The organism is Bacillus timonensis, assembly GCF_004799755.1.
Lineage (GTDB): Bacteria > Bacillota > Bacilli > Bacillales > Bacillaceae_L > Ferdinandcohnia > Ferdinandcohnia timonensis_A.
Genome location: NZ_SLUB01000002.1, coordinates 57,672 through 115,050, shown reverse-complemented (window position 1 = coordinate 115,050; position 57,379 = coordinate 57,672). Strand labels below are relative to the sequence as shown.

Below are 57,379 nucleotides of genomic sequence, written 5' to 3'. Positions count from 1 at the left end.
TTGAACGAGTTGTTCCCATTTATTTATTTGAAAAGTTTTCACTATTTTTCCAAAGACGGCCGTTTCAACCGCTGTCACACATGAAAAAAGCTTGTCTATTTGTTCATGATCCATTTGATAATAATAAATTTTTGCTTCATTTACCTCTTTAATACCTTCTGCGAGTATTCGAATGAAGGTTATATCGGTAGCTTGGGCAAGAAGATAATAATACAATCCGCTAAAATAATCTCCTGCCAGAACAGCCAATTGTTGACCGCGCATACGTTCATCTGAATAGTTTAGTCGATTGGGGACTGTTTCATGGGTATCTAACGCCTGCTGAACAAGCATAGTGGTTACTATATAGTTTATTAATTGCTCCTTTGGCAAAAGCAAATCCTCACATATGGAGTATAACAATAATAGCTTATCCTCATCTATTCTCGGTTTTTCCATATATCTTTGGAGGTATGAGTGTCTTGTTTTATCTTCAATACGCTCCTTAAGATCGGCAACTATTTCGTTGATGTCATGCAAATCAATCACCCTTGTTTCCCCAATTTAAATATCCTATATCTATGTTCTAGTTCATTATCATTAGTCTTTATAAAACAACGTTAATTATAACATACATCACTTAGATTTTCTCTTAGTTTTGTTTATTCCAAAAGAAAAAGCAGGATTTACCTGCTTATTTTTTCGAATCTGATTCAGTTTCGCCATGGCTAGTTTGAATAATTGCATGCCCTCGTACTTTGATTGCTGAGGTATGTTCAGTGAATTGTGCAATCATAACTTCACCTTTATCCAATTTCTCTGAATGATGAAAGCGTGTGTCGGATCCTCTCGTTAACCCGATAACATTCACTCCATCTTCTACAGCTTTGATTACAATAAATTCTGAATTTGTATTGTTACTCATCCTTCTTCACTCCTATGAATGCTATGTAAGGGGATGTTCAAAAATTCAACTAGTAAAACACATCGAATTTTAGAACACGTACAATAAAGGAAACATTTCATCTCATCGGAACACTTGCTTAAGATGAGTGAAATCCATATCTTTTTTTACTATCTCGTACTTTATTGCCGATGTCAATTCTTAATTAGAGATAATACCTCACTGCGAGCGGCTGAATCCTTTTGTAAAATCCCTCGAACGGCAGAAGTTACTGTTTTTGCACCAGGCTTTTTAACACCACGCATCGTCATACACATATGCTCCGCTTCTATGATAACCATTACTCCGTGAGGCTGAAGTGTTTCAACAATAGAATCAGCTATAGTTGAAGTGATTCTTTCTTGTAATTGAGGTCTTTTTGCTACAGCTTCCACAGCTCGTGCAAGTTTGCTTAATCCTGTAACTTTACCGCCTTTAGGTATATAGGCAACATGGGCATGACCATAAAATGGAACAAGATGGTGCTCGCACATAGAAAAAAATGGGATGTCTTTTACAAGTACCAATTCTTCGTGTTCTTCTCCAAAAACTGTTTGGAAGTATTCTTTTGGATCATCTTCTAAACCTGAGAAAACTTCAGCGTACATTTTAGCAACACGTTTTGGTGTATCAACTAGCCCTTCTCTCTCTGGGTCTTCCCCAATTGCTTCTAAAATCATCGTCACAGCTTGCTCTATCTTTTTATAATCTACAGAAGTCATTTGCCAACCACTCCTCATATCGCATACTATCGGTTCATTGATTCTAGCATATTTATCGATATAAAACAAAAAAAGAGTCGCAATACGACTCTTTTTGTTTCTTTCACATAATTTCTATGTAAAAATTATTTTACCGCATCTTTAAGCGCCTTTCCTGGTTTAAATGCAGGAACTTTGCTCGCAGCGATTTCGATTTCTTCACCAGTTTGAGGATTACGACCTTTACGAGCCGCACGCTCACGTACCTCAAAGTTACCAAATCCGATTAACTGAACTTTGTCTCCACCTTTAAGAGCTTCAAGGATAGAATCAAAAACTGCATCAACAGCTTTTGTAGCATCCTTTTTAGAAAGTTCAGCACTTTCAGCCACCGCGTTAACTAATTCTGTTTTGTTCATGACATTCACCTCCTCCCAAAAGAAACTTTCAAATCATATAAATGACCATTCATTGCTATTTAAGCCTTATGTCATCAAGTATCTTCTTACGTAAGCATTATGCTAACATGCCTTATAATAAACGATAATTAGACATAATTCAATATATTTCAACAGAAATTTTACCTAAATATGTATATTTCACCAAAAAACCTATATTTTTCTGTAAAAAGCGTATCATATTCGTATTTAGTAAGCAAATCACCTCAATGCTTTCAAGTTAAATACAAAAAAAAGACTCCCTAGTAAGGAGCCTATATCCTATAATATGATAGCAATCAATCCGCCGGAACCTTCGTTAATAATTCTTTCGAGCGTTTCTTTTAACTTGTAACGGGCATTTTCAGGCATTAACGATAATTTCGCCTGGATTCCCTCACGAACAATAGAGCTCAAAGATCTACCGAAGATATCTGAATTCCAGATAGAAAGTGGATCATCTTCAAAGTCTTGCATCAAGTAACGGACCAATTCTTCGCTTTGTTTTTCTGTACCAATAATCGGTGCAAATTCAGATTCAACATCTACCTTAATCATATGGATAGACGGTGCAACTGCTTTTAAGCGAACACCAAATCTTGAACCTTGTCGAATGATTTCAGGCTCATCTAAGCTCATATCAGACAGTGCAGGTGCAGCAATTCCGTATCCTGTTTGCTTCACCATCTTTAATGCATCTGCCACTTGATCATACTCGGCTTTTGCATGAGCAAAATCTTGCATGAGCTGTAATAGATGATCTTTTCCGCGAATCTCAACGCCCACTACTTCCTTTAGGATTTGATCATATAAATCATCTGGAGCATATAAATCAATTTCAGCTACGCCCTGCCCCATTTCGATACCAGCTAAACTTGCTTGGTCAATAAAGTCATACTCGCTAAATTGACCAACTACACGATCCACATCGCGTAAACGCTTGATATCTTGGACAGTGTCCTTTACAGCATCCTGATAGCTTTCTCTTAACCAATGATCTTCACGTAAGACCATTACCCAGCTTGGAAGATTAACATTTACCTCTAATACCGGGAACTCATAAAGTGCTTCACGTAGAACATTGAATACATCTGCTTCGCGCATGCTTTCAACGCTCATCGCTAAAACAGGAATATCATATTTTTCATTTAACTCCTGACGAAGAGCATCTGTTTCAGGGTGATGAGGATGGACGGTATTAATAACCATTATAAATGGTTTTCCTACCTCTTTTAATTCAGCAATTACGCGTTCTTCTGCTTCAATATAATCTCTTCTAGGAATTTCTCCAATCGAGCCATCTGTTGTTACAACAACACCAATTGTGGAATGCTCCTGAATAACTTTTCTTGTGCCAATCTCTGCTGCTTCATGGAATGGGATTGGCTCTTCATACCAAGGGGTATTAATCATACGAGGTCCATTTTCATCCTCATACCCTTTCGCCCCAGGAACTGTGTACCCCACACAATCCACAAGGCGAATGTTTACATCAAGCCCATCTTCAACATGAACAGAAACAGCTTGGTTTGGAACAAATTTTGGTTCAGTTGTCATGATGGTTCTTCCTGCAGCACTTTGTGGCAATTCATCCTGTGCGCGAGCCTTATCAGCTTCACTACCGATATTCGGTAAGACTACTAATTCCATGAACTTCTTTATAAAAGTAGATTTACCTGTTCTTACTGCACCAACGACTCCTAAATATATATCGCCACCGGTGCGCTCAGCGATATCTTTAAAAATATCTACCTTTTCCAAGTGTGATCCCTCCCGATTTTACAGTTCTTGGGATAATTTTATCCGTTTACTACATATTCTAGGACATTATATTTGTATGACGTTGTCCTAATTAAATATGACTATTTCTAGAAAAAAATTCCCCCCATAATATGTAGTAGCAATATTAAGTTCAAAAAGACAGTCATTTAAACACCCTAGCAAGCTATTTTTTCACTTTTTGAACAAAAGAAAACCCTTCTTTTAGAGTTTATGTCTAAAAGAAGGGTTCATGACTTAATTATCTAAAAAAATTGGTTCATTTTTGTCATTAATCGTATATGGCACAGAATTGGTCGGGACAAACATCGAGTTATCGACTAAAAGATCCCGTATCTCATCGCCTGTTTGATACGTATGCTCATACTTTGTTAAATACTCGTATAAATCCATACGATAATCTACAACAATCTCATTGGTGCTCGTTATCAATAGTGGCAAGTTTTTTCCTGTGAATGGACTCACAACATACGGCTCTTCTTTTAAGCCTAGCTTGCTATAATCTAGTGTAAATACATGTGGATGAAGCTGTTCCTTAAATGGCGCATACCCGTTTGATGAACGATACATTTGCACGCGCAAGTTCAGTTCACTAATTTCTTCCGAAATTCGAACATCAAGAAGTTTAACCGTTGGGTTTGTTTCTACATTCACTAAAACATATAAATAAACTCCGCCAGTTTCATATGCATTACCAGGAGGTTCTGCTATGTATTTTGGGGAAATCCGGGTAAAGTCGATTGGATACTTTTGATAAATAGGGGTCTCCATATCTCTATTTTTTATCGGCAAAAGCCCCCCTGTATCCTCTTTAAATTGGTCAACCGCCCGTTGGACAGATGCAATTTGGTCCTCATATGGAATTTGATTTTGAGCCAGCTTTTCTTTTGGATAAAGGCACCCAGTAAGTAATGATAATGAAAAAACAATAGCCAACAGTTGTAACGTAACTTTCATATTTATACCATCCTTATGTTTGTATCTCTATTCACTAACTGGTCCGCTAAACACAACAAAGAAAATAATAATTCCTGCTAGAATCATAAAAAGATATGCAATCGTGGCTACTATTCCTTTTAGAAAGCCCTTAAGTTTATATCGACTAAAATAAATGGATATGACCGCAAGCGCCATAAACGCCATTCCTGCAAATGATATCCACATTTTTAATAATCCTGGTGTCACCTTATTCACTCCCTTGTCCAACTCTAACATGTCGTCAAATATTATATCATAATACGAACCTTTAAACTAAGTCTATATTGTTAAATGTAAAAGCAAAAAAAACTGAAGTAAAGAGGGGCACCTTTACTTCAGCCAGCCTAAAACTAAATATTCCCTTTTACCCAGTCGCTCAGACCCACAGTATACTACGTTGCATTTTATGCGAAAACGGCAACAAATGTATCGTCTTATGCCTAATTTTCACAAGAAAAGTGCAAACTTTTACTTACTAGAATTGTTTTTGCTGCGCGAAATGTTTAGGAACTCCCGCTATTTATGTTTCTCCTTTCCATCATATGCACGAAAAGAGAGTTTGTGTAAGCATTTTATTCACATTGTTCCTTTGTCTAAATAGTTAAAGAGGTCGGCCATTTCGTTCGTTTTTCCTCTAGCCATAAGTTGATCAACCGCATCTTTTGGTGATTGATTATTGAATAGAACATCATATAGTGCAAATGTGATAGGCATGGACACATCCATCTTTTTAGCTAACTGGTACGCAGCTTTTGTCGTCCTGACACCCTCAACAACCATACCCATGTTTTCCAGGACTTCATCAAGGCTTTGTCCTTTACCAAGTAAATTTCCCGCACGCCAGTTACGTGAATGTACACTTGTGCACGTTACAATTAAATCTCCAATACCGGTTAAACCGGCAAACGTTAATGGGTTTGCACCCATTGTACTGCCTAGACGTGAAATCTCAGCCAAACCACGCGTAATGAGTGCTGCTTTTGCATTATCACCATAACCAAGACCATCTGTAATTCCAGCAGCCAGGGCTATAATATTTTTTAACGCCCCACCAATTTCAACACCTACAATATCAGGGTTTGTGTAAACACGGAAATGCTGATTAATGAATAAATCTTGAACATATTCAGCAGATTCCATATTTTTAGATGAAACCGTTACAGTTGTTGGGTGACGTAGCACCACTTCCTCAGCATGGCTTGGTCCAGAAAGAACAACAACATCTTTTAAAAGTGTTGAAGGCATTTCTTCCTCAATCATTTCAGAGATCCGCTTTAACGTGTCCGGTTCAATCCCCTTACTCACATGAATGATGGTTAATGGTGTCAAAGTAACCTGACTGATCTTTTGAAGTACTTCCCGAATTGCTTTAGTTGGAACTGCAAGAACAATCGTACCTACATCCTCCAACGCCTTACCTATATCTGAATAACCAATGATTGTCTCTGGTAATTCAATTGATGGGACATATTTAGAATTCGTATGCTTCGTATTAATTTCATCGACTTGTTCTTGTCGATGAGACCAGATACGCACCTCATGATCATTGTCAGCAAGAACGAGTGCAAGTGCCGTTCCCCAGCTACCTGCGCCAACAACCGTTACTTTTTCCATTACGTCCTCCCCTTCCTATTTTCTAGCTCTTGCAATGAGCTTTATAGGTGTACCTTCAAAACCAAAAGCATCCCTAATCCGATTCTCTAAGAAACGTTCATATGAAAAATGCATTAACTCAGGATCATTCACAAATACAACAAATGTTGGTGGCTTTACCGCAACCTGTGTAACATAATAAATTCTCAAACGATTTCCTTTATCTGAAGGTGCAGGATTCCTTGCTACAGCATCCATGATGACGTCATTTAAGACGTTCGTTTGAACACGCCTTGAATGATTTTCACTTGCCATATCAATCATTGGTATTAAGGTATGAATGCGTCGTTTTGTTTTAGCTGATAAGAAGACAATTGGAGCATAATCAAGGAATAAGAAATGATCTCGAATTTTCTCTTCGAATTCCTTCATTGTTTTCTCGTCTTTTTCAACTGCATCCCACTTATTTACAACCATCACAACCGCTCTACCTGCTTCATGAGCATATCCAGCAATTTTTTTATCCTGTTCAATAATTCCTTCTTCCCCGTTTATCACAACAAGGACAACGTCTGAGCGTTCAATTGCCTTTAAAGCCCTAAGAACACTGTACTTCTCGGTACTTTCATAGACTTTTCCTTTTTTTCTCATACCAGCTGTATCAATAATGACGTATTCTTTTCCATCGACTATGTATTTTGTATCAATTGCGTCCCTTGTTGTACCAGCAATATCACTTACAATTACTCTTTCCTCACCTAATAATGCATTAACAAGTGATGATTTCCCTACATTCGGACGACCAATTAAAGAAAATTTAATGATATCCTCATCATAGTCCTCGATACCACCTTTTGGAAAATGTTTGATGACCTCGTCCAATAAGTCCCCAAGTCCAATCCCGTGTGAGCCTGAAATAGGCATTGGTTCACCAAATCCTAGTGCATAGAAGTCGTAAATATCTGCACGCATCTCGGGGTTGTCTACCTTATTAACAGCTAAAACAACAGGTGTTTTGGAGCGATATAAAATTTTCGCGACTTCTTCGTCCGCACTTGTCACTCCCTCACGACCACTAGTCATAAAAATAATAACATCGGCTTCATCGATCGCAATTTCAGCTTGGTGTCTAATTTGAGCAAGAAACGGCTCGTCGCCAATATCAATTCCACCAGTATCAATAATATTGAATTCTTGATTGAGCCACTCACCTGAACTATAAATCCGATCCCTGGTGACTCCAGGAATATCTTCTACAATTGAAACTCTTTCTCCTACTATTCGATTAAAAATTGTTGATTTTCCAACGTTTGGTCGACCAACAATTGCCACAACTGGTTTTACCATATGCGTTCTTCCCTTCTAAACGATTATCCTTCTACATCTATCACATCAACAATGTCGAAATTCAACCATATTTATAAAACAAACCCTTCTACATCAGAAGGGTCACACTTTTTTATTCTATCAAAAATACATACTTCCAACAATAAAATGTTTAGTGTTTTACGATTATGTACAAATTCCCGCTGATTTCATGAGCAATTCCATCTAGGATTGCTTCTAAGCTTGCAGCAACTGAATCCATTTCTTCCTTTGAAGAACATGAAAAAACTGGTGTACCTCCTGATACCTTCACCTTTGATGGTTCCATTGTAATCGCTGCTAAAATAAACTTTTCAATATTCATTTAGTTGGCAGCCCCTTCTCTTTTTCCCTCTCCGTTGGCATTCGGATTGCATTTTCTAAAATTGGCACATTACTAATGACTTCGACAGCTCTATCTATGTTTTTATCTTGAGGCAATACAAAGATACCAACACGTCCGTCGTTTAAATCTCTTTTTGCTAACGGAGTAAGAGCAGGGGTTCCTGAATCTCTAAATATCCCCAAAGCAGTAGAAACATCATGTAATATAGCTTGCCTTTGACCTAAATTTGCAATTGTAGCTCTTGCATCAAAACTTTTAGGTTTTAAAATAAACCCCATCCCATAATTTAAAATCTCTTGTTGTCTTGCTGGAAGACCGATATTCATAATATAAATATTATCAACATACAAACCCGCGTCTTCGAAATGCGGCTCCACATATTCAATATCAACAATATCCTTTAATTTGCTCCCAGCCATTAGCTTTTTGCAGATCAGGAGGCAAATAATACCCACAACAATTCCCGCCCACCATTTAATAGCAAGATAAGCGAAAGTGGACAAAAAAGAAGTGAAAATAACTAAATAATTTCGACTTTCAAAAGCAACTGCTATTCCCTCAATATATGTCTTCCCTCTTGGAACAAGTTCATATGAATCTAATTCTGTAAGTGTATTGCGCTCCATGTTACGGACATCACGAAATTGTGAAGCGGCTATGGTTAAAAACGTAACTGCAGTAAATTCTTCCTCCATAATCGACGGAACAGCTACTGTTCCTAATCCTGCTGCAATAAAACCTAGCGCGATATGTATGATTTTCCCGTGTAAATAAGTTGGATATTGACGATAATCTGTCCGTAGCATATACAATCTAACAGCTACACCAAAGATGACACCGAACAATATCGGGTATGTATATTCATTCATGCTAGCCGTGTTTCTCCTTCGTGTTTTTTTGCACTATTACATCAACATGACGTAACAGTATTTCTATAGATGACCAAACAAAAATAAAACAAAAACAAATTGAAATGACATCTAAAAAGACAAATGAACCAATTTCATATGAAAAATTGACATTATTCACAATGATTCCATAAAGAATATCACCCTGTATAGAACCAATTAAAACCCCTGCCAATCGTAGACGAAAATCCTTCAATAGCATTAAGGTTACATAAATCAATGCTGCTCCAAGCATCAAATTACGATCAAAAAGTAGCCAGACTGGATCATACAATTCAAACATTAAAAAGCTACAATAGGCTAGAGAGATGGTCAGAATACAAATGAGCATATAAAGCACTTGTTTTTTTGGTCTTTTCGAGATTTCTTTCATACAAAAAAAGAATATAAGAAAAATACTGCAATTGATATTGATACCACCCATTCCAATGGAATAAGGTGATAAAATGATTGTTACTAAAAACAGAATAGATAAAAGTAGCCTCTCTCTGGTCTTTTTCATAAAAAAAGTACTGCAAACCCAGGCCATCCAACAAATCCAATAAAATAGTGCACCTTCCATTTCTCCACCTCCTACTATTCCCAGTATTGCTCGAAATTATGAAATTTAACCCATTTGCATACCAAAAATCCTTTTAAGACAAAATAAAGTGAAACTTCATTAGAATTCACAATAAATGATGACACCTACATAAATTTCCCTATTCACGAAAACGTATGTAGGGATGAAAAAGGAGGAAATGAAAATGGGTAGAGATAGACAGGAAAGCAAGCTAAAAAAAGCACGTGTAGTCGAATCTGACAGAGACCAATCTCTTGACAACAAAGGCGCAACAAGATTAGATACACCCGAAGAAGCAAGAGAAATGAACCGTATGAATCCAAAATAAAAAGCTCTCACCCGGCGGGGTGAGAGCTTTTTATCTGCTTGTTTATTTTAATTTATTTAATTGGTCACCAATTACTTCACCAAGTTGAAAACCAGTAGTTTCCTCTTGTTGTTGGTATTTGCTGTAGTCTTCCTCAACGTTTTCTTCCAGTTCCTTCATGCTTAGAGAAATACGTTTTTCTGACTCATTTAATTCAAGAACCTTCACTTGTACTGCTTGGCCCTCTTTTAACACTTCATGAGGAGTGCCGATATGCTTTGAAGAAATTTGTGAAATATGTACAAGTCCTTCTACACCTGGCAATACCTCAACAAATGCGCCGAAAGAAACAAGTCTTTTCACTGTTCCTTCAACTACATCTCCAACAGATAACTTCTCAGAGATGTTTTCCCATGGTCCAGGTAAGGTTTCTTTAACAGATAATGAAATTCTTTCATTATCACGGTCAACAGAAAGAACCTTGACTTTAATCACTTGTCCTTCCGATACAATATCAGATGGTTTTGACACATGTTCGTGAGAAAGCTGCGAAATATGGACTAATCCATCAATACCACCGATATCAACAAAAGCTCCGAAATCCGTTAAACGTTGAACAGTACCTTCCAGTAAAGCTCCAACCTGTAATGAATCCAGAACCTGCTGTTTCTTGTTTTTTTGTTCTTCTTCTACAACAGCTCGGTGAGATAAGATGACTCTGTTTTTCTCGCGGTCAAGTTCAACAACCTTAACTGTTAACAATTTGTCTTTATAGTCGGAGAAATCTTCTACGTAGTAATTTTCAACTAAAGAAGCGGGAATAAATCCTCTTACACCAAGGTCAACAACCAGTCCACCTTTAACAACATCTTTAACAGTAGCTTCAAATACTTTACCAGAGTTAAATTTTTCCTCTAATTCATCCCAAGCTTTAGAAGCGAGAACAGCTTTTTTAGATAAAATTAAAGCTTCTTCTTCTACTTTGGTCACTGCAAGCTCTAGTTCTTCTCCTTCTGATACAACATCACTTGCTTTTTCAACATGCAGGCTGGACAGCTCACTAATTGGGATAATGCCATCTAGCTTACTGTTCTCAACTGAAACAAATACCTGTTTCTCCTCTACCTTCGTTACCTTGCCAGTGATTACATCACCAACCTGTAACTCTTTGTACTCTACTTGATTCATATCCTCTGCCATTCCAATTACCTCCTTAATGTCCAACAGAAAAACTCTTTATGTATAAGATAAAGTTAAAAATATTCTTTTAATTAACTTCTAATAAATAGAGTTATTTGTCAAGTATAAACTCTTAATCTATTTATATTTTTCCAGTATTTCTCTTATGGAATCCATGATTTTGTCGGTTACGATATCTGCAGAAGCCTTCTCTTCACGGAATGTGTCCATTTGAACAGGTTTACCGTACACTACCTTTAATTTACCAAACATTTTATAAGGTCCTATAATCGCACATGGAACAACAGTACATTCTGTTCGCAATGCAAAAAAGCCAACACCTGATAACCCTTTTCCTAGCTTTCCATCCTTACTTCTCGTACCCTCTGGAAATATCCCCAACACATTTCCATCCTTTAATACCTTTAATGCTGTCCGAAGTGCCTCACGATCATTCACACCGCGTTTAACTGGGAATGCATTTATTTTCGGTAAAATCGGACCTAAGATTGGAGCCTTAAACAATTCTGCTTTTGCCATAAAATAAATAGGTCTTGGAGAGGTAACTCCAACAACAGGCGGGTCTAGATTATCAATATGATTCGAACAAATTAAGACTCCGCCTTCTTTCGGAATGTTCTCCTTACCCAAAACCTCGATACGGTATAGTGGTTTGATAATAACTCCTACTAGACCTCGTGCAAAGGAATAAAGGTTCATGCCAGTCAAATCCTTTCCTTTACAACATCCATAATTTTTTCGACAACCTCTTCGATGCTTAATGATGTTGTGTCAATTTCAATTGCATCTTCCGCTTTTCGTAATGGGGCAACCTCACGTTCAGAATCTAACTTGTCACGTGCCGCAATTTCAGCTTTTAATTGCTCCAAGTCGGACTGATAACCTTTTGACAGGTTTTCTTCGTGACGACGTACAGCTCTTTCTTCTACGGAAGCAAGCAGAAATATTTTCACTTCTGCATTTGGTAGAACATGTGTGCCAATGTCCCTACCATCCATTACAACTCCCCCCTGCTCGGCAAATCCTTGCTGACGCTTGACCATATATTCTCGAACTTTACGATGTCTAGAAACAATCGATACCGAATTAGTCACATCGTGCTCACGTATTTTTTCAGTTACATCTTTGCCATCTATAAAAACAAGCTGGCCGTTTTCACCTGGTCTTAACTCTAAATTTGAAGTTTGTAATGCCTTAAGAAGCTGGTCTTCATTTTCTAAATCTAAATTTGATTGTAGCGCTTTGTATGTTAATGCACGATACATTGCACCTGTATCAACATAAATATAAGATAGATCCTTCGCGATAATTTTTGCAACTGTGCTCTTTCCTGCCGCCGCAGGTCCGTCAATTGCTATTGAAATCTTTTTGTCCATAAACTATGTATGCCTCCTGTATGTAACACTCGGTAGGAATGAAAACTAGTTGTTATAAACATGTGAGCTTGTTTATCTAAACTTTATTATATTGATTCATTTGATCAGTATTCCTACCTACGAAAAATTGCAGGGAAACCCTGCAATTCATTTTAATGGTTATTTAGTAATGTTTCAATGGTTTTGGTCGTGTCCGATTTGTCAACACCCTCATATTCAATCATTCTCGTGATATACGGGGTTAATGGGGTATATAATATAATAGCCTGTGCCAGAAGTAAAAATATAAATTGAATAATAGCTAGCTTTATTAATATCCGTTCAAAGTTTTTCATTTTGCATACCTATCCCTATCCTAAATAAAGTTTTAGTACTAGTATGCAAAATTTTAGAGAATTTTATTCTATTAGATTATTCTTTTTCATCATTTCACTTGATTGGATGCCTTTTTTCTTCATTAATAATTGTCTTTCAAAGCAAAACTTAATTAATAGCTGCCGATCAGATTCACTTATATCCACAAATTTAATAGAAGCCCTATTTCGTTCGCCATTTTTGCCGTTCACAATGCGGATTACATGACTTCTGAGAGTCACATAATGATAATCCTCAGAAAGGGATGGGAGAACAAAATGTGTAAGGAAATCTAGCCCGGGTAAAAGTGTTCTTGAAGACGGTAAAATGATAGCGGCACCACCTGCACTTATGTCACGGGTAATGGAGACAAAGGGCCGGAATTCCCCATTTATACTATGTACTGCAACATCTACTGGCGTTTCGACACGTACATATTCACGTCTCTGAATCTTATACATATTGTCTTCGCCTGGATAGGAAAGAACAATCATCGGGATATTTTGTTTTACCCTTCCTAACACGGTAGTGTCAAAAAAATAAGCCGAAGTACTGTCAGCGGTAACAAAAGCCTTTAACTGTGTCCCATTTAGTAAAAAAGCTGTTTTCCCTGTTCCGTTGTTAACAGGATAGTCAATGTAAAGCTTATTTTCTATTTTCTCAACTACCCTACACCGATATTTTTCACCATTTGGATTAATGGTTGGTTCAAGGTAAATCAAATCCCCAATTTTCAACACAATCGTTCACTCTTTCTCAAACATTCTGTAAATTCTTCTGTATTCTTATTAAACCATGAATAACAAGAAAAGCGCAAGATACCCTCTTATCTGCGACAATCATTTAAACAAGCTTCACGTTACAAAGAGGTAATAGAAAAAAGAAAGGAAAGCAAAATTAGCTTTCCTTTCTTTTAATTACGATTTATTCATACCTTTATATACTGGTTCAGCATTTTTCAGCTTTTCAACTTTTTCTTCAAAACCGTTCTCAGCATTGATAAAGATTCGATACGTATCATTATTGATGGTTCCTAAAAATTCATAACAAAGGACATCTTGATCAAGATCGTTTGTGATGATGGCGAGACGATCCTCCATCACTTGAAGGTTTGGATTAATTTTTTGTCTTGCTTCCTCTTTTGAAATTTTCGGTTTACCGGCTGTTTTAATTTTTCCGGCCATTAAATAATCTCTTGCCGTAAATCCAATGATGTTTCCATCATCGAGTGCTACTTTCATTTTGATGGAATCTGAATATATTCTAACTCCATCAACTGAAGAAACGAAATTAAATACTCCAACATTATCATATTGTGCACTTTCAAAAAGCTCAAGGTTTTCAAATTTATTAGCTTTTAGAAATTTTTGCGCCCGATTATAGGCATCATTAAGGCTGATTGTGCTTTTAGCAACTTCACGGTTGCGAATAACCCATATCGGAATACCGCCTTTTTTCGTAATATCCATGAATGTATTTACTTTTGATTTAGGGTCATTAATTTCTAGGCTATAAAAACCATTTGATGAACCTTCACCATTTTCGGTAACTTTCATGTCAATATTACCTTTTAACCCGAGGAACTTTTTGGCAATTTCTTTCGCTTGTTCCTCGTTAATTTGTGGTCCCTCTAAATTTGGAAATTCTCCACCATCTTTTTTGGTAGTTGTAAGAGTGACTCCAAAATCACTCTCAGAATAGGCGGCCACATTTTTTTCAACGGTTTGTAAGCCATCGATAATCGTGTTATCCGCCTGCTTTTCACCCGAAGCAAGTGCTAATTCAACATCCATCCACCGAAGATTGTTCTCCATAGCTAGATGTTGGACAGTTCGGAGTTCCTTTTGGATATCCTCTGCATTTTTATATAACTGTTCAAGAGTTTTATATTCATCATCTGACAATGGTTCTTTAGATAGATCGCGAACTGCTGTCCGATAACTAAAATCCCCGATATTACTTAGAAACTCTTCCGTTTTGTTAAATGGCATTAACGCCAGTGGCAATTGTCCTACATCTGAATGTGCCTCAGATGTGATTCTCCACACATCAGCAAGTGCAGGAGAAAGTGAATTTCTTGAATTCATGGCTAATGTTGTTCCAATTTTATCGTGTAAAAGGTCAATATGATACGTTAAATTGTGAAATGCCCGTTGATAGTTATTTTCCGCCTGTATTAGAATGGCATTTTTCTCTTGGTGCTCTTTATAGCCCCAATAGCCTGTTCCTATAATACCAATCGTAAGTACTGTAATTAATATTCCTCTTAACAATTTGCCTCACCTTCCATTCTATCTACAGAATATGTGCTTACCAATTCTCTTAATTTGTGGTCTGCCCCAAATCCATTTACTTGTTGCAGTTTCCGGATTAAAATAGTAAGTCGCTCCACCTGTTGGATCCCATCCATTTATTGCATCAATAACAGCTTTTTTCGCCTGCTCATTGGGTGTCAACCAAATTTGCCCGTCCGCAACCGCCGTAAATGCAAGTGGTTCAAAAATAATACCTGAGATCGTATCTGGAAATGTTGGGCTGTCAAGGCGATTTAAAATAACTGCAGCAATTGCTACTTGTCCAATATATGATTCACCACGTGCCTCTCCATATACAGCATTTGCAAGAAGCTGAATATCATTTTGCGAAAACCCCCCGGGCATATTGACAGCTGTTGGTCCTAGAGACTTTGCCTCTCCTTTTTGTTCAACCTTTGCCTTCGGTTGCTGTTTAGCCTGTGGCTTTGGTTGTGCTTGTGGCTTTTGCGGCTGCTTAGTTTGACCTTGCTTCCCTTGTGGGTTTTGTGGCTGAGCTTGCGGTTGCTTTTGCTGCGGTACAGGCGCCTTTGGTTTCTGTTGTTGCTGGGCACCTCCCTGTCCAGCCTGTGGCTGCTTTTGCTCTGTCGTAAATTGTTTTTCTATTTCTGCTCGTCTTGCCTCTGCAGTTGTTTTTGCTTTTTGAATATTTTTTTCGGAAGGAGCCGATTGAATACTCCAAGGAACTCCACCGTAATGGGTGAAACGATTCCCTTTACGTAAATTGTCATATACAAATTGCTTATTATACTTAGTAAAGCGGTTAATCATTGCTTTTGTTTTGTCACCAACTAATCCGTCTACCTCTTCTAGACCAAATGCCTTCTGGAAATTTCGGACTGCCCAATATGTACCCCATCCGTAAACCCCATCAATTGGACCATGGTAGTAGCCGTTATATTGTAGTCTTGATTGTAGCTCAATTACATCGTCACCTGTTGCACCACGTTGAATAATCTGCTCAGAAAATGCTTGAACATTATTAGTAGTTCCTCCAATGAACACACCCACAAACATGATAAGAACGATGGGGAACATCAAATATTTTTTACAGCTCATGATTAATTACCTCCCTAACCATTTTCTATATATACTTACAAGTATTTTCTGTAGAGATTGGTATTTTATTCAGAAGTATTTCAACTAAGATTTAATACTTTTCAAAATCAATCCAATAAAAATAACCTGCCAAAATGACAGGTTAAGGTTTTGCAATTTTTACTTTATGTAATCCAAACCACCATAAAAACAACATGAATGGAACCATAATATAGATCCATTTCTTCATTGAAAGGAGGATGTAATCATAAAAACCATGTAGTAAAAACGGGAATAAGAAGGAGATAAAAATCCATTTTTTCTTTTCATTAGGTGAAAACTTTGCTTTACCCAGATAAAATCCCATAATGACACCAAATAGCGCGTGACTTGATACCGGTAAAAGAGCTCTGCCAACCGCAAATTGGAGCCCATTTGCAAATAAATAGAGAATGTTTTCTAGCGTTGCAAAGCCAAGCGACAAAGATGCGCCATATACGATTCCATCATATTGTTCATCAAATTCGGTATGTTGGTAAACGGTATAAAAAAGGATAAACCATTTAAAAAATTCCTCTAATAAACCAACAGATAAAAAGGCTTGCAAAAGATGATGCGTAAATACCTTTTCAACCCCCAACACATATTGAATAAACATAATTGGAAACACCAAGAGAGCACCAAAAATGAATATTCGAAAAACCATTGCAACTGGTTCTCCATCATATTTATCTTTCAAATAGAAATAACTTAATAATGCAAGTCCAGGTGCTAGTCCTGCGGTTATAACCGCCACCATAATGAAACCTCTTCTCCCGAATGTAAATTAGTTTAAAGTTGAGTAACAAACACTTTTATCGTAACATGTAATGTGGTAAATGAAAATATGAACTATCCTTATATGGAACATTTTTCTATTTTGAAATGAGGCGAGTCTAATGAAAAAAATACTCATTATACATACAGGCGGAACGATCGCAATGATGGAGGACAAAGAAACAGGAGCTGTCCAACAAAATCAGCAAAATCCACTTTTACTTCACACTGATGCATTAAGCACAATTGCGGATGTTAAAGTTGAAGAATTATTTCAATTGCCATCACCACATATCACGGAAAAAGAAATGCTATTACTAAAGAAACAAATTGAAAAAAGTATTGTAGAAGATGAAATTGAAGGTGTGGTCATTACCCATGGAACGGACACACTTGAAGAAACGGCATATTTTTTAGACATTACCGTTCAATCCGATATTCCAATTGTTGTGACAGGAGCGATGAGGTCGAGCAATGAGCTTGGTGCAGACGGTCCATATAATTTAATTTCCGCTGTTCGTGTTGCAACGTCCGACAGTGCCGTTGGAATGGGAGTTTTAGTTGTTTTAAATGATGAAATTCATACAGCTAAAAACGTAACAAAAACCCACACTAGTAATATTGCGACCTTCCAGAGTCCGCAATATGGTCCATTAGGAATTGTAAGCAAACGAGAAATCACCTTCCACCATATGCCTACTATTAGGGAAACATATGACATAGAAGAAATAACAAAAAATGTTGTCCTCCTCAAGGCTTATGCAGGGATGGACGACCAGGTTCTTCGAGCAATTCGGACCATACAACCGAATGGATTAGTAATCGAAGCACTTGGCCAAGGCAATCTGCCACCAAAAATGGTACCCGAACTCAGGGAACTCATGGATAGTGGTATTCCTGTTGTATTAGTTTCCCGTTGTTTTAACGGATATGTGCAAGATGTATATAATTACGAAGGCGGTGGACGCCGACTAAAAGATCTTGGGGTTATTTTTTCTAATGGTCTTAATGGACAAAAAGCAAGACTTAAGCTATTGGTCACATTAGAAATCACAATTGATCATGATGAATTACAAGAGATGTTTTATAAATAAAAGATAGGGTTCTTCTTTAGGGTTAACGGGTGTCGTTTTGAGGTGCAAATAGACCAATCACCATATTAAAACTCGTAGGATTTCTAAGGTCTAATCACAGTAAAAATCAAAGTCAAACGCTTTAGAGAAATAAAGTCAGTAAATATTCTGACATAGAAAAGCCGAAACATCGCGGTTGTGTCTGAAGTCGAGTCATCTTCTGACAAAGGAAAACCAAAACATCTCGGTTGTGTCCGAAGTCGAGGCATCTTCTGACAAGGGAAAGCCAAATCATAGCGGTTGTGTCCGAAGTCGAGGCATCTTCTGACAAAGGAAAGCCAAAACATCTCGGTTGTGTCCGAAGTCGAGGCATCTTCTGACAAGGGAAAGCCAAAACTTCTCGGTTGTGTCCGAAGTCGAGTAACTCCTTAATATTAGAATTTAAATAACTCAGCAAACACACTGTTGCATCTTCAACTTTGGACCGAAAAGCATTTCACCGACAATATCGCACCCTTTTTCACAAGCACATTCTAACTGTACAATTAGTATTGTCACACTCCCAAATAACTGATGTGAGTTTTAATTATTTTTTTATAAAAACTGCATTAAACGTTACTATAACAAGAAAATTAAAGCGTGAATTCGTGTGTGAATTCACGCTAAAAACGTTATTGTGATTTTCTGTTATGCACCCTGAATCGGAACCATTTAGACTTAGGCTCGCCCTATTTTCCATCTATGATTGCTTTTGCAATTAAGTCCCCGTGAAAACGCCCGTTTTCAATAAAAATCTCATTTGCATTATTCCCTGCTGCAATGACGCCCGAGATAAAAATCCCCTCCACATTTGTTTCCATTGTGTCAGGATTAAACAAAGGTCTTCCTGTATCTTTCTCAATTTGAACATTCATTTTTTTTAAAAAGCTATGATCTGGATGATAGCCCGTCATGGCAAATACGTAATCATTTTTAATCTTCTTTTTTTCTTCCCCAACCTTATAGATCACTTCATCTTCTGTTATCTCAATCACATTGGCATTGAATTCCATTGTGATAATCCCATTACGAACCAAAGATTCAAACTCAGGTAAGATCCATGGCTTAATGCTTGAGGAGTACTCAGTTCCACGGTATAAAACAGTGACTCTTGCGTCAGCATTTACCAACTCTAAAGCAGCATCAATACTTGAGTTTTTCCCGCCAATTACAACAACGTCTTTATCGAAATATGGATGTGGTTCTTTAAAATAATGAAAAACTTTCGAAAGTTCTTCACCTGGTACATTCATATAGTTAGGATTGTCATAGTAGCCAGTCGCAACAATCACATACTTTGATTGATACTCACCTTTAGAGCTTGTAATTTTAAAATGATTTTTTTCAAGTTTTGTGACACCCGTTACTTTTTCAAATGCATGCACTCTAATTTTTTCACGTTTTGCTACTTCCCGATAATAAGCCAAAGCCTGGTTTCTTTTTGGCTTTCTCCCCTCTATAATAAATGGAACATTTCCGATCTCTAATTTTTCGCTTGTACTAAAAAATGTTTGGTGGGTTGGGTAATGGTAAATGGCATTTACAATATTTCCTTTTTCAATTACCAATGGTTTGATTCCGACATTTTGCAGTGCAATAGCTGCTGCTAAGCCGCAAGGTCCTCCCCCAATAATAACGACATCTTCCAATTGCATGTTTGTCACTCCTACTTTATTCAATACGCCTTCGTTATTAGATTAGACGTTTTTTGATTTATCTTTTCCTTATTTGATATAAGAGATATTGTTAAATAATTCAAGACTACGAGGTGTACCCCAATATAAAAAATCCCCTACCATAAAAATGATAGGAGATTTCCGTTATTCTTGCAAATGAAATGTTTCTTAAGAACTAAATCCAACCTCTAAAACGAGATGCTTCTGCCATTTTTCTTACACCAACCATGTATGCTGCTAGTCTCATGTCAACACGTCTATTTTGGGCTGTTGAATAAATATTTTCAAATGATTTGACCATCACTTTTTCAAGCTTTTCTTCTACTTCTTCTTCAGACCAATAATAGCCTTGGTTATTTTGAACCCATTCGAAATAGGACACAGTCACACCACCTGCACTTGCTAAAACGTCAGGTACAAGCAGAATTCCTCTTTCAGTTAAAATTTGCGTTGCTTCAAGTGTTGTAGGACCGTTTGCCGCTTCCACAACAATACTAGCACGAATATTATGGGCGTTTTCTTCGGTAATTTGGTTTTCAATAGCTGCAGGAACAAGAATATCACAATCAAGCTCCAGTAACTCCTTGTTTGTTATAGTATCGTTAAATAACTTTGTTACTGTTCCAAAGCTATCACGACGATCTAATAAGTAATCAATATCCAACCCATTTGGGTCATATAGGCCGCCGTATGCATCAGAGATACCGATTACTTTAGCACCTGCATCATGCATGAATTTCGATAAAAAGCTACCAGCATTACCAAAGCCTTGTACGACTACACGAGCACCTTCTAGATTAATACCACGTTTCTTCGCCGCTTCGCGAATACAAAGAGTTACGCCTTTCGCAGTTGCAGACTCACGGCCATGGGAACCTCCTAATACAAGTGGTTTTCCAGTGATAAATCCAGGCGAGTTAAATTCGTCAATTCGACTATACTCATCCATCATCCATGCCATAATTTGAGAATTTGTAAATACATCTGGTGCCGGGATATCTTTTGTAGGACCTACGATCTGACTAATTGCACGAACATAGCCACGACTAAGTCGCTCAAGTTCACGGAATGACATATCTCGAGGGTCACAAATGATTCCGCCTTTTCCTCCACCATATGGTAAATCGACGATACCGCATTTCAAACTCATCCAAATCGAAAGCGCTTTAACTTCCTTTTCAGTTACATTTGGGTGAAAGCGAATTCCACCTTTTGTTGGACCTACCGCATCGTTATGCTGTGCCCGATAGCCTGTAAAGATTTTTACAGAACCATCATCCATTCTTACCGGAATTTTTACGGTCATCATTCGGATTGGCTCTTTTAATAGCTCGTATACTTCCTCAGGGTACCCTAATTTTTCTAATGCTTTATGTATGACTGTTTGTGTAGATTTGAGGACATCCATTTTCTCTTCGTTATGTTGTTTTGAAATGTCCTTATTGTTTTCGGCTACCATTTGTAAACCTCCCAAGATTTTTCACAGTTCGATTCCTCTTCCTTAAAGGTGTAAACAAGAAGCTGGAAATGCCGAGTTTTTCGGTTTTTTCGTTTTTTCAGTTATTAAAATATGATTTCACATTTGCATAAAACAAAGACAGAAAAATAACATCTATTTTCCAGATAGGATTATTGTCCACCTATCCAGTCACTAGTATACACCTTCCATATGTTTATGCAAGATGAAAAATGAAGAATCTTCATTTAATTTATTAAAATAAAAATGCTGTTAAAATCATGATATACAAATCTATCAACGTAGAGAAAAACCCCTAATGATCATTAGAGGCTTTCCTATTTTTTTATAAAATAATTGTAAATATCTTTCATTGCATTTTCATTAAAAAGGATTTTGCCATACTCATGAACCCTATATTTTGTTAATGTCGCAGGATTTCCAAATTCGGCTAAAATGGCAATGATGTTTTCTGTTTGTAAAGAAACATGATCTTCAAGTAATAAATAAAAATAGTTTTCATATGAATATAATCTTCCACCATCTATTGATAAACTATTTAATCTGGTTGAAAGTTGAATGACATCTTCAAACGTATGAAACTCATAAAATATATCTTTACTTTCATCAAGAGTAACCTGCATTTCAATATAATCTTCATCCATAAATTCTTCATCTTCAAGGTCACCTACTGAATTCGTTACAATGATCACCATTCCTTGTGCTTGTAAAGAGTAAACTTCTACAGCGATGGGACCATCTGCTTCAAAGCCTAATTCGACACTTGCTTCTTCGATCATATCACGAAATAATTGGTGGACCTTAAGCGAATCCGACAAAAGATCGTCTTTAGTGAGGCCACGATCAACCAGATCATCGAATGTAAGAAAAATCTTGATTTTATTATAAGTTAAGCGTTCAAGACGCATTAAAAACCCTCCCTCACCATCACACCTACGTACAACCGTTACATTATTTTATGAAGGAATATGAATTATGTTCTTGGTTTTAGCGTTGTTGGGACATTTTTTGCAATGTATTAGCTATCCGATGATTGAAGAGTAATCAAATGTGTTTCAGGTGGTGCACCAAACCTTAACGGTATGCCAGATGTACCATATCCATTACTGATAAAAATGGTCATTCCGTTTTTATATTCGACACCGCCTTTAGGATAGAGCCCAAATTTCCAAAATCGAATTTGTCCACCATGTGTATGACCAGATAATAAGAGATTAATCTTGTTCTCTCGTTTGAGTTCATTTTTTATTTCTGGATTATGACTGACTAATATTTTAAAACTTGCCTCATTCCCCGCATCTAAAAGAGCAAGATCCAATCTACTTCTCCCTTGCTTGATATCATCAATTCCAAGAAGAGCAAGCTTCTCACCTTCCCCTGTTTCAAAAAACAGCGCGGTGTTATCTAAAATTTTAATACCCATACTTAATAGCAATGAATCAAGTTCATGATAATCCACTTCATAATCATTATTGCCCCATACAAAATAAGTTGGTCCCACTGTATGAATTAATTGAAGGTTTTTCTTGACACGTTCAAAGGGTACACCCTTTTCTGTTAGATCCCCTCCAATTATCACAATGTCCGCTTTTCCTTTTACTTCATCAATTATTTTCTCAGATACCTCTCTTCTATGAATATCTGAAATGAAGAAAATGGTCAATTTTTTAAAGCTTTTGGGAAAATCCGAAAATGTTAATGTTTTCGTTACAACACGATCAAGTCTTGCTTCCTGCCACATGTATAGAAGGAGCAATATTCCTACAATTATAATCCCCAAAAAATATAGCATGGTTCACGCCCTATCTATCTAGATCCTGCATCTTTTTCTTTGTAATATAAGGATATGATACCATAAATTATGGAAAAGGCTAACCTTAAACCATTCTGTCCATCCATTTAAAAAAAGAATATTTTCAGCCCTCAGAAAAATCGGGTTCCTAGTCATTTTTTCACTCTATAAACCATACAGTAGAATGACATCGTTTTATATTTTGACTTCAAGGAGGTTGCTTCATGTTTACAACAAGGAAGGCCTATTACCCCTATGTAAGCCCGTTTGACCCATGTAAACCGATTACACCTAAAACATACGTTACCCCACCTAATCTTTATATACCTTTTCAACCTGCAAATCTACCTCAATTCTCACCAAAAGAAGCATTATACACAGGGACACTTTGGAAACTCTTTTACGATCCGTATTATGGTCCATATGAACCAAAACGGGAGGTAGAGAGCCAATGAATCCGAAACAGATGCCCCCAGAATATTATGCGTTACTAGAGGATTTACAAGCTTTGGATTTTGTCCTTGTGGAACTCACTTTGTATCTTGATACCCACCCAGGTGATTATGAGGCGATCCAACAATTCAATACGGTTTCCCAGCAACGAAGAAAAATCGCGAAACAGTATGAAGAAAGATTTGGACCTTTAACTCAATATGGTCGGTATAGCTATTCCAGCTACCCTTGGAATTGGAATGACGAGCCTTGGCCGTGGCAGGTTTAATAAAAAAATGTGTGATCTTACAGGGGGAGGAATAAACATTAATGTGGATTTATGAAAAGAAGCTGCAATATCCAGTCAAAGTGAGTACGTGTAATCCCATGTTAGCGAAGTTTCTGATCGAACAATATGGTGGCGCTGATGGTGAATTAGCCGCTGCATTACGTTATTTAAATCAGCGTTACACCATACCTGGAAAAGTTATTGGATTGTTAAATGATATAGGCACAGAAGAATTTGCTCATTTAGAAATGATTGCGACAATGGTATATAAACTTACAAAAGACGCTACCCCTGATCAATTAAAAGCCGCTGGTTTAGCCCCTCACTATGTGAATCATGATTCTGCATTATTTTATGAAAATGCTGGTGGTGTTCCATTTACCGCTACGTATATCCAGGCAAAAGGTGACCCGATTGCTGATTTATATGAAGATATCGCAGCAGAAGAGAAAGCAAGAGCTACTTATCAATGGATCATTAATATGAGTGATGATCCAGATTTGAATGACAGCTTGCGATTCTTACGTGAGCGAGAAATTATTCACTCACAACGCTTCCAAGAAGCGGTAGAAATACTTAAAGAAGAACGTGATAAAAAGAAATTCTTTTAAATGAAGTAAATAGCTGAATACAAAATTCAGCTATTTACTTTCATGGTATAAAACTAATTTAGCTTAATTGGAATTCGTAAAACCTGTCCTTCAACGACGGTATCACCGTCTAGATTATTCCATCTTTTAATTAATTCTTCGCCAGAACGGCTATTGTAATAATGCATGGAAATACGATAAAGGGTTTCTTCCGCTTTAACTGTATGATACTTCACATCATATTGGTCCTTCGGTTTTTCCTGTTGTTGAACAGGTTGTAATACTTTTGTTTCTTCAACTGTTGGTGGAGAATTGTTTTCAACAACGTTTTGATTTGGCTCTTCATTAGTAGTTGGCTCCTCCACTTGTTTTTCAACTTCCGGCTGATGTGGTTCTTCTTTTTCTGCAGTAGCCTTTTGTTCAACCTTTTCAGCTTCTTCTTCTGACTCTTTTATTTCAGGATCTTGTTCTTTCTCATACCCATCTTCATCTTCATAACTGATGCTTTCGAAATTTATGCTCTTTTTTACAGGTGTTGATTCTAGTTGGTCTGGAATCGAATTAAATTTATAGCTAAGGATTGCAACAGGAAGTAACACAAACAAAAGAGCCAACAAACGAATAATTGGATATTTAATCTTCACTTTTGTTTTCTTTTTCTTCGTTTTATGAAATTCACTTCGAGGGGGTAATGTCGAAGTGCTTTTATTTAGATCAATTGATTTTTCTTCCCCTTCAGGCTGCTTCAAGACGATACCTCCTCATTTTAAAGACTACGTAAATAATCTTTTCTAATCTTTACAGCAAAAATAAAATCAATCCAAAAATGAGCATATACTGTAATCCAAAGATTATGATAGAGCTCATAAATATACCCTAATAAAAAACTTAACAGTACAACGGATGTCAACAAAACCCATTTATATAAATACCGAACATGTAATATTGCAAAAATAAAACTAGCAATGAGTAGGCCAAAATGAGTTTGGATGACACCCCTAAATAAAATTTCTTCGGAAAAAGCTATCAATAAACATAAAATAAAAATATGTGGGATACTTCTTTTTTGGAAAATACGTTCATTAATTCCACCATCATCATACATTGCTTCTGGAAGCCACTTCATTAGTAAAAAATCAACAACTACAACAACCATTGCAAAAGCAGAACCAATGAAAAGAATATTCCAGTCCTTCCAATTCCAAAGCTTAATAAAGGATATCCAATTATCAAACAAGAAAAAACCAAGAAATAAGGACACAACTAATAAAATTCCTTGCGTTAAATAAAGGTGAAAAACAATTTCTTTGTCTGGCAAATGTTTAATAATATCAGCTTGACGCCTACCCATATTTTTCACCCATTTCTATGGAAAATTCGTTGTAATTCTTGTCTCCAAGAAGCTGGTTTCCACTCATTTTCCTCATTAAATTTGCGCTTGTACATATCCCAATCTATTTCACATAAATCACAGCATGATGAAGGCTTTTTTTCTACTTCTTCATTGAAATAAGCCAAGATTGCTTCACGACGACATTTTTGTGTCTTTATCCAATTCTCCATCATTTTAAGTTTATTTAGCTTATATATATACCGTTTCCTTGCGGCTTCTTCGACGATATAAATAGCCGTTTTTACATTAACAGGTGTTTTTATAACCTCGTCTAGGGCAAGATATAATTGAATAAATCGCCATTGGACTTCTGATACACTAAAGACTGTCAGAAAGTACTCCTCAACTGTTTTTGTATAGATAAATGCACCCTTATCCTTTATTTCCTGATTCATATAATCGACCACCAATTGAGTTTGTTCTATTGTTGGAAGTTCATATTTTATCAAGACTTCCGGAATCTCATGGTCCATTTCATGATATAACAGGATGGCTGCACTTGGTTTTCCGTCCCTGCCCGCACGTCCTATTTCCTGTAAATACGCCTCCATCTGTGAAGGGTAGTGAAAATGTATGACAAAACGAATATCGGGCTTATCTATACCCATCCCAAATGCATTCGTACAGCAAATAATAGATAGTTGGTTATGGATAAATTGCTCCTGAATCAGCATTCTTTTTTCCTGCTCCATCCCACCGTGATAAAAAGCGACTCGTTCAAAACCATTATCCTTTAGATATTGGGCGATATTTTCAGCCATGATCCGACTTGAAAAATAGACGATTCCTGGACCTTGTAACTCTTTTGCATATTTTAAAAGCTCTTCCTTTTTATTTTCAAGAGAATCAACTTTTTTCACGGCGATTGCAATATTGGGTCGATCTATGGAGTGTATGTGCATGTTAGGTTTGGTTAATTGTAAAGTTCCTTTGATGTCCTCAAAAACCTCTTTTGTTGCCGTTGCTGTTAATGCAAGGCAAGGTGGAGAACCAATCATTTTGCGAATATCACCAAGCCTGGAATAGTCAGGCCGAAAATCATGTCCCCATTGCGAAATACAATGTGCCTCATCCACCACAAATAACGAAAAATGAATTCCTTTTAATCGATTCATCAAAAATTTCGATTGCAGTATTTCAGGTGATGCAAAGATATATTTATATTTGTGAAGTCCGGGGATAATCTTTCGTTTTTTTTCATACGAGAGGAAACTATTCAGAGCAATTACTCTTTTTTCGCCCATCTTCTTTAATTGAAGTACCTGATCCTCCATTAATGCAACAAGTGGTGAAATAATAAGAACACTCCCATCAAGGATTTGGGCAGGCAATTGATAGCAAAGGGATTTTCCTCCTCCAGTTGGTAAAAGAGCAATCACATCATGCCCACATAGGATATCCTCGATGATTTCCTCTTGCCCTTTTCGAAAGGAAGTATGATTAAATTTTTCTATTAAAATTTCTCTAAGATTCATGTTATATCACCGATTCTTGCAAGGATGAGTCTAATTTCAAAATAAGAAATGTCATTTGAAAGTTTTTCCTTAATAGGTTTTAATTGTTTGGTTTGCAACATTTGATATGCTGATAAGATCAATTGCTGATGTTCAGAAGATACGAATTGATCAATTGAAAAATCAGGTATTTGGTGTGTGATTTCTACAACATGGTCTTCAATGGTATTTCGTTTCAAATTTCGAAAGTGTGCAATTTCATCAATTGTTTTACCCTGCAATAGCATCTGATATGTTGTCTTAGTGGAAGCTGTAAATAACACATTGTTATCATGGTTAGTCTCAGTCATTGAAACGAGGATTGGAAATTTCTGTTCATTCATTTCAAGTTGTTTAACAATCGAATGAAGTGTATGTAGAAAAAGAATCTGACACCATGTCTCATCCTCATTTAATATGGAACTAATTTGCTCAATCGTATAGCCAATTCTGGTCGAACTTGTAAGCCTCATGACGAAAATGGTCGCCTCAATCTCAGAAACCCTTTCAAGGGAGTGCAAAACCTCTTTATATAGGCATTCAGACAATTCATACCGATTATGTCCATTCTTCATTAGGAATTTTTTTACCCATTCAAAAACCGTATCTTCCTGTTGGATGGGTGTGTACCGTTTTTTCCCATTAATTAAATTCGACAAAACCTGTGTAAGAAGAGAGAGTCTTCGCCAAAGAATTAGAGAATGATCATTGTATTTCCAACCATTTAAATGGTCAGGAATCGGTTTCTTTTTATATTCACTATTTAAGATGGAAGATCCACTTTCAGTCAAAACGAATTTATTACTTGTAGGTGTTATTTCTTTTATCATGGAAAGCTGGTGAAGCCATTTTATTTCTTTATCGAATAGTTCTCTATCCAACGGTTTAAGAGTTCCAAATAAGGATGTGAGACTAAATAGATTCGCATCACCAATCGTTTGAGAGGATTTTTTACCATTCAATAAATGATAAATACCATAAACGGTTCGTTCTCCGTTGAATTTATCTATACATGTTAAAATCAAGATTGAACGATAGGATAGGTACACGGTATTCCCCCCATAATCGAAATACATGGAAAATTGTCGAATGAATGTTACCTTTATTTTATCAAATAATAACGAAAAGTGGGATGTTTTCGTGTGGAAATATGGACATGCTTGTCAATAAGGAAAAACCCTGCTCCTTTAAGCAATCTCACATTATATTTTTATTGAAAAGTTTGGTGAACAGCTTTACAATGAGATATGAGGAAGCTGTTTCACATCTTTTTGAGGATGGAAGATGGGAAACTAATATATAAATATATGTTTATACATGTAAAGATTTCGGGAGGTTAAGTACACATGGCAAAGTATACCATTGTTGACAAAGAAACTTGTATCGCTTGTGGTGCATGTGGTGCAGCTGCACCGGACATCTACGATTACGATGATGACGGTATTGCATTCGTAACACTTGATGATAACCAAGGAATTGTTGAAATTCCAGAAATATTAGAAGAAGATATGATTGATGCATTTGAGGGGTGTCCAACTGATTCCATTAAAGTTGCAGACGAGCCTTTTGATGGTGATCCGTTGAAATTTGAATAGCACATTCAATTTACAAAGAACCCTTTTCTAAAAAAGGGTTCTTTTATTAAATAAAACAGGCTTAGAAAGCCTGTTTTATTTGATTTATCCTAGTGGAACTTCTTTACGATCCCCTTTTTCAAATGTCATCAATGTTTTATAACCAACACGTTTTGCTAAATCAATCGCCTGGTCAAAATCAGCTCCTACATCTTGTGGTCTATGTGCGTCTGATGACAAAACAATTGGGATATTTTTGTCAAAACACATTTGGAGAAGTCTTGGATCTGGATAAAGCTTGCCAATCGGCTTTCGTAATCCTGCTGTACTAATTTCAACACATGTTTTGGAATTCGCTAAAGCCGTTGTAGCACGATCAAATTGATGCAAAAGGAATTCTTCGTCCTCCGGGATATACTTAAAAATTTTAACAAGATCAATATGACCGATAATATCAAATAAGTTTGATTGTGCTAAAGTAATCACCTGATCATAATACTTCGTATATGTATCATGTAAATCTCGTTTATCCCATTCATCACGGAACTCCGCAAGGTCAATTCCAAAATCTCCAACCCAGTGAATCGATCCAATTACATAATCAAAGTCATAGGATGAAATGAATTTTTCCATCTCGGCGTGTTTTCCAGGTGTATAATCCATTTCAATCGACATTTTTACATCAATATCATTTTTCCAGGCAAGCTTAAATAAATCAACATAATCCTTCATATCGTAATATCTCCTTGCATCTACCCAAGGATTACTAAGGATATCTTTTGTCTGATAAAAATGGTAAGCATGCTCGGAAATCCCAAAATAATCAATCTTCTTAAGCTTCGCTTCATCCATAAACTTCATTAAATAGTCTAATTCAAGTGTACCCAACTCTAAATGATTGTGATAATCAGTGCGCATAAAAATCCCCCATCGAAGTTTTTATCATTATACATGAACTAACTTCTGATGGGAATGGAAAACCTTTAAAATTTTCTAGGTTTTTTCAACAATTAAGACCTGGTTTGGGAAAATTAAATCACCAGTCAACTGATTTAAAGCTTTAATTTCTTCGACAGATAATCCTACTTTATTTGCAATGACAGAAAGAGATTCACCCTCTTTGACTGTGTAGGTTTCAAGCTCTTTTGAAACCTCAATTCCCTCTTTTTGCAAAATGGTAGGAACCAAAATCTGCTCGTCAGTCAGTACGTAAAGTGGGTCAATGGCATTGTTTCTAGAAGGATTCCATTCCCCGTTGTGTACTTCGAAATGTAAGTGTGGTCCTGTTGAATTCCCTGTACTCCCTATATACCCAATTATTTGACCCTTTGCTACTCGCTCACCTTCTTTTACACTCCGTTTACTAAGATGTGCATAGACCGTTTCATACCCATTCGGATGTTGTATAAATATAACATGTCCATATGAACCCTTGTAACTTGAAATGGAAACAATTCCTTCTTCAACCGCATATATGTGATCTCCAACTGGAGCAGCGATATCCAAGCCTTTATGATTTCCTTGCCTAGTTCCAAATGTATCAGTGATTCTCCCTGTGACTGGCCATGCCCACTCCTCTGTTGTTTCTGCTGGTAATTCATGTGCATTGGCATATTGGACATTAGCAAAGACTAAATCCACCCAAATTACCATTACGGCAAAAATAGCAATCCGTCTAACAAAAAAAACCATGATGATCCTCCTCAAAAAATGAACAATTCGTGCTATGAAGAATAACACCCTTTCATTATTTGAAAAATTTTCTTAAATTATGTAAATAAATGCATGTATATTTTTTGGGGAAACAAAAAACAAACAACAAAAAAAGAGACAACTATGTGCCTCTTTATTGGATTGGTAATGGATTGGGTGCTAATGGGACCGGTGTCGGTTCACCAAAGCGTACACTTCCAATTTGATCAATATTTCCGTAAAATGTAACTTCAGCAAAGTTAAATTCCTTAGCAGTTAGCATGATTGCATCTAACATTAAAATATAATCATCTGTATTCTCTAATACTGCGTCTTCACTGAAATGAACCTCTAAATTAGAACCATCTTCGTTAATATCCTTTATTTCAGTTATAATTGTTGAAAAAAGTTTATAATCGCCTTGAGTTTTATCATTTTTCATAGCTTCAAGCGCCTGCTCTACAGTCTTGAATTCTTCATAAGTTAAGGCTAAAAGCTTTTGACCGGATTCCTCATTCATAAAGTATAAATAGGCTTTTTTCGTATCTTTTTCGAGATCGATATTATTTTCTGTAATTCCGGTCTCCCCGACCATAATACCCTGTTGATCATTTTGAAAAAGTTCAGCATGCTGATAATCTTTCAACAGATAACGGAAGGAATTAATTGCCTGTGTAAACTCCGCAATTTGACCAGATGCAAAGGACTCTGTATGAACTGTGTTATTTACATCTACTCTTACCGCTTTTGCAGAATCCTTCGTTTCCACTTCTGAAAAATCCGCAAAATAGGACTCTGGTAACTCATCAATACCCCATCCCTCATTTTGACGAATAAATTCATTTAGACGTGGAATGTTTTTTTGCCATTGTTCTACAACATCCTGACCATCTGATTCAACAACGATTGATACGATGGTAGGAAACATGACACCACCTAAATATACCCCATATGTTAATAATACTTGATTTTCACCCACATTATGAACTGCATACCTTTGAACAGGTTGTTCCTCTGAAGAAAAAATCCCCACCTCTTCATCGGATTTTGGTTCTTCAGCTTTTTGTATTGTGCTAGCTGAATTATCGTTTGATGCTGTTTCTTTATTATTATCCATAGCGATACTCTTTTCTTCTCTAGGCATTTCTGCTGAGTCAGAGCTCGAACTACCCATATTATTTATGAAAGAAGGAGCTAAGATGAATAACAGAAGCGCTGCTGCCACAGATGCAAAAGTAGGAACCATCCAAACCCTTTTCTTTTGATTATTCATTTTAAGGGTTATATTTTGATAAATTTCTTGTGGTTTACGATTGTCTTTCATTTTTGGCATTTGCGATAGCATCTGCTCTAGTTGTTCATCGTTCCACTCTGATTTTTTCATCATCTGCACCCTCCTTTATACCAGATTCTTCCATGTATGTCTTTAAGACCTTAAGTGCTCTATGTTGAGTTGTTTTTACTTTACTTTCTGTCCAACCTAAAGCTTCAGCGGTCTCAGCAATCGAAAGAGATTGAATATAACGCAAAATTAAGACCAATCGTTGATCAGTCGTACAGCGTTCTAGGCAGCGATACATCATCTGGACTTGCTCATTTTGTAAGGCTATTTCTTCTGGAAGTGGAGCAAAGTCTTTTACCTCTTGACGGCTCCAATCAAAGGAATCCAAAATTCTTTGTTTCCAACCTTTTTGTTTTCGAAATGAATCAATTGCAACATGTCTTGCAATTGAAAATAACCATGTTTTTTCACTACTCTTCCCTTCGAATCTATCATATGATTTTAAAACTCTTATATAAACTTCCTGAACGAGATCTTCAGCCAGTTCACGATTTTTCACCATATAAAATAAGAAGGAATAGACATCGTGATGATACTTTTCATATAGTTCCTCAAATAAGGAATCCATTTTGCAAATCCTCCCGTTCATTTCATTAGTCGAATGTTTCGTAAAAAAAGTTACACTCCCAATATAGTATGTTTTCATAAAAAAAGGAAGAATATTTTGGTAATATTCTTCCTTACTTTACGATTGTTACATTTTTTAAGAATAATAGTCTTAAAACGGGATATAAAATGAGAAAAAACACTCCATTTCCAATTGCATGGCTCATGTCAAATGGAAGACCCGCTAAGTAATAAGCAAAAAACTTACCTGAGAATAAGTAAAGTGGTATTGAGATTATTAGTCCATATAGAAAACCACAAATCACAGCATAAATGGCTAACATCATGACTGGAATTCGGTCACGATATTTACGTAGAGATCCACTCATTAGCCCGATGGTTCCCCATGCAATGATTTGCCCAACGGTCCATAATCCCATTCCCATTACAAGGTTGGATAATACCGAACTTAATACGGCTACAACTACACCATAGATTGGCCCTAGAAACAGGCTAGCTATGATGATAATGGCAGTCGTTGGCTGAACATTTGGAAGAAATGTAAACATAATGCGCCCAACAACCGATAATGCGATTAACATTGATAAAAACGTTAGGTTTTTAACAGATAAATTCATTATTCCCACTTATGGAGATCAAACTCAATTTTATCTTCAGGCTCTACTTTATATTCGTTCGCCCCTACCATTGCTTCTTCACCATTCACAGAATAAAACCAAGATGTTTTGTCTTCGTCACTACCGGCAATTCCGTTAATGCTTGCAACAAAGGCACCATCAAATTGCGTTTCGATCTCAAAGTTTTCTTGCATGATATCCATAACCGTAACTTCTTTATCTGTTGCGATTTCGATTTCTTTTTCTTCGATCATTTCTTCTCCGTTGTTTTTCGAAATCACGACAGTTACAATTTCTGCTTTTTCTTTTTTGTTAACTGTTTCAGATGAATTGTTGTTGGATGATTTGTTCGTGGATTGTTCATTACTACATCCAAATAATAATCCTAAAGCAAGTAAAGCAACTATAAATTTTTTCATGATTCTAGCTCCCCTTTGTGTTAGATAGTTATTTATGTGCTAAGCACGAAATACCAAAATAAAAAGCTCACCACATCGGGTGAGCCTTGTTAATAATATGGAAAAACAACAAAAAAGCAGGAAGCTTTATTGTTAATTCCCACACCCCGAAGAATTAAATGCGATCGAATTAGGCAGGTCTACTGACTTTAGCTTCATTCTACTTTGAGTCCTTCCCATATGATGAACAGCATTTGCCATCCATTCATACAGTGGTTTTTCTCATTTCGTCCACTTTTACAGTTGCGGGGGCAGTCCTGGATTCACACCAGATTCCCTATTAAGTCTTTGAGAATATATATCCTCAGACACCTATAATTCTGATTTTTTATTCATTTTTTTAACCTTCTTTATATTACAAGAAGGATGATTCTTTTACAAGGAAAATGTTTCTTATGAAACAAGAATCTTCGTCACCAATTTTCAAATTACTCACTTTTTCGAGGAATAACGAATGTAAATGTCGTTCCTTCGCCCAGCTTACTGTGAACTGAGATATTTCCATTGTGAGCACCAATAATGTTTTTTACAATAGCAAGTCCTAATCCAGTACCCGACTTACCTCTCGTTCTCGCTTTGTCCGCCTTATAAAACCGTTCAAATACAAACGGTAAATCCTCTTCTGGAATTCCAGACCCTGTATCCCTGATGTCCACTTTAATAGATGTATCTTGTCCCGTTACATGTACCTCGACCCTACCATTTTCATCGGTATGTCTAATGGCATTATCAATTAAATTTGTAAATACTTGCTCAATACGATCAGGATCGATGGAAATTTCACCGATATCTTCTTCTTTCGTTGCAGTTAAAGTAATTAAATTCTCCTTAGCTAAACCTTGAAATTTCCGAATCACTCGGTTAATAAACGAATCGAAGTCAATATTTTCTTTATTCAAGGTAATATGACCCGATTGCATCCTCGCTATGTCCAATAATTCGTTAACAAGTCGACCCATGCGTAATGACTCTTCGTAGATAACCTTTGTGATTTCTTTCCTCTCTTCTTCAGAGCTTGCAATATCATCCATAATCGCTTCACTATAACCCTGTAGCATAGCTATTGGTGTCCTTAACTCATGTGAAACATTTGCGATAAAGTCCTCACGAAGCTTATCCAATCGTCTTTCTTCTGTCATATCACGAAGTACAGCAACAGCACCCCTAATATAGGTTTGATTATAGAGGGGACTCATCAAAATAACCCAAGTTCTACCTTGAAGACTTATTTCAATAAATTGCTCTTTTTCAAAGGAAACAGCACGTTGAAAGAGATCTTTAACTTCTGGAGGAAGCTCCTCGCCAACATCCTGATACATACCCTGTTGATAGTACCAAGCCTGAAGGAAGCGTTCAGCAGGTGGATTTGTAACCAAAATCGTTCCATCACGATTTAATGTGATGACGCCATCTGCCATACTATTTAATATACTTGCAAGCTGCTCTTTTTCTTGATTAAGAGCATTCATATTGTATTTTAATTGCCTTCCCATTTGGTTAAGTGCCAAACCAAGTGCGCCAATTTCGTCATGAGTTAGAATAGGTACCTTCGTATCAAATTTTCCTTTTGCAACTTCAGTAGCTGCTTCCCTCATTTTACGTAAAGGAGCCGTAATTCGAGTCAATAAGAAAAACGCAAAAACAGTCGTAAGTACAATTCCTATGCCTGCAGCTAAAATAATAAATTGGGTTGTCCGTTGGGTTGTCTGCTGCACAACATCTAATGATTGATAAAGAAATACCGCACCCTTTTGATCATTTTCAATATGAAGGGGTGCCCCAACAACAAATAACTCTCGATTTTGGTTATTTACATTATCTGTTTCCGGGAGGATGAGCTTTTTACTTTTATTTTGATCCTTTGTGATAACAAGTTTAAGATCTGGATCATCTGTTAATAGCCCAACAGGGATATTGGCAAGTGATTTACGATCGGGTGATACCCAATATGTGTTTTCATCAGCTACAATTATGACTTTTGTTTCGTCATTCACAAGCTCCCATGCAAGGTTCCGGGCAATATCTTTATCCTCTTGCTGCTCCATTATGACCGCAATATTTGCCGCTAGCTGGGTTAAATTTCGTTCAGCTTCCTGGATATGATAATTTTCAAAATACTCCATGAATAATACGGTTAAAACAAATAGTACAAAGGAAAACAGTAATAGAATGGTTGCCCATAGTTTTCCTACAACACTTCGCCAAAATTTCATTCCTGGCCGACCTCAAATTTATAACCAACGCCCCATACAGTAACAATCATTTTTGCAGCATCCTGAGATACTTTATTTAATTTTTCGCGTAAGCGTTTAACATGAGTATCAACCGTACGTAAGTCACCAAAGAATTCGTAGTGCCACACTTCTTTTAACAACTGCTCACGGTCAAATACCTTGTCAGGTGATTTTGCTAGGAAACATAGTAATTCATATTCCTTAGGTGTTAAGCCTACTTCTTTTCCGTCTGCAGTGACACGATGCGCATCATTATCAATTGTTAGATGCGGGAATACGATTACATCCTTTGCAGTTGTTTCGGTTTGTAGGTAGGTTGTAAGGGAAGACCTTCTTAATAATGCTTTCACACGCAAAACAACTTCTCTTGGACTAAAGGGTTTGACTATATAGTCATCGGTTCCAACTTCAAATCCTTGAACGCGATTCACTTCTTCCCCTTTGGCAGTTAGCATAATGATTGGAGTTGATTTCTTTTCTCGTAACTCCCGACATACTTCAATTCCGTCTTTTCCTGGCATCATGAGATCTAATAAAATAAGATCATATTCGTTTTTTAATGCCTTTTCTAAGGCAGCATCGCCATTGTCTGCTTCTTCTATCACATAATTTTCTCTTTCTAAATACATTTTAAGTAAACGACGAATTCTCTCTTCATCATCGACTACTAAAATTTTTGCTTCATTTTCCATTATGTTATTCCTCCAATTTCTTTCCGAAAGAATATTTCTATACAACTCTATCGTACATAAAATTTTGGTAATTTGCTATAACATATATCACACTCGTTTTCAAAAGCTGTCGAAAAGTCAAAAATCCGACACAAACAAGGCAATTTTATATGTAAAAAGCCTTCATCAGATGATGAAGACTTTTATTCATTACGCGTATGAGTGTAAACCTGCAATAACTAGGTTTACGAAAATCGTATTAAACATAATAATGAAGAATCCAACGACTGCAAGCCACGCGGATTTTTCACCATGCCAGCCTTTTGATAGTCTTAAGTGTAAGAAGGCTGCATAAAAGAGCCATGTGATAAGGGCCCATACTTCTTTTGGATCCCAGCCCCAGAAACGCGTCCATGCAATTTGCGCCCAAATCATTGCAAAAATTAACGCTCCTAGTGTAAAGACTGGAAATCCGATTGCGACTGAACGATACCCGATTTCATCAACTAAATCTAAATTCAATTTTCTAGTTAATGGCTGTAATGCTGCCCCAATACGTTTACGTAGAATTAAACGAATTAATCCGTATAGAATTGAACCTGAAATAATTGACCAAAGAAGGGTGTTTACTTTTCTGGCACTTAATAATGCAGGTAATTCAATACCACTTGAGAATTTTCCATCCGTTAATAACTCACCTTCATTAGGTACTACCAACGCAGGTAATTTATACACCATTTCAGCATTTGCGCCCTCTTTATCAATCCATGAAAAAACAGATTCATATTTCATCGTTCCAAAAGCAGTTGTGATTGCTACAAAGCCCACCACTACAACAAGTACATACATAACAAATTCCAGCCAAAATGTTTTCTTACTTTTTACAGTTTGGTCAACAACCTTTAAAAGATAAAGAATTCCTGCTATAAAGCTAATGGAAAGAATGGCCTGACCTAATGCAGCAGTCGTAACATGTATTTGTAGCCAGTGACTTTGTAACGCCGGGATTAGGGGAGAAATTTCCCTTGTAAACATACTACCGTATGCGATTACTAATAGCGCAATAGGTAAGGTAAAAAGACCTAATATACTTGTTTTATATATAAAATAAATGATGATGAATGCAAGGACTAACATCATTCCAAAAAACGTGATAAATTCAAACAAATTACTTACAGGCGCATGCCCTGCTGCAATCCACCGAGTAAAAAAATAGCCTAGTTGTGCAGCAAATCCAATAATGGTGACAATTATCCCGAACTGAGACCAGCGGTTATATCCATTTATACTTTTTTTATCTCTTATTGCACCGCCAAAGACAAACGTTGCCACAAGATAGAGAATAAAAGCAGCAAATAGAAGATTTGAACTTAATTCAGCCATTTTTACCCCTCCTTATTTTCCTTATTTTTTGCATCAACTTGATCTATAGGTTCCGAGATTCCAGTGTCTGCTAGAACATATCGTATTTCATTTTTTAAGCCAAACCAGTTTTTATTGGTATGTCCCGCAACAATAACCTCGTTATTTTTCCGTTGAATCCAGATACGACGATGATGCCAGTACGAACCTTGAATAACCCCAATCATAAAGATTGCTCCTCCAACAGCTAAAATCCATAATGTAAAATCCCTTCTAACTGTTAATCCAGAGACGTTTTTCATTTCGATTCCGGCAAAAGCCATCTTGTATTTATTATCACCCATAGGTTCTATATTTTGCTGAATCGCAACAAAGCTAATTTCTCCGTCAGGTTTATCTGGAGCAAACATTTTAAATACAAATGCTGGGTTATTTGGAATCTTTGTTTTAGTAGCAGGTTCGCCTTCGTCATTAAAAAAGAAATCAGGAAAGTAGCTTGCTAGCTCAATTGAGTAACCATTACCTAAATCATACTTTTCCTGTGGATCCCTTAAATTAATCGTGATTGTTCCAAAATCTTCATTCGTTTCTTTGTCAATCATGTTAAACGACATTGTACTAAATTCGTTGAGTTTATAATCAACTTGATAGAAAGCATAATGATCATGTTTTAATGGCTCATTCACTCGAATTTCATGAGATTTAACCTTTTTTAATTCTGGTTCAACCCCCGGGATGATCTCATCTGTACGTTCATATAACGTAACATCTGTTTGATAATTTTTTACTACCATTCCATTCCCAGCAAGCTCGAGCGCATCTTCAAAAACTTCTTTTTCTTTACCCTTCTCGTAAACTTCTACAAGAAATCGTTCGCTCTCTAAATAATATTTTCCATGTGTTCCTGGAACACTTGCCGTTTCTCCTTCGCGTATCCAAAGTACCTCATCTACATACATTCCAGGTACAAATCGAAGCATTGCACCGATTAGAAATATAATAAGTCCACAATGGTTCACATATGGACCCCATCTTGAGAAGCGGCCTTTTTCAGCTAAGATGTTTCCGTTTTCTTCTCGGACAGAATAATGTTTCTTTTTTAATTTTTGCTTAACTGTTTCAAAGTCATTATCGATATTTTCAACCGTGTTTTTACCATATACACGCTGTCTTTTTAAGAAACTTTCGTGACGTGTAACACCTTGCTTTTTTAACGCTTTATATAGAGGTACAACACGGTCTATACTACAAATAATTAAGGAAATACCAAGCATTGCGATAAGGATCATATACCACCAAGAGCCATACAGGTTATGGAAACCTAGTTGATAATATAATCTTCCAGTTATTCCATATTCTTGTTCATAGAAATCAGCCGGACTCATGGTCGGCGGTATGTATAGTTCCTGGGGATAAACAGTCCCAAGTGCTGAAGCAATTAAAAGCACAACGATGATCCAAACCCCTACTTTTACAGAAGAAAAGAAATTCCAAATTTTATCAACAATCGTTTTATTATAGGTTTGAGAGCGTCTAGCACTTCCCTCATACCTCATATCAAGCAATTTCTTTTTCTCATTATCATCCTGATTTATTTCTTCACCTTGGACAGGTTTTCCACAAGCCTCACAAAAAATTGTCCCATGCGGGTTCACATGTCCACATTCACATTTTACATTTTCCATAAAAAATAACTCCCTATGGCTTTATTTGCTCCATATAATCTCGGACCATTTTGCTAGTCATCTCACCAGTAATTATCTCAACAACTTCTCCATTCTTATCAATCAACAAAGTAGTTGGCAATGGGTCAATTCCATAGGCATTTAGCAACTGGTTTCCCTTATCGATTGCAACAGGAAATGATAAATCGTATTTTTTAATAAAGTTATTAACACTGAATTTAGGTTCACCTACGTTAATGGCGATTACTTCAACTCCTTGATCCTTATATTCCTGATAATATGTATCGATATATGGAAACTCTCTTTGGCAGGGCTCACACCATGTTCCCCAGAAGTTTAAAAACACACCCTTTTCGCCTCTATACTCTGACAAATGGTGTTCATTCCCATTCAAGTCTGTAACGACAAAATCTGGTGCCATATCCCCAACTGCTACCTTTTCCTTACTTGTAAAGAAATTGATATACAATGTATAAACGAGCGCAGCGGCGAGAAGTAACAATATGATCGTTCGAATAACTAATCGTCGCTTTTTCTTGTCCATTTAAAATCTCCCTTTATTTATAGATTAAATGTGTACTTTCTTTGCCATTATAGCACTTTCTAATATTATGACATTGCAAACATTTTGAAGGTTATGTGACAATTGAGAATCATTATTAGCAAACTTATTTCAACTACATTTCATGTAACACATGAAAAGCTTACTTTCTATAAAAAGCAGCATGAAATTTAGGACCTTTTAGAGCGTTCCTAAAAGGCGGGTGAAACTAGTTTCACTCGAATAAGCTTAAATTTCTATAGCCGATTATCTTTCGTACTCGCTAAGGCCCTTAACTGTTTAACCTCATGTGGAAGCAATTCTCTGAACTCACCAGTATGTAAACCCTGAAGAGTTAAGAAGCCAAATCTTTCTCTTTTCAACTTCATTACTTGATGTCCAATCGCTTCGAACATTCTTTTCACTTGTCGGTTTCTTCCCTCATGAATGCTAATCTCGATAATAGACGTTTGTTTACGCTTGTCCATGGAAATAAGCTTAACTCTAGCAGGGGCAGTCATTCCATCCTCTAGCTTAATGCCTCTTTCTAATTGGCGAAGTTTTTCCTTAGGTGGAATACCTTTGATTTTTGCAACATATACCTTCTCAATCTCATACTTTGGATGCATAAGAAGATTTGCAAACTCACCATCATTCGTTAACAACAACAATCCAGATGTATCGTAATCTAGTCTTCCAACTGGATAAATCCGTTCTCTAATTTCTGGAAAAAAGTCCGTTACTACCTTTCTCCCTTTATCATCGCTCACACTCGAAATCACTGAACGTGGCTTATAAAATAAAAAGTAAACTGGCTCTTCCCTTTCTAACGGTATGCCACTTACTTCAATTTTATCATTTGAGCCAACCTTAATTCCTAGCTCCTTTACAACTTTTCCATTAACCTTAACTTGTCCTGCTACAATGAGCTCCTCGGCTTTTCTCCTTGAAGCTACACCTGCATGTGCAATTACTTTTTGTAGTCGTTCCATCTATGCTCACCCCTTAAACATCTTACTTGTTTCTTAGTATTTGTACAAGATAAAAACATTCTTTAGTATGTCCATCCGAGAAGTTTCCTAAAAAACTCAAAAAAGAAAAACACGCTAATTAGACGTGTTTTATGATCCAAATAAGATTGTAACTACTACGATACTAATAATGATACCTAGTAAATCAGCTAATAGACCGACTTTTAGGGCATCACCCATTTTTTTAATACCAACAGCGCCGAAATAGACTGTTAGTACATAAAGGGTAGTGTCGGTGCTCCCCTGCATGATTGACGCAAGTCTACCAATAAACGAATCAGGACCATACGTGGCAATTAAATCTGTTGTCATTCCTAAGGCAGCCGTACCAGAAAGCGTCCTTATTATAGCTAAAGGGGCTATTTCTGCTGGAAATCCCACGAATTCTAATGCTGGACGGATTAGATTAATGAAGAAATCCATTGCACCAGATGCCCTGAATATTGAAATCGAAACTAACATTCCTATTAAAAACGGCATAATGGAAAAGGCAATTTTTATTCCTTCCTTTCCACCTTCAACGAATGTTTCATAAGTTGGTATTCGTTTCGCAGTTCCATATAAGAGGATAAACCCAATAATTACTGGAATTAGCCAGAGTGAAATGGTGTTAATGATATTCATTTTCGGGCGCCACCCTTCTTCACTCTTCGATGATAAAAATACCGGTCAATTAATACCGCACCAATAGCTGAAAGTGAAGTTACGATTAAAGTTGGTCCTACAATATCAGTTGGATTTGTAGAATCATAGGTCATCCTGATTGCAATGACTGTAGTGGGAACAAGTGTCACACTTGCTGTATTAATTGCTAGAAAAGTAACCATCGAGCGGCTTGCAGATGTTTTCCCGCCGTTTAGCTCTCTTAGCTGTTCCATCGCTTTAATTCCCATTGGTGTAGCAGCATTGCCAAGGCCAAACATATTAGCAATCATGTTTGAAAGCATATATCCCATTGCTGGATGGTCAACTGGCACCTCTGGAAATAATCGACTAACAAGAGGTCGAAATAATTTGGACAGTTTTTCTAATAAGCCCGCCTCTTGTGCAATTCTCATCAGCCCTAACCAGAAAACAAGCACACTTATTAAACCTATACAAATCGTAACTGCTTCTGAAGCCCCCTTAAAGATTGCTTGATTTACTTCATTGATTGTCCCATTTATGCTCGCAAAGATAATTCCGATAATGGTCATTGCTACCCAAATAATATTTACCATCGTCATTTAACCCCTAAAATTACTAAAAAGATACTTTTCAATGTTTCCCAAAATGTTTCTTTGGGTCTGTCAACATTGCCATTATCAAAATAGATAGGCATTTCTTCGATTGTCTTGTCACCAAGATTCACAGTTAGTGTACCTACTATATCAGGGACATTTTCTTGTTTCCGCCACTCCCGTTTATCAGGTTCAAGTAACTCAACATTGAGCTTAATCTCCTTTTTCTCTTCTGAAGACAAGGGGTACATAAAATCATGATCGACAAACACTTTACCTTTGTAAAAACTGCTGTCAGTTCGTAAGTAGCCTTCTTCTACAACTTTGACTAAATCATACTTTTCAAAAGCACTGTTAAACATATTCATATGATCATTCCAGTCATCAGAGGCATTAATCGTGACAGCTATTAAATCAATTCCATCCTTTGATGCTGTTGAAACTAATGTGCGTTTTGCCCGCTTTGTATATCCTGTTTTTCCACCAGTGCTATACGGATATAACTTTGTTAATAGCTTATTTTTATTTCTCCAAACACGATCCCACTTTTCAGTCGGATTCGGTGCACGGTGTACTTTTGTACCTGTAATCTCCCGATATTTTTCATTCCTCATCGCATATCTTGTTAATATCGCCATGTCATACGCGGTTGAATAATGGTTTTCATGGTCATCCAACCCATGTGGATTTGCAAATTCTGTATTTTGCATACCAATTTCTGCAGCCTTTTGATTCATCATAAAAACAAAGCCTTCTAAACTGCCGCCTACATGTTCAGCTATAGCAACTGCAGAATCATTACCTGACCGTAACATTAATCCATAAACCAAATCCTCGAGCTTTATTTGCTCATTTGGCTTTAGGTATAAAGAAGACCCTTCTGCACGGACGGCTTTATTACTCACTTTTACCATTTCATCCAGCTTTCCTGATTCAATGGCGATAATAGCTGTCATGATTTTGGTTATACTGGCAATTCTCATTCGTTGATGGGCATTTTTTTCAAACAAAATTCTACCAGACTCTTGCTCTATTAAGATCGCACCTTTTGCACTAACAGTAAGTGCGCTCGCTTTTTGAGGAAGGAAGCCTATGAGAACCATAACAATGATGATAAGTGTAATTAATCTTTTGCGGAATAATGTCATTCGATCCCCGTCCCTTTTGCTGTTTTGTAAAAGTGTATGCAAAACATGTCCAACTATATGAATAAAATATGTACAAACATCGAAAAACGCTAAGTGCTGGAACTAATCACTAAACATGCACAAAAAAACTGACCAAGACCAGGTCAGCACAAAAAAAGGGATCAATATTGCTTCCATTGAAGTTTTGACGCTTCATTAAATCGGTGTTCAACTTCATCCCAATTTACGATATTCCACCAATTTTTCACATAGTCTGCACGAACATTTTTATACTGAAGATAATAAGCATGTTCCCAAACATCTAGAACAAGTAATGGAATCGTATCCCATTGGGTCATGAATTGATGTCGTTCCGCTTGTAAGATTTCTAAATGACCAGCTCTTGGTGACCATACTAAAATGGCCCAACCTACACCTTCCACCTTGTTTGCTGCTTCACTGAAATGTCTCTTAAAGACTTCAAAGCTTCCAAAATCCCTATTAATTTGGCGGAGTAACTCGCGCCCCGGCATTCCACCACCCTTTGGCTTCATTACATTCCAAAAAATCGTATGCAAATAATGTCCTGAACCATGAAATGCAGCTTCTCTTTCCCAATGCTTCAATAAATCATAGTCACCTGTGTCACGAGCCTTTTCCATCATTTTCTCAGCCTTGTTTAATCCTTCCACATAGCTCTTATGATGCTTATCATGATGGAGTATCATAATTTCTCTTGAGATATAAGGCTCTAATGCATCATAAGCATATGGGAGAGGTGGCAATCTATGCTGTCCAATCCCTACTCTTCTTGTGTCTTGAGATTCATCATTTTCACTCACTTGTTTTGCAAATCGTAAACTCATATGATAAAGGTTTTCTACCTCAGCCTGCAATTCTAGCACATTAGTTGGCGTTACCTTTGTACCTACTGATTCAAGGAAATTTGAAAACTTTATTAATTCCACTTGAAGGTCTCCATTCCGTTCATTTTCAATCTGATTTTTCAACTCCAAAAACCATTCCTTCACTTCTGCCACATATTTTTCAGGGGTCCCCATCATAATCCTCCCTCGTTTTTAATCGTCAATATCGTATGCGTTTTCCCAATTTTTCGTGACTTACATATAAAGAATAATAAAGGATGAATCACCTATCTTTCCCTTTCTACATACAGATATTGTAGAAAACTTGGCAAATGCCTATTTTTTATTTGAATTTAAAAGCATGAGTATATATTGGGAGGTATGAAGAAGTGAATCGTTCATTTCAGGAGGAAGCCTTATTCGAAACTCAGTTTTGGATGCAGGTTCTAGGTGACCATAGTCGATTTATACATGATTCTTTGGCACCGAGTGAAAAAGAAAGAATAACGAAATCAAAACAATTTATCACGGTGTTTGATCGTTTGTTAAACTCGACGAGAGAATCACTACAACCAAATCAAATGATTACTATTATCCAAGAAGGAAGAACTGCTGCAGAACAGCTTCGCCAATTAAAATTAGATATTATAAAAAATCAACTAGTCGGAAAAGTTAAAATTAGCCTTTCTCCTTCTTTTATTAATCATATGGTCAATGAATTAGAGGAATGGTTACGTGTATCCAGTTTCTTGGTCGAAGGTAAAGAAGTACCACCTACACATGCACTTCATCACCACCTTATTTGGCTTCTAGATGCCGCAGGTCATGCAGGTGGAATTGTATCGAACCTAGACAGAGTAGAAAAAGATTTAATTCAAAAGAGTGAGAAGTTCGTAAAGGATTGGGAAGATTTTTACCTAAAAGCCGTTGAAATGGTTGGTTTCCTACGTACAAGTCAATATGAATTTCCTGCTCTTTCCCGATTTAATCATGATGTAGAAATCGAAATGAAAATTTTTAAAGGCTTTCTGGAAGAATTAGAAGAAATGGAATTAAATAAGGAAATTTTAGGGGTCCTGACTCCCCTTATGGCCGACCATATGGCTAGGGAAGAATGCTATTATTTGATCAAATTAGCGAAAAGCACAAAAAACGTCAATCAGCCAAATTGTGACCCAACAAAGCGACGTGTTCAAGAATAAAAGAGAACCCCAATCGCGTAAACTCTGCAATTGGGGTTTGTTTATTAGGTTTGTTGGATAAATTCTATTGCTGATTTTAATTCATAGCCATCTTTGTGATGGAGATGTGTAAATATTTCTTTAAGTCTATCAAAATGAATCCCTTCAAAATGTTCTTCAAATTGATTTTGCTCATTTACATATACTCGTTTACGATGACGATACTCCGGATTCTTAAGCAAGCATACAAGAGCTACAAGATCCTTGAAATATATTTCATTTGTATCAATCTTATACACTGGATCCTCGGTAAAAGGAGTAAAAGATGTAAATTGCTCTTCAAAATAACGCAAATAAAGTATTTGTAAAGTCCTTTCCTCTCCATCTTCTACAAATGTTACTTCAGATTGGTTAAAAAAGTCCTCAAACGTATTTTTTAACGTTTTTTCAAGTTCAAATCCACTACATTGTTTAATTAACACATTTCCACCCCACTCGCCACGATTTTCCAAATAGATTATCTACATATTACCATAGATAGCAAAGTTGAGGTGAATTAATTTGAATCTTCTATCGTTTCTTGAAATCTTTCAAAGAAGAGGTCAGCTTCCTCCTGAACATACTGTTCATCAACTTTTTCAGGAAGCGGAGGCAATTCTTCCAATTTCTTTAATCCAAAGTACTCTAAGAACTCCTTCGTTGTGCCATATAAAATAGCTCTTCCCGTACCTTCAACACGCCCTACCTCTTTAATCAATACTTTCGCCATTAAGGTATGAATCGGTCTTTCCGTCTTCACCCCACGAATTTCTTCGACTTCTGCTCGTGTAATCGGCTGACGATAAGCAATAATAGCAAGTGTCTCTAATGCAGCCTGTGATAGCGAAGTCGAAGTAGGTGATTCTACTAGTTTTTTCAAATAACCAGCATGTTCTTTTTTTGTCGTTAGTTGATACGTACCAGCAACCTCAACTAGATTTATGCCCCGACCTGTTTGACTATAATCATTCTTTAATTCTCCTAATATGTCCAAAACAGTGCTTTCGCTTATTTCTAAAACCATTGCCATTTGTTTTAATGTCAACCCTTCGTCTCCAGCTGCAAACAGCAGCCCTTCGACAATGGCTTTCCAATCAACTAATTTCATTACAAATAATCCCTTTCCATACTTGATATATAAATTTCTGAAAAATTATTCTGCTGTTCAATTAAAACAGCATTTTTCTTCATTAACTCAAGAAGCGCAAGGAATGTCACAACAATATGGTTTTTATCATGATATGGAAAAAGCTCTGTAAACTTCTTTTTTCCACGGTAGCCCTTTAATTCATTAACAATTTCTTCCATCCTTTTTTCGATGGGGATTTCTTGTCTAGTAATTCTTGTTGTTAAGGGCCTTTGCAACTTTTTTCGGCGCATTAGCTTTTGAAATGCTCCCAGCATGTCATAGATATTAACATCTAATGTATAATTGTTGGAGACATCCTTCGTAAATTCACTTAAATCACTTGGAGGTTTTGTAAACAATTGGGAACGCTCTTCTTCTAGATGCTTCAAATCATCTGCGGCATTCTTATATTTACGGTATTCAATTAGTCGATTCATCAGGTCTTCACGCGGATCCTCTTCATACTCAAACTCTGAGTCACCATCGACAAGCTCTTCTTCTTGTTTCGGAAGCAACATTTTGCTTTTAATTGCTAACAGCGTCGCAGCCATAACTAGGTACTCACTTGCAATATCTAATTGTAATACTTTCATTGCATGTATATATATTAAGTATTGTTCTGTAATTTCCGCAACCGGTATATCGTAAATATCAATTTCTAATCGATTGATTAAATGTAAAAGAAGGTCTAATGGACCTTCAAAAGAGTCAATTTTTACGCTGTAATGTAAATCCACGCTCATCTCACCAAAAATACCCTTCTTGACTTAGTCATATTCTTATATTTTAACACAATAATTAGTATAGAACATAATAACCATTCAAGCCATATCTGGATTTTGGATAATAGCCCTTAATTTTTTAGAAAAAATGATGGTGGATATGGACACCCGCCCACACAAGTAGTATTAAAAGTCATACTATAACTGTGTAACCAAGAAACTTAAGGAGGTATTTTAAATGAGTGGTGGATACTTTTTTGGAGGCGGTTTTGCCTTAATCGTAGTATTGTTTATTCTTTTAGTTATCGTTGGTGCAGCTTGGTTTTAATTAATCACTGAAAATGACGATAAAGTGTTCGGCAATATGCTGAACACTTTATTTTTTCCATGTTATGGGTTCAATTAATATGGTAAACTACAGGTACATAGTGTTAAAAGGATGTGTAATCACCCTTGTATCCAGAAGCATTTATTGAGTATTTAATTCATTTTCATTGTGAGCGGGATTATTTTGAATGCCATGAAGTTTTGGAAGAACATTGGAAAGAGGATCCTGTTCCTGAAAGAAAGAAATATTGGGTAGGTTTAATTCAAATTGCCGTATCATTTTATCACTACCGTCGTGGTAATAGACCAGGTGCACTCAAAATGATGAAAAGCGCGCTAAAGATTTGTCAAGAACAGAAATCCGAGTTTGTAATGTTAGGATTTCAAGCCGATGAACTAATTAAACTATTACAAAAAAAATACTATGATATTGAAAATGGCATCCCTTATGAAAGTATAAATTTACCGTTAACAGATAAACATCTACTTGCCATTTGTAGATCCCAGGCTACTAAATCAGAAAAATCATGGGGGAAAGCAAGCGATTTTTCAAATGAGGCAATCATTCATAAACATAAATTACGCGACAGAAGTGAGACAATTGCCGAACGACAAAAACAATTATTTTTAAAACAGAAAAGGCGAAACGAATAAGAAAAGCGCAAGGCGCCCGCCTATCGGCGACAAGCATAAGACGAGCGCTGACAGAAGGCGCTTCTTGCCTTCCGAAGCGATTGGCTTATGACCTCGAGCCGATGGCGCCTGGAGCTAGACATCGAAAACTAGGTAAAAATTTTATACTTTCTTATCTTAAAATAAAAGGGACAGTCTTATGACTATCCCTCTTCACATGTTTCATCCTCTGAAAAATCACATTTCTCAAAAAATGCTGCGGTATGTTCATTTGGTCGTAACTCACGATCTGGAAAATGTTCTTTTAGTGCCTTTACCATCTTTTTTCCAATGCCTTGATAGCGATGGGATGGATTCACGCAGATATGTTGAATTTCTACAAGATTTCCGTCATGGATTGTTGTTCCGATAATTCCTACAATATCTTCTTCTTTCCATAAGAATAGCTGCTGTGTATCATCTTCTTCATATTGCTTCATTGTTGCTTGCAGGTTCTTTAGGTCCTTTTCGGTCGGCATAAATGAAAGAAGCCCCATTGCGATTTTCTCATAATTCTTTTTATAACGAATTAACATATAAATCCCTCATTATCGAAAAACTTTCCAAACAGTATATCCATTACTACTTTTGGACTAACCTTAATCATTTATTAAGAGTACCATTAACTAGTTCATTTTTCCATAGTCTTTTTGGAATACCCTTAAATTTAAATTATATCCAATACTTTCCATATCTATACAAAGTGGCGCGATTTATTCAAATGAACGTGCAAGATTTGCCATTTCAATGGCAGATACAGCAGAATCCCATCCTTTATTTCCTGCTTTGGTTCCCGCTCTTTCGATTGCTTGTTCAATTGTGTCAGTTGTTAAAACACCAAACATGACTGGTTTTCCAGTCGCTAATGCAGTTGCAGCCAGTCCTTTCGCTACCTCATTACAAACAAAATCATAGTGGGAAGTAGAGCCTCTAATGACTGTCCCTAACGCAATTACTGCATCATATTTACTTGATTCAGCCATTTTTTTAGCTATTAACGGAATTTCAAAGGCACCCGGAACCCATGCTATTTCTACATCCTCATCCGCAACCCCATGTCTCTTGAGTGCATCAAGTGAGCCGCTTAGTAATTTTGCAGTGATAAATTCATTAAAACGTGCAACTACAATCCCCACTCTTAAACCTGTTCCAACTAAATGTCCTTCATAAATTTTATTCATCATTTGCCTCCTGTGTTATCAGTTATGGTTCATTTTTTTAAAAATGTAGTATATTGCCGATATTTTTATTATTTTCTTCCAATTCTAACGGAATCCGATCGGCTACTTCTAAATCATATCCTTCAAGACCAGTGATTTTTCTAGGGTTATTCGTTAAAAGCTTCATTTTTTTAATCCCTAGATCCTTGAGAATTTGAGCCCCAATACCATAATCCCTTAATTCTGGTAAAACTCCATGTTTTTCATTTGTTTCGACTGTTTCTTGCCCTTCTGCTTTATTCTTAAAGGCACGCATTTTGTTTATTAAACCAGCGCCTCTACTTACTTGACGCATATATACGAGTACACCTGACCCCGCTTGCTCTATTTGTCGCAATGCAGCATGAAGCTGTGGTCCACATTCGCATTGGTTTGATCCGAACACATCTCCAGTTAAGCATTCTGAATGCACCCTCACCAGCATTGGTTCTGTTTCTTTAATCTCACCTTTAACTAGTGCAACATGTTCTTTTCCATCTATAAGACTTGAGTATCCAATCGCTTTAAAATCTCCATATTCAGTTGGTAATGAAACTTCAACTTCTCTTTTTACAAGCTTTTCCTTTTGATTCCGATAACGAATCAATTCTCCAATCGTTATCATTTTCAGATTAAATTCATCTGAGATTTTTCGTAAATCATGAACCCTTGCCATGGTTCCGTCTTCTTTCACAATTTCACAAATCACCCCAGCAGGTTCTGACCCACAAAGGAGTGCTAAGTCAACGGCAGCTTCCGTATGACCAGCCCTGCGGAGAACCCCCCCTTCCTTTGCGATCAAAGGAAAGACGTGACCAGGTCTTTTGAAATCTGACGCTTTTGACTCTGGGTTGAGCAATTCCATTATTGTTTTTGAACGTTCGATAGCACTTATCCCAGTTGTTGTTGTTTTATGGTCAATACTCACTGTAAAAGCAGTGCCATGTGGGTCTGTATTATGCATAACCATTGGATCTAGATTTAATTTTTTCGCTAATGACTTTGAGATAGGCGTACATACGAGTCCACGGCCATGCGTGATCATAAAATTAATAACATCCGGGGTTGCTTTATCCGCAATTGCGATAAAATCTCCTTCATTTTCACGATCTTCATCGTCACATACTATGATTACTTTTCCTTGTCTTAGGTCGGCAAGAGCATCTTCAATTGGATCGAACATTGTCGTCACCCCTTTTTTTATTTAAATCCATGTTCTGCTAAAAAGCTTGAGGTAATCTTTGATTTTGTTTCTTTTTCAGTATTAAAAGATCGTTGCATGAACTGTCTCACATATTTTCCGAGCATGTCACACTCAATGTTTACAATGTCTCCTACACCTTTATTACGTAAAATCGTTTCTGATAATGTATGTGGAATCAAAGAAAGAGTAAAAGTAGTTTCTGTAAGACCAAAAATTGTTAAGCTAGTTCCGTCTACTGCAACCGATCCCTTATATATCATAAATTCAGCAATCTCTTTTGGTATTTCAATTTCATAGTACACGGCATTCCCTTTTGGTTCTTTTCGAATGATCTTTCCAATCCCATCTACATGACCTGAAACGATATGCCCTCCAAAACGTCCACCTGCCGTCATTGCTCTTTCAAGATTGACAGCATGATTTCGCTCTAAATCACGTAAAGAAGTTGATTTCACCGTTTCTGGCATCACATCAACAGTGAAGCCATCTTTGGTAAAGTCTGTTACAGTTAAACAAACTCCATTGACCGAAATGCTATCTCCTAAGTTTACATCCTCGAGAATTTTTTTAGCTTGAATCACCATTTCAACCGAATCCTGTGAACCACTAATTGCTTTTACTTTCCCGATTTCTTCTACAATCCCTGTAAACATTTTTTCACCTCTATCTCGGCTCTGCTACAATTTTAATATCTTCTCCGAGCTGTTCTACAGATTTAATGGTTAATTGTAATGCATCATCAATGGATTCAATTCCAGCACCACCAATGGACGTCGGGGCTAATTTTCCACCTACTAATTTAGGTGCAAGATAGACAATGACTTGGTTGATTGCCTTTTCTTTTAAAAAGCTGCCATTCACTTCTGCTCCACCTTCAACAAAAATGGAGGATATCCCTTCTTCACCTAGACGAGCAAGCACAGTGTTAACTATAATGTTAGACTCCTCCAATTGAATAATTCGAACACCCTTTTTATCGGAGAATTTATTCATTTGCTCTTCAGTTACTTGGTCAGAAACAATAATCCAAGTCTCAGACTTGCCGTCATTGACAACTTGCGATTCTAGCGGTGTTCTTAGAGTTGAATCCAAGATGATTCGAATCGGATTTTTACCTGTCCCATTCGGAAGCCTCGTTGTTAAACTTGGATTATCCACAAGCACTGTATTAACGCCGACAAGAATTGCATCATGAATACTTCTATATAGATGTACATCATTTCTTGCATCCTCACCAGTTATCCATTTACTTTCGCCAGTAACCGTTGCTATTTTCCCATCTAAAGTGATGGCAGATTTCAAGGTTACATATGGACGTTTTTTATCTAAAAAATGATAAAAAACGGCGTTTAAGGCATCTGCTTGTTCCTTACATACTCCAACTTCCACTTCAATTCCCGCTGTTTTTAATTTGGCGATGCCTTTTCCAGCAACGAGTGGATTTGGATCAGTCGTTGCAATGACTACCCTCTTCACATTGCTGTTTACTAAAAGATCAGCACATGGCGGAGTCTTACCATGATGACTACACGGCTCCAATGTTACATAAACCGTTGCATTTTCGGCTTTTTCACCAGCCATCTGGATCGCATGGACCTCTGCATGGGGTTCTCCTGCTTTTAAGTGTGCACCAATACCCACCACTCGACCTTCGTTCACAACAACGGCTCCTACAACAGGATTTGGTGTAGTTTGACCGACACCTGCTTTTGCAACATTTATCGCTAAATTCATATAATCTTGATCTCGCACGTTATCTACACTCCTTTCTATTTATCATGTACAAATTACGGGAGTTCTTACTTAGTTCCTAAACAAAAAAGACCTCGGAAAACAATCCGGGGTCCTGGTCGATGTTATTCAAGCAACAGAATATGTATTTTGCCCATACTAAATAAAGGTATCGTGGACAAATATTTTTCACATACCGTACTAACATCCTTCTCCCATCCAGACTTTAACTGTCGGCCTTGGATTCTCACCAAAGTCCACCATTTTAAATGAATTCTCATGGCAAATAGCCTATCAATATTAGAATTGATAATAAAATGGGTCACGGGCTTAGAACAATTGTTCATCACCGTCGGTAAGGAATTTCACCTAACCCCGAAGGAAACTATTTTATTCTTTTAGCGATGTAAATCAGTATAACATAAAGTACTCTTATTTTGTCGAATTTAATGCTTAACAATACAAATTATGTATTTTAGAGTTCTATGAATGATCCTACACGATAAACAACCAATAAATGACTCCCCATGCAATTGCAATGAATAGCAAAACAAAAAATACGGTCCATCTTCCTTTACCCATCTGGTTTCACCTCAAGTATCATTATAGGACAAACAAAAAGACACAACAAGAATGACCTGTTGTGCCCGATTTCTTACTCTTCCCAAACTTTAACTTCTTTCATTACATCGCCTTGTTTAATACGGTATACAGATTCCAAACCTTCAATTACTTGACCGAAAACAGTGTGCACACCATCTAAATGAGGTTGTGACTCATGGACGATGAAAAATTGACTTCCACCAGTATCTTTTCCAGCATGTGCCATTGACAATGCACCTGGTACATGTTTATGTGGATTTCCTTCTGTTTCACATTTAATTGTATACCCAGGACCACCTGTTCCATTTCCACGAGGGCAGCCGCCTTGCGCGACAAAGCCAGGAATGACACGATGGAATGTTAAGCCGTTATAAAATCCTTCATTTGCAAGCTTTTCAAAATTTGCAACAGTTCCAGGTGCCTCATTTGGATATAACTCAATGACGATTTTTTCTCCATTTTCGAATTCAATGCTAGCTTTTTTCATTTGAAACCTCCACTTAATTTCTTTCGTCCATATGTATTGAACGAGTTCATTTTACTATAAAAGGTTGGAATAATCCAATCTCAAGAGGAGGCGTTTTTCATTAATCACCGTCAGAAAGATATTTTAGGTGAAGAATAATGTATAATATGGACGATGGATCACCTTGTTTTTAAAAATTAAGGAGGTAACTAGTTTGAGATATAAACGTATACTCACTTTTTTACTGATGTTTTCACTCATTTTCCCATCACTTAGCTTCGCGGACGCTACACCTGGAGATGTGATTATTACACTTGGTCAGGACCTAACCGAAACACAAAAAGAAGCAATTTTAAAAGAAATGAATGCACCAGAGAACCCACAGACCGTCGTTGTTACAAACGCGGAAGAACATCAGTACCTTGGAAACTATATACCAAAGGCTAGAATTGGAAACAAAGCATTATCTTCAGCATCAATCACAATTGGGGAAAAAGGTTCTGGACTAGATGTAACCATTTCTAATCATATTACACTCATTACAGAAGAAATGTATGCAAATGCATTAATTACAGCTGGTGTGAAAGATGCAACGATCTATGTAACTGGACCTTTTGATGTTTCTGGAACCGCCGCATTAACTGGGATTATTAAAGCTTATGAGATATCTTCAGATCAAGTTATTCCTGAAGATGTTAAGCAGATTGCCAACGAAGAAATGGTTGAAACTACAAAATTAAGTGAAAAAATTGGTGCCGATGATGCTGCGGCGTTAATGGCAAAAATTAAGGATGAAATTGCGAAAAACGCACCGAAAAACGATGAAGAACTCCGGACTATTATTGTAAATGCTGCAAATGACTTAGGAATTACGTTAACAGATGCCGACATCGATCGACTAATGGACCTTTTTAAAAAACTAATGGATCTTAATATTGACTGGAATCAGGTTGGTGAACAACTAAATTTAGCAAAGGAGAAATTAACAAACTTTCTGGAATCGGAAGAAGGACAAAGCTTTTTAAATAAGCTTAAAGAATTTTTTGTAAACTTAATTGATGCCATTAAAAATCTTTTTAAATAAAGTCTAAAAAGAAAAACCCACGAGTTTTCGTGGGTTTTTAAGTTCATGTTCTATTTAATCAACTATCTTAGATTTTAATGGGATATCTAGTCTCACTAAATCTTCGTAACTTTCACGTTGAACCACAAGCTGCGCCTCACCATTCTCTACAAATACAACTGCAGGTCTTGGGATACGGTTATAATTATTAGCCATAGCATATCCATATGCACCTGTACAGAAAACAGCTAACATATCGTCTGAATTTGCTTTTGGTAATGGTAAATCCCAGATTAACATATCGCCAGATTCACAGCATTTACCAGCAATTGAAACGGTTTCTTCCACAGGATCCTCTACACGATTCGCTAACACCGCTTCATATTTTGCTTGGTATAAGGCCGGTCTAATATTATCTGTCATGCCCCCATCAATTGCAATATATTGACGGATATTAGGTACTTCTTTTCGCGAACCAACAGAATAAATCGTCGTTCCAGCGTCACCTACAATTGAACGACCTGGCTCAATCCATATTTCAGGAATATCAATTGAAAGATCATCCGCATGCTTTTTTACTTCACCGATAATGGCTTCTACATACTTTGATGCTGGAAGTGGCTTATCTTCTTCTGTATAGCGAATTCCAAAACCACCACCAAGATTTAATACTTTAGGTGCAAATCCAAAGCGATCCTTCCAGTCTTTAAGTTTTCCAAACATTTTTCCAGCAGCCACTAAAAATCCAGTTGTTTCAAAAATTTGAGAACCAATATGAGAATGAATTCCTAATAACTCTAAGTATTCTGAATGAAGTGCCTGCTCTACAGCTTGGTCTGCCTGTCCATTTTCGAGTCCAAAGCCAAACTTAGAGTCATCTTGCCCAGTCGTAATATAATCATGGGTGTGTGCTTCAACTCCTGGTGTTACCCGCAATAAAATCTTCATCGTTGTTTTATTTTCAATACAAACCTGCTCTAACAAAGATAGTTCATAAAAATTATCGACAACAATACAGCCAATATTATTTTTAACCGCCATATCCAGTTCTTCATAGCTTTTATTATTTCCGTGGAAGTGAATACGTTCTACTGGGAAACCAGCTTGTATGGCTGTAAATAGTTCCCCGCCTGAAACGACATCTAGAGATAAACCTTCCTCATGAGCTAACTGTACCATCGCGATTGTAGAGAAGGCTTTACTCGCGTATGCAACCTGTGCAGCAATATTTAAACGCTTAAATGTTTCACGAAAGCTTCTAGCACGTTCTCTGATAAGTGCAACATCATACACATATAAAGGTGTGCCATATTGTTTTGCTAATTCTACAGTATCTACCCCACCAATTTCTAAGTGGTTTTTTTCATTTACTTTACTTGTTCCATGCAAAAACATCGATTCCCCTCATTCCTTCATAAGGTACTCATCAGAGCCTTTATGATAAAATAGTTTTACGTGCACTCCAGCTTTTCCAAAAAAATGACAGCTAATCACTTATAGTCATCAGCTGTCATACTATCTTTAACGCTGTGCTATGGAAAATAGATTAACACAACGTTTTATATGGTGCAACTATTGTTTGAAAGGTTTTTGAGGGTGTACGATACTTGGTCTTAACTTTGCTCCAGGTACAGAAGTTCGAATCACAATTTGTAATAATGCTTTTGCGTTGAAAGGTAAAAACGGCCATAAATATGGAGTATTTAGGGACCGGATATTCGCCAAGAACAAGAAATAGATGGTACAACCTATAATAAATCCTGGTACCTTAAAAATTGCCACTAAGACTAACAGAAATAATCTCGCTATTTTATTTGCAGCACTCAATTCATAGCTTGGCGTTGCAAATATACCTACCGCTGCAATTGCTACATAAAGAATCACCTCTGGTCCAAACAACCCAACATCGATTGCAATTTGACCAATTAATGCTGCCGCAATCAAACCCATCGCAGTTGATAATGGTGTCGGCGTATGAATGGCCGCCATCCTTAAAAATTCAATTCCCATATCGGCAAGGAAAATTTGGATCACAATTGGGATATTTGACTTTTCATTTGGTCCAATATAATCAATTGCTTTTGGGATCATATCCGGTTCTAAAACTAATAAAAACCAAAGGGGTAACAGAAAAATAGAAGCAATTATCCCAACAAACCTTGTCCACCGTAGCAATGTACCAACAGCGGGAGCTTGGCGATATTCTTCAGCATGCTGCACGTGATGGAACATTGTTGTAGGAGTGATAATGACACTCGGTGAAGTATCCACCATGATCACCACATGTCCCTCAAGTAAATGAGTTGCTGCAACATCAGGACGCTCCGTATATCTAACCAACGGATATGGATTAAACCCTTGATGAACAATAAATTCCTCAATTGTTTTATCCGCCATTGTTAGTCCATCCACATCAATCTTACTGAGTTCCTTCTTAATGATTTTCACTAAATTTGGGTCGGCCACATCTTGGATATAAGAGATACAAATATCCGTTTTTGATCTCTCACCGACCTGCATAATCTCGTTACGCAGCCTTTCATCACGTATTCTTCTTCTTGTTAAAGCACAATTCACGATAATATTTTCTACATATCCATCTCGAGCACCTCGGATTACTTTTTCGGTATCGGGCTCTTGAGGTGTCCTTCCTGGATAACTTCTTACATCAACTGCTAGCCCCGAATCCTCCCCTTCAACTAAAAAGAGGATAAGTCCCGAAAGGATCGTATCAACGGCTTCATCTAAATTCTTGATGGTACTTACTTGCTGATGAACCAGTCGGTTCTCAATGATGTTGAAAGCTCG

The 57,379-nt window shown here is 36.8% G+C and carries 65 protein-coding genes and 2 riboswitches (2 of these 67 only partly in view); of the genes, 10 read left to right on the top strand and 55 right to left on the bottom strand.

The annotated features are described in order from the left end of the window. The 12 genes from E1I69_RS01845 to E1I69_RS01790 form a co-directional block, all read right to left on the bottom strand. A protein-coding gene (locus E1I69_RS01845; protein WP_136377933.1) for a heptaprenyl diphosphate synthase component 1 crosses the window boundary here: on the bottom strand, positions 1 to 528 show its 5' portion. Its footprint begins 285 nt before the window's first position; only the first 528 of its 813 coding nucleotides appear in the window; it begins with the start codon at positions 526 to 528; the stop codon falls past the left edge of the window. Positions 529 to 673: 145 nt separating this feature from the next. After that, positions 674 to 904: a trp RNA-binding attenuation protein MtrB gene (gene mtrB, locus E1I69_RS01840; RefSeq protein ID WP_116352376.1), complete on the bottom strand. Its 231-nt coding sequence runs from the start codon at positions 902 to 904 to the stop codon at positions 674 to 676. A gap of 173 nt (positions 905 to 1,077) precedes the next feature. Continuing rightward, positions 1,078 to 1,644, bottom strand: a complete 567-nt coding sequence (gene folE / locus E1I69_RS01835) for a GTP cyclohydrolase I FolE (protein ID WP_136377932.1) — start codon at positions 1,642 to 1,644, stop codon at positions 1,078 to 1,080. Positions 1,645 to 1,769: 125 nt separating this feature from the next. Beyond that, positions 1,770 to 2,042 (bottom strand): HU family DNA-binding protein, encoded by a 273-nt coding sequence (locus E1I69_RS01830; RefSeq protein ID WP_057997427.1) that lies wholly within the window; start codon positions 2,040 to 2,042, stop codon positions 1,770 to 1,772. Positions 2,043 to 2,342: 300 nt separating this feature from the next. Further along, positions 2,343 to 3,821, bottom strand: coding sequence for a stage IV sporulation protein A (gene spoIVA, locus E1I69_RS01825; protein WP_136377931.1), 1,479 nt, complete (start codon positions 3,819 to 3,821; stop codon positions 2,343 to 2,345). A 255-nt stretch (positions 3,822 to 4,076) separates the two neighbouring features. After that, complete coding sequence (locus E1I69_RS01820; RefSeq protein WP_136377930.1) at positions 4,077 to 4,796, bottom strand: hypothetical protein; 720 nt, start codon at positions 4,794 to 4,796, stop codon at positions 4,077 to 4,079. Between the two features lie 27 nt (positions 4,797 to 4,823). Beyond that, complete coding sequence (locus E1I69_RS01815) at positions 4,824 to 5,024, bottom strand: DUF2768 domain-containing protein (protein WP_136377929.1); 201 nt, start codon at positions 5,022 to 5,024, stop codon at positions 4,824 to 4,826. A gap of 369 nt (positions 5,025 to 5,393) precedes the next feature. Further along, a complete protein-coding gene (locus tag E1I69_RS01810; protein WP_136377928.1) occupies positions 5,394 to 6,431 on the bottom strand; it encodes an NAD(P)H-dependent glycerol-3-phosphate dehydrogenase in 1,038 nt (345 codons plus the stop codon). A 15-nt stretch (positions 6,432 to 6,446) separates the two neighbouring features. Next, positions 6,447 to 7,757: a ribosome biogenesis GTPase Der gene (der, locus tag E1I69_RS01805; RefSeq protein WP_136377927.1), complete on the bottom strand. Its 1,311-nt coding sequence runs from the start codon at positions 7,755 to 7,757 to the stop codon at positions 6,447 to 6,449. Between the two features lie 151 nt (positions 7,758 to 7,908). Further along, positions 7,909 to 8,100 (bottom strand): capping complex subunit for YIEGIA, encoded by a 192-nt coding sequence (locus E1I69_RS01800; RefSeq protein WP_136377926.1) that lies wholly within the window; start codon positions 8,098 to 8,100, stop codon positions 7,909 to 7,911. Next, positions 8,097 to 8,990, bottom strand: a complete 894-nt coding sequence (locus tag E1I69_RS01795) for a YIEGIA family protein (RefSeq protein WP_136377925.1) — start codon at positions 8,988 to 8,990, stop codon at positions 8,097 to 8,099. Before E1I69_RS01795 ends, E1I69_RS01800 begins: the two co-directional genes overlap by 4 nt. Position 8,991: 1 nt before the next feature. Continuing rightward, on the bottom strand, positions 8,992 to 9,591 hold the full coding sequence (locus tag E1I69_RS01790; RefSeq protein WP_161974826.1) for a YphA family membrane protein: 600 nt from the start codon (positions 9,589 to 9,591) through the stop codon (positions 8,992 to 8,994). 184 nt (positions 9,592 to 9,775) lie between these two features. Here E1I69_RS01790 and E1I69_RS01785 point away from each other — a divergent pair, with 184 nt between their 5' ends. Continuing rightward, positions 9,776 to 9,919 carry a YpzI family protein gene (locus E1I69_RS01785; protein WP_136377923.1) on the top strand — a complete coding sequence of 48 codons (144 nt, stop codon included), beginning with the start codon at positions 9,776 to 9,778 and terminating at the stop codon, positions 9,917 to 9,919. 42 nt (positions 9,920 to 9,961) lie between these two features. On the opposite strand, the gene rpsA is transcribed toward E1I69_RS01785, so the two are convergent. The 8 genes from rpsA to prsW form a co-directional block, all read right to left on the bottom strand. After that, positions 9,962 to 11,098 (bottom strand): 30S ribosomal protein S1, encoded by a 1,137-nt coding sequence (rpsA, locus tag E1I69_RS01780; protein ID WP_136377922.1) that lies wholly within the window; start codon positions 11,096 to 11,098, stop codon positions 9,962 to 9,964. Between the two features lie 117 nt (positions 11,099 to 11,215). Further along, positions 11,216 to 11,797, bottom strand: coding sequence for a lysophospholipid acyltransferase family protein (locus E1I69_RS01775; protein WP_136377921.1), 582 nt, complete (start codon positions 11,795 to 11,797; stop codon positions 11,216 to 11,218). A 5-nt stretch (positions 11,798 to 11,802) separates the two neighbouring features. Beyond that, a complete protein-coding gene (gene cmk, locus E1I69_RS01770; protein ID WP_136377920.1) occupies positions 11,803 to 12,474 on the bottom strand; it encodes a (d)CMP kinase in 672 nt (223 codons plus the stop codon). Between the two features lie 152 nt (positions 12,475 to 12,626). Next, positions 12,627 to 12,809 (bottom strand): YpfB family protein, encoded by a 183-nt coding sequence (locus E1I69_RS01765; protein ID WP_136377919.1) that lies wholly within the window; start codon positions 12,807 to 12,809, stop codon positions 12,627 to 12,629. Between the two features lie 63 nt (positions 12,810 to 12,872). Then, positions 12,873 to 13,568, bottom strand: coding sequence for a flagellar brake protein (locus E1I69_RS01760; RefSeq protein WP_136377918.1), 696 nt, complete (start codon positions 13,566 to 13,568; stop codon positions 12,873 to 12,875). 177 nt (positions 13,569 to 13,745) lie between these two features. Continuing rightward, complete coding sequence (ypeB, locus tag E1I69_RS01755) at positions 13,746 to 15,101, bottom strand: germination protein YpeB (RefSeq protein WP_136377917.1); 1,356 nt, start codon at positions 15,099 to 15,101, stop codon at positions 13,746 to 13,748. An 18-nt stretch (positions 15,102 to 15,119) separates the two neighbouring features. Further along, positions 15,120 to 16,199 (bottom strand): spore cortex-lytic enzyme, encoded by a 1,080-nt coding sequence (sleB, locus tag E1I69_RS01750; RefSeq protein ID WP_136377916.1) that lies wholly within the window; start codon positions 16,197 to 16,199, stop codon positions 15,120 to 15,122. A 142-nt stretch (positions 16,200 to 16,341) separates the two neighbouring features. Then, positions 16,342 to 16,977 (bottom strand): glutamic-type intramembrane protease PrsW, encoded by a 636-nt coding sequence (prsW, locus tag E1I69_RS01745; RefSeq protein WP_136377915.1) that lies wholly within the window; start codon positions 16,975 to 16,977, stop codon positions 16,342 to 16,344. A gap of 139 nt (positions 16,978 to 17,116) precedes the next feature. Here prsW and E1I69_RS01740 point away from each other — a divergent pair, with 139 nt between their 5' ends. Next, entirely contained in the window at positions 17,117 to 18,088 is a 972-nt protein-coding gene (locus E1I69_RS01740) for an asparaginase (protein ID WP_136377914.1), read from the top strand. A 707-nt stretch (positions 18,089 to 18,795) separates the two neighbouring features. Here the strand turns inward: E1I69_RS01740 and E1I69_RS01735 are convergent. From E1I69_RS01735 to E1I69_RS01720, 4 genes are all read right to left on the bottom strand, one after another. Beyond that, positions 18,796 to 19,761 (bottom strand): YpdA family putative bacillithiol disulfide reductase, encoded by a 966-nt coding sequence (locus E1I69_RS01735; RefSeq protein ID WP_136377913.1) that lies wholly within the window; start codon positions 19,759 to 19,761, stop codon positions 18,796 to 18,798. A 196-nt stretch (positions 19,762 to 19,957) separates the two neighbouring features. After that, positions 19,958 to 21,190, bottom strand: coding sequence for a Glu/Leu/Phe/Val family dehydrogenase (locus E1I69_RS01730; protein ID WP_431731852.1), 1,233 nt, complete (start codon positions 21,188 to 21,190; stop codon positions 19,958 to 19,960). 386 nt (positions 21,191 to 21,576) lie between these two features. Beyond that, complete coding sequence (locus E1I69_RS01725) at positions 21,577 to 22,167, bottom strand: genetic competence negative regulator (protein ID WP_136377911.1); 591 nt, start codon at positions 22,165 to 22,167, stop codon at positions 21,577 to 21,579. A 110-nt stretch (positions 22,168 to 22,277) separates the two neighbouring features. Beyond that, positions 22,278 to 23,051 carry a metallophosphoesterase gene (locus E1I69_RS01720; protein ID WP_136377910.1) on the bottom strand — a complete coding sequence of 258 codons (774 nt, stop codon included), beginning with the start codon at positions 23,049 to 23,051 and terminating at the stop codon, positions 22,278 to 22,280. 224 nt (positions 23,052 to 23,275) lie between these two features. Here E1I69_RS01720 and E1I69_RS01715 point away from each other — a divergent pair, with 224 nt between their 5' ends. Genes E1I69_RS01715 through E1I69_RS01705 form a run of 3 tightly spaced genes read left to right on the top strand, consistent with a single transcriptional unit; the run spans position 23,276 to position 24,383 of the window. Continuing rightward, complete coding sequence (locus E1I69_RS01715; protein WP_136377909.1) at positions 23,276 to 23,506, top strand: spore coat associated protein CotJA; 231 nt, start codon at positions 23,276 to 23,278, stop codon at positions 23,504 to 23,506. Further along, positions 23,503 to 23,772 (top strand): spore coat protein CotJB, encoded by a 270-nt coding sequence (locus tag E1I69_RS01710; RefSeq protein WP_136377908.1) that lies wholly within the window; start codon positions 23,503 to 23,505, stop codon positions 23,770 to 23,772. Before E1I69_RS01715 ends, E1I69_RS01710 begins: the two co-directional genes overlap by 4 nt. 41 nt (positions 23,773 to 23,813) lie before the next feature. Continuing rightward, positions 23,814 to 24,383 carry a manganese catalase family protein gene (locus E1I69_RS01705; protein ID WP_136377907.1) on the top strand — a complete coding sequence of 190 codons (570 nt, stop codon included), beginning with the start codon at positions 23,814 to 23,816 and terminating at the stop codon, positions 24,381 to 24,383. A 53-nt stretch (positions 24,384 to 24,436) separates the two neighbouring features. On the opposite strand, the gene E1I69_RS01700 is transcribed toward E1I69_RS01705, so the two are convergent. From E1I69_RS01700 to E1I69_RS01685, 4 genes are read right to left on the bottom strand one after another with little or no spacing between them, the layout of a single operon-like run. Then, the gene (locus E1I69_RS01700; RefSeq protein ID WP_136377906.1) at positions 24,437 to 25,111 is read right to left on the bottom strand and encodes a LysM peptidoglycan-binding domain-containing protein; all 675 of its coding nucleotides are present in this window, start codon (positions 25,109 to 25,111) and stop codon (positions 24,437 to 24,439) included. A gap of 17 nt (positions 25,112 to 25,128) precedes the next feature. Beyond that, positions 25,129 to 25,713 carry a CPBP family intramembrane glutamic endopeptidase gene (locus E1I69_RS01695; RefSeq protein WP_136377905.1) on the bottom strand — a complete coding sequence of 195 codons (585 nt, stop codon included), beginning with the start codon at positions 25,711 to 25,713 and terminating at the stop codon, positions 25,129 to 25,131. Positions 25,714 to 25,718: 5 nt separating this feature from the next. Continuing rightward, the gene (locus E1I69_RS01690) at positions 25,719 to 27,230 is read right to left on the bottom strand and encodes a RecQ family ATP-dependent DNA helicase (protein ID WP_136377904.1); all 1,512 of its coding nucleotides are present in this window, start codon (positions 27,228 to 27,230) and stop codon (positions 25,719 to 25,721) included. Next, positions 27,227 to 28,297 carry a helix-turn-helix domain-containing protein gene (locus E1I69_RS01685; RefSeq protein ID WP_161974825.1) on the bottom strand — a complete coding sequence of 357 codons (1,071 nt, stop codon included), beginning with the start codon at positions 28,295 to 28,297 and terminating at the stop codon, positions 27,227 to 27,229. The genes E1I69_RS01690 and E1I69_RS01685 overlap by 4 nt, the downstream gene beginning before the upstream one ends. 297 nt (positions 28,298 to 28,594) lie before the next feature. On the opposite strand from E1I69_RS01685, the gene E1I69_RS01680 reads away from it, so the two are divergent. Next, complete coding sequence (locus E1I69_RS01680) at positions 28,595 to 28,843, top strand: ferredoxin (protein WP_077618638.1); 249 nt, start codon at positions 28,595 to 28,597, stop codon at positions 28,841 to 28,843. A gap of 84 nt (positions 28,844 to 28,927) precedes the next feature. Here E1I69_RS01680 and E1I69_RS01675 read toward each other — a convergent pair whose 3' ends face one another. The 16 genes from E1I69_RS01675 to E1I69_RS01600 form a co-directional block, all read right to left on the bottom strand. Next, positions 28,928 to 29,740 carry a histidinol-phosphatase gene (locus tag E1I69_RS01675; RefSeq protein ID WP_136377902.1) on the bottom strand — a complete coding sequence of 271 codons (813 nt, stop codon included), beginning with the start codon at positions 29,738 to 29,740 and terminating at the stop codon, positions 28,928 to 28,930. 75 nt (positions 29,741 to 29,815) lie between these two features. After that, on the bottom strand, positions 29,816 to 30,514 hold the full coding sequence (locus E1I69_RS25180; RefSeq protein ID WP_136377901.1) for a peptidoglycan DD-metalloendopeptidase family protein: 699 nt from the start codon (positions 30,512 to 30,514) through the stop codon (positions 29,816 to 29,818). Positions 30,515 to 30,668: 154 nt separating this feature from the next. Continuing rightward, positions 30,669 to 31,901: a GerMN domain-containing protein gene (locus E1I69_RS01665; protein ID WP_161974824.1), complete on the bottom strand. Its 1,233-nt coding sequence runs from the start codon at positions 31,899 to 31,901 to the stop codon at positions 30,669 to 30,671. After that, a complete protein-coding gene (gene sigX, locus E1I69_RS01660; RefSeq protein ID WP_136377899.1) occupies positions 31,873 to 32,424 on the bottom strand; it encodes an RNA polymerase sigma factor SigX in 552 nt (183 codons plus the stop codon). Before sigX ends, E1I69_RS01665 begins: the two co-directional genes overlap by 29 nt. Before the next feature lie 112 nt (positions 32,425 to 32,536). Then, the gene (locus tag E1I69_RS01655; RefSeq protein ID WP_136377898.1) at positions 32,537 to 33,040 is read right to left on the bottom strand and encodes an ECF transporter S component; all 504 of its coding nucleotides are present in this window, start codon (positions 33,038 to 33,040) and stop codon (positions 32,537 to 32,539) included. After that, a complete protein-coding gene (locus E1I69_RS01650) occupies positions 33,040 to 33,459 on the bottom strand; it encodes a DUF4430 domain-containing protein (protein ID WP_136377897.1) in 420 nt (139 codons plus the stop codon). The genes E1I69_RS01655 and E1I69_RS01650 overlap by 1 nt, the downstream gene beginning before the upstream one ends. 155 nt (positions 33,460 to 33,614) lie before the next feature. Next, a riboswitch (cobalamin riboswitch) is annotated at positions 33,615 to 33,829 on the bottom strand. 97 nt (positions 33,830 to 33,926) lie between these two features. Then, positions 33,927 to 35,711: an ATP-binding protein gene (locus E1I69_RS01645; RefSeq protein WP_136377896.1), complete on the bottom strand. Its 1,785-nt coding sequence runs from the start codon at positions 35,709 to 35,711 to the stop codon at positions 33,927 to 33,929. Further along, on the bottom strand, positions 35,708 to 36,424 hold the full coding sequence (locus E1I69_RS01640) for a response regulator transcription factor (RefSeq protein ID WP_136377895.1): 717 nt from the start codon (positions 36,422 to 36,424) through the stop codon (positions 35,708 to 35,710). The genes E1I69_RS01645 and E1I69_RS01640 overlap by 4 nt, the downstream gene beginning before the upstream one ends. Positions 36,425 to 36,613: 189 nt before the next feature. Then, the gene (gene ccsB, locus E1I69_RS01635; RefSeq protein ID WP_136377894.1) at positions 36,614 to 37,786 is read right to left on the bottom strand and encodes a c-type cytochrome biogenesis protein CcsB; all 1,173 of its coding nucleotides are present in this window, start codon (positions 37,784 to 37,786) and stop codon (positions 36,614 to 36,616) included. Positions 37,787 to 37,788: 2 nt separating this feature from the next. Further along, positions 37,789 to 39,450, bottom strand: a complete 1,662-nt coding sequence (locus E1I69_RS01630; protein ID WP_136377893.1) for a cytochrome c biogenesis protein ResB — start codon at positions 39,448 to 39,450, stop codon at positions 37,789 to 37,791. A gap of 13 nt (positions 39,451 to 39,463) precedes the next feature. Further along, entirely contained in the window at positions 39,464 to 39,994 is a 531-nt protein-coding gene (gene resA / locus E1I69_RS01625) for a thiol-disulfide oxidoreductase ResA (protein WP_136377892.1), read from the bottom strand. Positions 39,995 to 40,248: 254 nt separating this feature from the next. Then, a complete protein-coding gene (gene rluB / locus E1I69_RS01620) occupies positions 40,249 to 40,983 on the bottom strand; it encodes a 23S rRNA pseudouridine(2605) synthase RluB (protein ID WP_136377891.1) in 735 nt (244 codons plus the stop codon). Between the two features lie 129 nt (positions 40,984 to 41,112). After that, positions 41,113 to 41,646, bottom strand: a complete 534-nt coding sequence (locus E1I69_RS01615; RefSeq protein WP_136377890.1) for a spore maturation protein — start codon at positions 41,644 to 41,646, stop codon at positions 41,113 to 41,115. Next, a complete protein-coding gene (locus E1I69_RS01610) occupies positions 41,643 to 42,242 on the bottom strand; it encodes a nucleoside recognition domain-containing protein (RefSeq protein WP_136377889.1) in 600 nt (199 codons plus the stop codon). Before E1I69_RS01610 ends, E1I69_RS01615 begins: the two co-directional genes overlap by 4 nt. A 2-nt stretch (positions 42,243 to 42,244) precedes the next feature. Beyond that, on the bottom strand, positions 42,245 to 43,390 hold the full coding sequence (locus E1I69_RS01605; RefSeq protein WP_136377888.1) for a D-alanyl-D-alanine carboxypeptidase family protein: 1,146 nt from the start codon (positions 43,388 to 43,390) through the stop codon (positions 42,245 to 42,247). Between the two features lie 161 nt (positions 43,391 to 43,551). Further along, a complete protein-coding gene (locus tag E1I69_RS01600) occupies positions 43,552 to 44,430 on the bottom strand; it encodes a superoxide dismutase (RefSeq protein WP_136377887.1) in 879 nt (292 codons plus the stop codon). Between the two features lie 194 nt (positions 44,431 to 44,624). On the opposite strand from E1I69_RS01600, the gene E1I69_RS01595 reads away from it, so the two are divergent. Continuing rightward, entirely contained in the window at positions 44,625 to 45,437 is an 813-nt protein-coding gene (locus tag E1I69_RS01595) for a DUF2935 domain-containing protein (protein WP_136377886.1), read from the top strand. A 44-nt stretch (positions 45,438 to 45,481) separates the two neighbouring features. Here the strand turns inward: E1I69_RS01595 and E1I69_RS01590 are convergent, their stop codons facing one another. From E1I69_RS01590 to E1I69_RS01580, 3 genes are all read right to left on the bottom strand, one after another. Further along, complete coding sequence (locus E1I69_RS01590) at positions 45,482 to 45,898, bottom strand: hypothetical protein (RefSeq protein ID WP_136377885.1); 417 nt, start codon at positions 45,896 to 45,898, stop codon at positions 45,482 to 45,484. 74 nt (positions 45,899 to 45,972) lie between these two features. After that, entirely contained in the window at positions 45,973 to 46,563 is a 591-nt protein-coding gene (gene scpB / locus E1I69_RS01585; protein WP_136377884.1) for an SMC-Scp complex subunit ScpB, read from the bottom strand. Next, a complete protein-coding gene (locus E1I69_RS01580; protein WP_136377883.1) occupies positions 46,563 to 47,327 on the bottom strand; it encodes a segregation/condensation protein A in 765 nt (254 codons plus the stop codon). Before E1I69_RS01580 ends, scpB begins: the two co-directional genes overlap by 1 nt. Before the next feature lie 217 nt (positions 47,328 to 47,544). Between E1I69_RS01580 and E1I69_RS01575 the strand changes: the two genes are divergently transcribed. Next, positions 47,545 to 47,634, top strand: a complete 90-nt coding sequence (locus tag E1I69_RS01575; RefSeq protein ID WP_116352428.1) for a YjcZ family sporulation protein — start codon at positions 47,545 to 47,547, stop codon at positions 47,632 to 47,634. A gap of 125 nt (positions 47,635 to 47,759) precedes the next feature. Then, on the top strand, positions 47,760 to 48,287 hold the full coding sequence (locus E1I69_RS01570; protein WP_136377882.1) for a DUF309 domain-containing protein: 528 nt from the start codon (positions 47,760 to 47,762) through the stop codon (positions 48,285 to 48,287). A gap of 182 nt (positions 48,288 to 48,469) precedes the next feature. Here E1I69_RS01570 and E1I69_RS01565 read toward each other — a convergent pair whose 3' ends face one another. From E1I69_RS01565 to E1I69_RS01540, 6 genes are all read right to left on the bottom strand, one after another. After that, positions 48,470 to 48,841: a GNAT family N-acetyltransferase gene (locus E1I69_RS01565; RefSeq protein WP_136377881.1), complete on the bottom strand. Its 372-nt coding sequence runs from the start codon at positions 48,839 to 48,841 to the stop codon at positions 48,470 to 48,472. Between the two features lie 177 nt (positions 48,842 to 49,018). Next, positions 49,019 to 49,486 carry a 6,7-dimethyl-8-ribityllumazine synthase gene (ribH, locus tag E1I69_RS01560; protein WP_136377880.1) on the bottom strand — a complete coding sequence of 156 codons (468 nt, stop codon included), beginning with the start codon at positions 49,484 to 49,486 and terminating at the stop codon, positions 49,019 to 49,021. Positions 49,487 to 49,523: 37 nt separating this feature from the next. Then, a complete protein-coding gene (locus E1I69_RS01555; RefSeq protein WP_136377879.1) occupies positions 49,524 to 50,687 on the bottom strand; it encodes a bifunctional 3,4-dihydroxy-2-butanone-4-phosphate synthase/GTP cyclohydrolase II in 1,164 nt (387 codons plus the stop codon). A gap of 17 nt (positions 50,688 to 50,704) precedes the next feature. After that, on the bottom strand, positions 50,705 to 51,361 hold the full coding sequence (gene ribE, locus E1I69_RS01550) for a riboflavin synthase (RefSeq protein ID WP_136377878.1): 657 nt from the start codon (positions 51,359 to 51,361) through the stop codon (positions 50,705 to 50,707). Positions 51,362 to 51,371: 10 nt separating this feature from the next. Next, positions 51,372 to 52,442, bottom strand: a complete 1,071-nt coding sequence (ribD, locus tag E1I69_RS01545) for a bifunctional diaminohydroxyphosphoribosylaminopyrimidine deaminase/5-amino-6-(5-phosphoribosylamino)uracil reductase RibD (protein ID WP_136378030.1) — start codon at positions 52,440 to 52,442, stop codon at positions 51,372 to 51,374. Positions 52,443 to 52,642: 200 nt separating this feature from the next. Next, a riboswitch (FMN riboswitch) is annotated at positions 52,643 to 52,826 on the bottom strand. A gap of 268 nt (positions 52,827 to 53,094) precedes the next feature. Beyond that, positions 53,095 to 53,529: a peptidylprolyl isomerase gene (locus E1I69_RS01540; RefSeq protein WP_136377877.1), complete on the bottom strand. Its 435-nt coding sequence runs from the start codon at positions 53,527 to 53,529 to the stop codon at positions 53,095 to 53,097. 193 nt (positions 53,530 to 53,722) lie between these two features. Between E1I69_RS01540 and E1I69_RS01535 the strand changes: the two genes are divergently transcribed. Continuing rightward, the gene (locus E1I69_RS01535; RefSeq protein ID WP_136377876.1) at positions 53,723 to 54,592 is read left to right on the top strand and encodes a DUF1002 domain-containing protein; all 870 of its coding nucleotides are present in this window, start codon (positions 53,723 to 53,725) and stop codon (positions 54,590 to 54,592) included. Positions 54,593 to 54,646: 54 nt separating this feature from the next. Here E1I69_RS01535 and lysA read toward each other — a convergent pair whose 3' ends face one another. Together lysA and E1I69_RS01525 are read right to left on the bottom strand one after the other, a co-directional pair. Then, the gene (lysA, locus tag E1I69_RS01530) at positions 54,647 to 55,966 is read right to left on the bottom strand and encodes a diaminopimelate decarboxylase (protein ID WP_136377875.1); all 1,320 of its coding nucleotides are present in this window, start codon (positions 55,964 to 55,966) and stop codon (positions 54,647 to 54,649) included. Between the two features lie 177 nt (positions 55,967 to 56,143). Further along, a protein-coding gene (locus E1I69_RS01525; RefSeq protein WP_136377874.1) for a spore germination protein crosses the window boundary here: on the bottom strand, positions 56,144 to 57,379 show its 3' portion. Its footprint extends 243 nt past the window's final position; only the last 1,236 of its 1,479 coding nucleotides appear in the window; the start codon falls outside the window, past its right edge; its stop codon occupies positions 56,144 to 56,146.

Coding starts and splice junctions, on each gene's coding strand:
- resA (WP_136377892.1), bottom strand. CDS start 39,994: ATGGACAAGAAAAAGCGACGATTAGTTATTCGAACGATCATATTGTTA.
- E1I69_RS01580 (WP_136377883.1), bottom strand. CDS start 47,327: ATGAGCGTGGATTTACATTACAGCGTAAAAATTGACTCTTTTGAAGGT.
- E1I69_RS01675 (WP_136377902.1), bottom strand. CDS start 29,740: ATGCGCACTGATTATCACAATCATTTAGAGTTGGGTACACTTGAATTA.
- ccsB (WP_136377894.1), bottom strand. CDS start 37,786: ATGGCTGAATTAAGTTCAAATCTTCTATTTGCTGCTTTTATTCTCTAT.
- E1I69_RS01600 (WP_136377887.1), bottom strand. CDS start 44,430: ATGGGGACCCCTGAAAAATATGTGGCAGAAGTGAAGGAATGGTTTTTG.
- E1I69_RS01765 (WP_136377919.1), bottom strand. CDS start 12,809: ATGAAAAACTTTGAACGGATATTAATAAAGCTAGCTATTATTCAATTT.
- lysA (WP_136377875.1), bottom strand. CDS start 55,966: ATGTTTTTGCATGGAACAAGTAAAGTAAATGAAAAAAACCACTTAGAA.
- E1I69_RS01800 (WP_136377926.1), bottom strand. CDS start 8,100: ATGAATATTGAAAAGTTTATTTTAGCAGCGATTACAATGGAACCATCA.
- E1I69_RS01830 (WP_057997427.1), bottom strand. CDS start 2,042: ATGAACAAAACAGAATTAGTTAACGCGGTGGCTGAAAGTGCTGAACTT.
- E1I69_RS01605 (WP_136377888.1), bottom strand. CDS start 43,390: ATGACATTATTCCGCAAAAGATTAATTACACTTATCATCATTGTTATG.
- E1I69_RS01735 (WP_136377913.1), bottom strand. CDS start 19,761: ATGCAATTGGAAGATGTCGTTATTATTGGGGGAGGACCTTGCGGCTTA.
- E1I69_RS01540 (WP_136377877.1), bottom strand. CDS start 53,529: ATGAAAAAAGCTAGCATTGAATTCGAAAATGGAGAAAAAATCGTCATT.
- E1I69_RS01730 (WP_431731852.1), bottom strand. CDS start 21,190: ATGGATGTCCTCAAATCTACACAAACAGTCATACATAAAGCATTAGAA.
- E1I69_RS01740 (WP_136377914.1), top strand. CDS start 17,117: ATGAAAAAAATACTCATTATACATACAGGCGGAACGATCGCAATGATG.
- E1I69_RS01665 (WP_161974824.1), bottom strand. CDS start 31,901: ATGATGAAAAAATCAGAGTGGAACGATGAACAACTAGAGCAGATGCTA.
- E1I69_RS01775 (WP_136377921.1), bottom strand. CDS start 11,797: ATGAACCTTTATTCCTTTGCACGAGGTCTAGTAGGAGTTATTATCAAA.
- E1I69_RS01630 (WP_136377893.1), bottom strand. CDS start 39,450: ATGGAAAATGTAAAATGTGAATGTGGACATGTGAACCCGCATGGGACA.
- scpB (WP_136377884.1), bottom strand. CDS start 46,563: ATGAAATTAGTTGATTGGAAAGCCATTGTCGAAGGGCTGCTGTTTGCA.
- E1I69_RS01555 (WP_136377879.1), bottom strand. CDS start 50,687: ATGTTCGATCCAATTGAAGATGCTCTTGCCGACCTAAGACAAGGAAAA.
- E1I69_RS01720 (WP_136377910.1), bottom strand. CDS start 23,051: ATGCTATATTTTTTGGGGATTATAATTGTAGGAATATTGCTCCTTCTA.
- E1I69_RS01705 (WP_136377907.1), top strand. CDS start 23,814: ATGTGGATTTATGAAAAGAAGCTGCAATATCCAGTCAAAGTGAGTACG.
- ribE (WP_136377878.1), bottom strand. CDS start 51,361: ATGTTTACAGGGATTGTAGAAGAAATCGGGAAAGTAAAAGCAATTAGT.
- E1I69_RS01795 (WP_136377925.1), bottom strand. CDS start 8,990: ATGAATGAATATACATACCCGATATTGTTCGGTGTCATCTTTGGTGTA.
- ribH (WP_136377880.1), bottom strand. CDS start 49,486: ATGAATAAAATTTATGAAGGACATTTAGTTGGAACAGGTTTAAGAGTG.
- E1I69_RS01610 (WP_136377889.1), bottom strand. CDS start 42,242: ATGGTAAATATTATTTGGGTAGCAATGACCATTATCGGAATTATCTTT.
- folE (WP_136377932.1), bottom strand. CDS start 1,644: ATGACTTCTGTAGATTATAAAAAGATAGAGCAAGCTGTGACGATGATT.
- E1I69_RS25180 (WP_136377901.1), bottom strand. CDS start 30,514: ATGGTTTTTTTTGTTAGACGGATTGCTATTTTTGCCGTAATGGTAATT.
- E1I69_RS01680 (WP_077618638.1), top strand. CDS start 28,595: ATGGCAAAGTATACCATTGTTGACAAAGAAACTTGTATCGCTTGTGGT.
- mtrB (WP_116352376.1), bottom strand. CDS start 904: ATGAGTAACAATACAAATTCAGAATTTATTGTAATCAAAGCTGTAGAA.
- E1I69_RS01565 (WP_136377881.1), bottom strand. CDS start 48,841: ATGTTAATTCGTTATAAAAAGAATTATGAGAAAATCGCAATGGGGCTT.
- E1I69_RS01655 (WP_136377898.1), bottom strand. CDS start 33,040: ATGAATTTATCTGTTAAAAACCTAACGTTTTTATCAATGTTAATCGCA.
- E1I69_RS01575 (WP_116352428.1), top strand. CDS start 47,545: ATGAGTGGTGGATACTTTTTTGGAGGCGGTTTTGCCTTAATCGTAGTA.
- sigX (WP_136377899.1), bottom strand. CDS start 32,424: ATGGATTCCTTATTTGAGGAACTATATGAAAAGTATCATCACGATGTC.
- E1I69_RS01785 (WP_136377923.1), top strand. CDS start 9,776: ATGGGTAGAGATAGACAGGAAAGCAAGCTAAAAAAAGCACGTGTAGTC.
- E1I69_RS01710 (WP_136377908.1), top strand. CDS start 23,503: ATGAATCCGAAACAGATGCCCCCAGAATATTATGCGTTACTAGAGGAT.
- der (WP_136377927.1), bottom strand. CDS start 7,757: ATGGTAAAACCAGTTGTGGCAATTGTTGGTCGACCAAACGTTGGAAAA.
- E1I69_RS01725 (WP_136377911.1), bottom strand. CDS start 22,167: ATGCGTCTTGAACGCTTAACTTATAATAAAATCAAGATTTTTCTTACA.
- E1I69_RS01650 (WP_136377897.1), bottom strand. CDS start 33,459: ATGAAAAAATTTATAGTTGCTTTACTTGCTTTAGGATTATTATTTGGA.
- sleB (WP_136377916.1), bottom strand. CDS start 16,199: ATGAGCTGTAAAAAATATTTGATGTTCCCCATCGTTCTTATCATGTTT.
- rpsA (WP_136377922.1), bottom strand. CDS start 11,098: ATGGCAGAGGATATGAATCAAGTAGAGTACAAAGAGTTACAGGTTGGT.
- E1I69_RS01640 (WP_136377895.1), bottom strand. CDS start 36,424: ATGGAAAATGAAGCAAAAATTTTAGTAGTCGATGATGAAGAGAGAATT.
- E1I69_RS01615 (WP_136377890.1), bottom strand. CDS start 41,646: ATGAATATCATTAACACCATTTCACTCTGGCTAATTCCAGTAATTATT.
- E1I69_RS01810 (WP_136377928.1), bottom strand. CDS start 6,431: ATGGAAAAAGTAACGGTTGTTGGCGCAGGTAGCTGGGGAACGGCACTT.
- E1I69_RS01695 (WP_136377905.1), bottom strand. CDS start 25,713: ATGGGTAGGCGTCAAGCTGATATTATTAAACATTTGCCAGACAAAGAA.
- prsW (WP_136377915.1), bottom strand. CDS start 16,977: ATGGTGGCGGTTATAACCGCAGGACTAGCACCTGGACTTGCATTATTA.
- E1I69_RS01645 (WP_136377896.1), bottom strand. CDS start 35,711: ATGAAATTTTGGCGAAGTGTTGTAGGAAAACTATGGGCAACCATTCTA.
- E1I69_RS01690 (WP_136377904.1), bottom strand. CDS start 27,230: ATGAATCTTAGAGAAATTTTAATAGAAAAATTTAATCATACTTCCTTT.
- cmk (WP_136377920.1), bottom strand. CDS start 12,474: ATGGACAAAAAGATTTCAATAGCAATTGACGGACCTGCGGCGGCAGGA.
- rluB (WP_136377891.1), bottom strand. CDS start 40,983: ATGGAACGACTACAAAAAGTAATTGCACATGCAGGTGTAGCTTCAAGG.
- E1I69_RS01790 (WP_161974826.1), bottom strand. CDS start 9,591: ATGGAAGGTGCACTATTTTATTGGATTTGTTGGATGGCCTGGGTTTGC.
- ribD (WP_136378030.1), bottom strand. CDS start 52,442: ATGAATTTAGCGATAAATGTTGCAAAAGCAGGTGTCGGTCAAACTACA.
- E1I69_RS01820 (WP_136377930.1), bottom strand. CDS start 4,796: ATGAAAGTTACGTTACAACTGTTGGCTATTGTTTTTTCATTATCATTA.
- E1I69_RS01715 (WP_136377909.1), top strand. CDS start 23,276: ATGTTTACAACAAGGAAGGCCTATTACCCCTATGTAAGCCCGTTTGAC.